General features: G+C 70.7%; 53 protein-coding genes and 1 pseudogene (2 of these 54 only partly in view). 36 read left to right on the forward strand and 18 right to left on the reverse strand.

What is annotated here, in order from left to right:
* Window positions 1-4, reverse strand: the start of a protein-coding gene (locus ACIHAR_RS28435; RefSeq protein ID WP_400022490.1) for an ABC transporter ATP-binding protein. 1,784 nt of this gene lie to the left of the window's left edge; 4 of the gene's 1,788 nt are visible here — the first part of the coding sequence; it begins with the start codon at window positions 2-4; its stop codon lies beyond the left edge, outside the window.
* A 457-nt stretch (window positions 5-461) separates the two neighbouring features.
* Between ACIHAR_RS28435 and ACIHAR_RS28440 the strand changes: the two genes are divergently transcribed.
* Together ACIHAR_RS28440 and ACIHAR_RS28445 are read left to right on the forward strand one after the other, a co-directional pair.
* Window positions 462-1,727 (forward strand): DUF418 domain-containing protein, encoded by a 1,266-nt coding sequence (locus ACIHAR_RS28440; RefSeq protein ID WP_400022491.1) that lies wholly within the window; start codon window positions 462-464, stop codon window positions 1,725-1,727.
* Between the two features lie 124 nt (window positions 1,728-1,851).
* Window positions 1,852-2,322: pseudogene (locus ACIHAR_RS28445) on the forward strand (site-specific integrase); the annotation flags it as partial.
* 67 nt (window positions 2,323-2,389) lie between these two features.
* Here ACIHAR_RS28445 and ACIHAR_RS28450 read toward each other — a convergent pair.
* Complete coding sequence (locus tag ACIHAR_RS28450; protein ID WP_365460655.1) at window positions 2,390-3,049, reverse strand: hypothetical protein; 660 nt, start codon at window positions 3,047-3,049, stop codon at window positions 2,390-2,392.
* Window positions 3,050-3,476: 427 nt separating this feature from the next.
* On the opposite strand from ACIHAR_RS28450, the gene hemL reads away from it, so the two are divergent.
* From hemL to ACIHAR_RS28490, 8 genes are all read left to right on the forward strand, one after another.
* Window positions 3,477-4,796, forward strand: a complete 1,320-nt coding sequence (hemL, locus tag ACIHAR_RS28455) for a glutamate-1-semialdehyde 2,1-aminomutase (protein WP_365460657.1) — start codon at window positions 3,477-3,479, stop codon at window positions 4,794-4,796.
* Window positions 4,793-5,479, forward strand: a complete 687-nt coding sequence (locus tag ACIHAR_RS28460) for a histidine phosphatase family protein (RefSeq protein ID WP_365460659.1) — start codon at window positions 4,793-4,795, stop codon at window positions 5,477-5,479. Before hemL ends, ACIHAR_RS28460 begins: the two co-directional genes overlap by 4 nt.
* Window positions 5,480-5,599: 120 nt before the next feature.
* Window positions 5,600-6,919 (forward strand): hypothetical protein, encoded by a 1,320-nt coding sequence (locus tag ACIHAR_RS28465; RefSeq protein ID WP_365460915.1) that lies wholly within the window; start codon window positions 5,600-5,602, stop codon window positions 6,917-6,919.
* A gap of 66 nt (window positions 6,920-6,985) precedes the next feature.
* Window positions 6,986-7,615, forward strand: coding sequence for a TlpA disulfide reductase family protein (locus ACIHAR_RS28470; RefSeq protein WP_365460661.1), 630 nt, complete (start codon window positions 6,986-6,988; stop codon window positions 7,613-7,615).
* Window position 7,616: 1 nt separating this feature from the next.
* Entirely contained in the window at window positions 7,617-8,387 is a 771-nt protein-coding gene (locus ACIHAR_RS28475; RefSeq protein ID WP_365460663.1) for a cytochrome c biogenesis protein CcdA, read from the forward strand.
* 3 nt (window positions 8,388-8,390) lie between these two features.
* Window positions 8,391-10,142, forward strand: coding sequence for a cytochrome c biogenesis protein ResB (locus tag ACIHAR_RS28480; RefSeq protein WP_365460665.1), 1,752 nt, complete (start codon window positions 8,391-8,393; stop codon window positions 10,140-10,142).
* A complete protein-coding gene (ccsB, locus tag ACIHAR_RS28485) occupies window positions 10,139-11,269 on the forward strand; it encodes a c-type cytochrome biogenesis protein CcsB (protein WP_365460667.1) in 1,131 nt (376 codons plus the stop codon). The genes ACIHAR_RS28480 and ccsB overlap by 4 nt, the downstream gene beginning before the upstream one ends.
* Window positions 11,270-11,347: 78 nt before the next feature.
* The gene (locus ACIHAR_RS28490; protein ID WP_400022492.1) at window positions 11,348-12,229 is read left to right on the forward strand and encodes a hypothetical protein; all 882 of its coding nucleotides are present in this window, start codon (window positions 11,348-11,350) and stop codon (window positions 12,227-12,229) included.
* Here the strand turns inward: ACIHAR_RS28490 and ACIHAR_RS28495 are convergent.
* From ACIHAR_RS28495 to ACIHAR_RS28505, 3 genes are all read right to left on the reverse strand, one after another.
* On the reverse strand, window positions 12,226-13,794 hold the full coding sequence (locus ACIHAR_RS28495) for a hypothetical protein (RefSeq protein ID WP_365460671.1): 1,569 nt from the start codon (window positions 13,792-13,794) through the stop codon (window positions 12,226-12,228). The two genes, ACIHAR_RS28490 and ACIHAR_RS28495, sit on opposite strands and share 4 nt — an antisense overlap.
* Window positions 13,791-15,914: a hypothetical protein gene (locus ACIHAR_RS28500; RefSeq protein ID WP_400022493.1), complete on the reverse strand. Its 2,124-nt coding sequence runs from the start codon at window positions 15,912-15,914 to the stop codon at window positions 13,791-13,793. The genes ACIHAR_RS28495 and ACIHAR_RS28500 overlap by 4 nt, the downstream gene beginning before the upstream one ends.
* Before the next feature lie 119 nt (window positions 15,915-16,033).
* A complete protein-coding gene (locus ACIHAR_RS28505; protein WP_400022529.1) occupies window positions 16,034-16,483 on the reverse strand; it encodes a nucleoside deaminase in 450 nt (149 codons plus the stop codon).
* 193 nt (window positions 16,484-16,676) lie between these two features.
* Here ACIHAR_RS28505 and ACIHAR_RS28510 point away from each other — a divergent pair, with 193 nt between their 5' ends.
* On the forward strand, window positions 16,677-17,462 hold the full coding sequence (locus ACIHAR_RS28510; protein WP_365460674.1) for a CDP-alcohol phosphatidyltransferase family protein: 786 nt from the start codon (window positions 16,677-16,679) through the stop codon (window positions 17,460-17,462).
* 83 nt (window positions 17,463-17,545) lie between these two features.
* Here ACIHAR_RS28510 and ACIHAR_RS28515 read toward each other — a convergent pair whose 3' ends face one another.
* Window positions 17,546-17,851 (reverse strand): hypothetical protein, encoded by a 306-nt coding sequence (locus ACIHAR_RS28515; RefSeq protein WP_400022494.1) that lies wholly within the window; start codon window positions 17,849-17,851, stop codon window positions 17,546-17,548.
* Window positions 17,852-17,880: 29 nt separating this feature from the next.
* On the opposite strand from ACIHAR_RS28515, the gene ACIHAR_RS28520 reads away from it, so the two are divergent.
* Window positions 17,881-18,048, forward strand: a complete 168-nt coding sequence (locus ACIHAR_RS28520) for a hypothetical protein (protein ID WP_400022495.1) — start codon at window positions 17,881-17,883, stop codon at window positions 18,046-18,048.
* Between the two features lie 118 nt (window positions 18,049-18,166).
* On the opposite strand, the gene ACIHAR_RS28525 is transcribed toward ACIHAR_RS28520, so the two are convergent.
* Window positions 18,167-18,487: a PLD nuclease N-terminal domain-containing protein gene (locus ACIHAR_RS28525; RefSeq protein ID WP_365460678.1), complete on the reverse strand. Its 321-nt coding sequence runs from the start codon at window positions 18,485-18,487 to the stop codon at window positions 18,167-18,169.
* Between the two features lie 87 nt (window positions 18,488-18,574).
* Here ACIHAR_RS28525 and ACIHAR_RS28530 point away from each other — a divergent pair, with 87 nt between their 5' ends.
* From ACIHAR_RS28530 to ACIHAR_RS28575, 10 genes are all read left to right on the forward strand, one after another.
* Window positions 18,575-20,026 (forward strand): menaquinone biosynthesis decarboxylase, encoded by a 1,452-nt coding sequence (locus ACIHAR_RS28530; protein ID WP_365460680.1) that lies wholly within the window; start codon window positions 18,575-18,577, stop codon window positions 20,024-20,026.
* Window positions 20,023-20,925 carry a menaquinone biosynthesis prenyltransferase MqnP gene (gene mqnP / locus ACIHAR_RS28535; protein ID WP_400022496.1) on the forward strand — a complete coding sequence of 301 codons (903 nt, stop codon included), beginning with the start codon at window positions 20,023-20,025 and terminating at the stop codon, window positions 20,923-20,925. Before ACIHAR_RS28530 ends, mqnP begins: the two co-directional genes overlap by 4 nt.
* Before the next feature lie 45 nt (window positions 20,926-20,970).
* Window positions 20,971-21,543, forward strand: coding sequence for a Uma2 family endonuclease (locus tag ACIHAR_RS28540; protein ID WP_400022497.1), 573 nt, complete (start codon window positions 20,971-20,973; stop codon window positions 21,541-21,543).
* Between the two features lie 55 nt (window positions 21,544-21,598).
* Window positions 21,599-22,255 (forward strand): UbiX family flavin prenyltransferase, encoded by a 657-nt coding sequence (locus ACIHAR_RS28545; protein WP_388748973.1) that lies wholly within the window; start codon window positions 21,599-21,601, stop codon window positions 22,253-22,255.
* 65 nt (window positions 22,256-22,320) lie between these two features.
* A complete protein-coding gene (locus ACIHAR_RS28550; RefSeq protein WP_365460688.1) occupies window positions 22,321-22,776 on the forward strand; it encodes an Lrp/AsnC family transcriptional regulator in 456 nt (151 codons plus the stop codon).
* A gap of 47 nt (window positions 22,777-22,823) precedes the next feature.
* Window positions 22,824-23,987 (forward strand): aminofutalosine synthase MqnE, encoded by a 1,164-nt coding sequence (gene mqnE / locus ACIHAR_RS28555; protein WP_365460690.1) that lies wholly within the window; start codon window positions 22,824-22,826, stop codon window positions 23,985-23,987.
* Window positions 23,988-24,120: 133 nt separating this feature from the next.
* The gene (locus tag ACIHAR_RS28560) at window positions 24,121-24,774 is read left to right on the forward strand and encodes a UdgX family uracil-DNA binding protein (protein WP_365460692.1); all 654 of its coding nucleotides are present in this window, start codon (window positions 24,121-24,123) and stop codon (window positions 24,772-24,774) included.
* Window positions 24,775-24,817: 43 nt separating this feature from the next.
* A complete protein-coding gene (locus tag ACIHAR_RS28565; RefSeq protein WP_365460694.1) occupies window positions 24,818-25,342 on the forward strand; it encodes a GNAT family N-acetyltransferase in 525 nt (174 codons plus the stop codon).
* Window positions 25,343-25,427: 85 nt separating this feature from the next.
* Window positions 25,428-25,730 carry a DUF4229 domain-containing protein gene (locus ACIHAR_RS28570; RefSeq protein WP_365460696.1) on the forward strand — a complete coding sequence of 101 codons (303 nt, stop codon included), beginning with the start codon at window positions 25,428-25,430 and terminating at the stop codon, window positions 25,728-25,730.
* A 38-nt stretch (window positions 25,731-25,768) separates the two neighbouring features.
* On the forward strand, window positions 25,769-26,413 hold the full coding sequence (locus tag ACIHAR_RS28575) for a TetR/AcrR family transcriptional regulator (RefSeq protein WP_365460698.1): 645 nt from the start codon (window positions 25,769-25,771) through the stop codon (window positions 26,411-26,413).
* 36 nt (window positions 26,414-26,449) lie between these two features.
* Here ACIHAR_RS28575 and ACIHAR_RS28580 read toward each other — a convergent pair whose 3' ends face one another.
* Both ACIHAR_RS28580 and ACIHAR_RS28585 read right to left on the reverse strand, forming a co-directional pair.
* A complete protein-coding gene (locus ACIHAR_RS28580; RefSeq protein ID WP_400022498.1) occupies window positions 26,450-27,298 on the reverse strand; it encodes a MaoC/PaaZ C-terminal domain-containing protein in 849 nt (282 codons plus the stop codon).
* Complete coding sequence (locus ACIHAR_RS28585) at window positions 27,298-28,605, reverse strand: 3-oxoacyl-ACP reductase (RefSeq protein ID WP_400022499.1); 1,308 nt, start codon at window positions 28,603-28,605, stop codon at window positions 27,298-27,300. The genes ACIHAR_RS28580 and ACIHAR_RS28585 overlap by 1 nt, the downstream gene beginning before the upstream one ends.
* A 107-nt stretch (window positions 28,606-28,712) precedes the next feature.
* On the opposite strand from ACIHAR_RS28585, the gene ACIHAR_RS28590 reads away from it, so the two are divergent.
* From ACIHAR_RS28590 to ACIHAR_RS28615, 6 genes are all read left to right on the forward strand, one after another.
* Window positions 28,713-29,999 (forward strand): acetyl-CoA C-acetyltransferase, encoded by a 1,287-nt coding sequence (locus tag ACIHAR_RS28590; protein WP_400022500.1) that lies wholly within the window; start codon window positions 28,713-28,715, stop codon window positions 29,997-29,999.
* Window positions 30,000-30,235: 236 nt separating this feature from the next.
* A complete protein-coding gene (locus ACIHAR_RS28595; protein WP_365460706.1) occupies window positions 30,236-32,158 on the forward strand; it encodes an AMP-dependent synthetase/ligase in 1,923 nt (640 codons plus the stop codon).
* Window positions 32,159-32,223: 65 nt separating this feature from the next.
* Entirely contained in the window at window positions 32,224-32,688 is a 465-nt protein-coding gene (locus ACIHAR_RS28600) for a hypothetical protein (RefSeq protein ID WP_400022501.1), read from the forward strand.
* Between the two features lie 428 nt (window positions 32,689-33,116).
* A complete protein-coding gene (locus ACIHAR_RS28605; protein WP_400022502.1) occupies window positions 33,117-34,454 on the forward strand; it encodes a LamG domain-containing protein in 1,338 nt (445 codons plus the stop codon).
* Between the two features lie 121 nt (window positions 34,455-34,575).
* Window positions 34,576-41,499, forward strand: coding sequence for a polymorphic toxin-type HINT domain-containing protein (locus tag ACIHAR_RS28610; RefSeq protein WP_400022503.1), 6,924 nt, complete (start codon window positions 34,576-34,578; stop codon window positions 41,497-41,499).
* 127 nt (window positions 41,500-41,626) lie between these two features.
* Complete coding sequence (locus tag ACIHAR_RS28615; protein ID WP_400022530.1) at window positions 41,627-41,908, forward strand: hypothetical protein; 282 nt, start codon at window positions 41,627-41,629, stop codon at window positions 41,906-41,908.
* Window positions 41,909-42,614: 706 nt separating this feature from the next.
* Here the strand turns inward: ACIHAR_RS28615 and ACIHAR_RS28620 are convergent.
* Both ACIHAR_RS28620 and ACIHAR_RS28625 read right to left on the reverse strand, forming a co-directional pair.
* Complete coding sequence (locus tag ACIHAR_RS28620; RefSeq protein ID WP_400022504.1) at window positions 42,615-42,863, reverse strand: DUF397 domain-containing protein; 249 nt, start codon at window positions 42,861-42,863, stop codon at window positions 42,615-42,617.
* A complete protein-coding gene (locus ACIHAR_RS28625) occupies window positions 42,860-43,726 on the reverse strand; it encodes a helix-turn-helix domain-containing protein (protein ID WP_400022505.1) in 867 nt (288 codons plus the stop codon). Before ACIHAR_RS28625 ends, ACIHAR_RS28620 begins: the two co-directional genes overlap by 4 nt.
* Window positions 43,727-43,851: 125 nt before the next feature.
* Here ACIHAR_RS28625 and ACIHAR_RS28630 point away from each other — a divergent pair, with 125 nt between their 5' ends.
* A complete protein-coding gene (locus ACIHAR_RS28630) occupies window positions 43,852-44,280 on the forward strand; it encodes an ATP-binding protein (RefSeq protein ID WP_365460713.1) in 429 nt (142 codons plus the stop codon).
* A gap of 31 nt (window positions 44,281-44,311) precedes the next feature.
* Here the strand turns inward: ACIHAR_RS28630 and ACIHAR_RS28635 are convergent, their stop codons facing one another.
* A complete protein-coding gene (locus ACIHAR_RS28635) occupies window positions 44,312-45,214 on the reverse strand; it encodes a LysR family transcriptional regulator (protein WP_400022506.1) in 903 nt (300 codons plus the stop codon).
* Between the two features lie 191 nt (window positions 45,215-45,405).
* Here ACIHAR_RS28635 and ACIHAR_RS28640 point away from each other — a divergent pair, with 191 nt between their 5' ends.
* The gene (locus ACIHAR_RS28640) at window positions 45,406-45,954 is read left to right on the forward strand and encodes a DUF6817 domain-containing protein (protein ID WP_400022531.1); all 549 of its coding nucleotides are present in this window, start codon (window positions 45,406-45,408) and stop codon (window positions 45,952-45,954) included.
* 52 nt (window positions 45,955-46,006) lie between these two features.
* On the opposite strand, the gene ACIHAR_RS28645 is transcribed toward ACIHAR_RS28640, so the two are convergent.
* The 4 genes from ACIHAR_RS28645 to ACIHAR_RS28660 are packed head-to-tail and all read right to left on the reverse strand — an operon-like array spanning window position 46,007 to window position 47,959.
* Window positions 46,007-46,669, reverse strand: a complete 663-nt coding sequence (locus ACIHAR_RS28645) for a class I SAM-dependent methyltransferase (RefSeq protein WP_400022507.1) — start codon at window positions 46,667-46,669, stop codon at window positions 46,007-46,009.
* 13 nt (window positions 46,670-46,682) lie between these two features.
* The gene (locus tag ACIHAR_RS28650; protein WP_365460719.1) at window positions 46,683-46,925 is read right to left on the reverse strand and encodes a hypothetical protein; all 243 of its coding nucleotides are present in this window, start codon (window positions 46,923-46,925) and stop codon (window positions 46,683-46,685) included.
* Window positions 46,926-46,937: 12 nt separating this feature from the next.
* Window positions 46,938-47,255, reverse strand: coding sequence for an AzlD domain-containing protein (locus tag ACIHAR_RS28655; protein WP_365460721.1), 318 nt, complete (start codon window positions 47,253-47,255; stop codon window positions 46,938-46,940).
* The gene (locus ACIHAR_RS28660) at window positions 47,252-47,959 is read right to left on the reverse strand and encodes an AzlC family ABC transporter permease (protein WP_400022508.1); all 708 of its coding nucleotides are present in this window, start codon (window positions 47,957-47,959) and stop codon (window positions 47,252-47,254) included. The genes ACIHAR_RS28655 and ACIHAR_RS28660 overlap by 4 nt, the downstream gene beginning before the upstream one ends.
* Before the next feature lie 68 nt (window positions 47,960-48,027).
* On the opposite strand from ACIHAR_RS28660, the gene ACIHAR_RS28665 reads away from it, so the two are divergent.
* On the forward strand, window positions 48,028-48,591 hold the full coding sequence (locus ACIHAR_RS28665; protein ID WP_365460725.1) for an XRE family transcriptional regulator: 564 nt from the start codon (window positions 48,028-48,030) through the stop codon (window positions 48,589-48,591).
* Window positions 48,592-48,743: 152 nt separating this feature from the next.
* Here ACIHAR_RS28665 and ACIHAR_RS28670 read toward each other — a convergent pair whose 3' ends face one another.
* Window positions 48,744-48,947, reverse strand: a complete 204-nt coding sequence (locus tag ACIHAR_RS28670; protein ID WP_003992177.1) for a cold-shock protein — start codon at window positions 48,945-48,947, stop codon at window positions 48,744-48,746.
* A gap of 286 nt (window positions 48,948-49,233) precedes the next feature.
* Between ACIHAR_RS28670 and ACIHAR_RS28675 the strand changes: the two genes are divergently transcribed.
* From ACIHAR_RS28675 to ACIHAR_RS28695, 5 genes are all read left to right on the forward strand, one after another.
* A complete protein-coding gene (locus ACIHAR_RS28675; RefSeq protein ID WP_365460727.1) occupies window positions 49,234-50,082 on the forward strand; it encodes a menaquinone biosynthesis protein in 849 nt (282 codons plus the stop codon).
* A 161-nt stretch (window positions 50,083-50,243) separates the two neighbouring features.
* Entirely contained in the window at window positions 50,244-52,040 is a 1,797-nt protein-coding gene (locus ACIHAR_RS28680) for a serine/threonine-protein kinase (protein ID WP_400022509.1), read from the forward strand.
* Between the two features lie 58 nt (window positions 52,041-52,098).
* Window positions 52,099-52,962, forward strand: a complete 864-nt coding sequence (locus tag ACIHAR_RS28685; protein ID WP_400022510.1) for a prepilin peptidase — start codon at window positions 52,099-52,101, stop codon at window positions 52,960-52,962.
* A gap of 68 nt (window positions 52,963-53,030) precedes the next feature.
* A complete protein-coding gene (mqnC, locus tag ACIHAR_RS28690) occupies window positions 53,031-54,230 on the forward strand; it encodes a cyclic dehypoxanthinyl futalosine synthase (protein WP_400022511.1) in 1,200 nt (399 codons plus the stop codon).
* A 7-nt stretch (window positions 54,231-54,237) separates the two neighbouring features.
* Window positions 54,238-54,843 carry a hypothetical protein gene (locus ACIHAR_RS28695; RefSeq protein WP_400022512.1) on the forward strand — a complete coding sequence of 202 codons (606 nt, stop codon included), beginning with the start codon at window positions 54,238-54,240 and terminating at the stop codon, window positions 54,841-54,843.
* A 6-nt stretch (window positions 54,844-54,849) separates the two neighbouring features.
* Here the strand turns inward: ACIHAR_RS28695 and ACIHAR_RS28700 are convergent, their stop codons facing one another.
* Window positions 54,850-55,826 carry the 3' portion of a chitinase gene (locus ACIHAR_RS28700; RefSeq protein ID WP_400022513.1) on the reverse strand. It continues 61 nt past the right edge of the window, so the window shows 977 of its 1,038 coding nt (coding positions 62-1,038); its start codon lies beyond the right edge, outside the window; it ends in the stop codon at window positions 54,850-54,852.

Genomic DNA, 55,826 nt, shown 5'->3' on the forward strand with positions numbered 1-55,826 from the left:
TCACGACATTCCTTTCTTCTGAAGTGTGCCGGGCACCGCATCAGCGGTCCGGCGCACCAGGGCGTGAGCATGTGTCGGGTCAGTGGACGAGTCCGGCTGTGCTCCTGGCGAGGGTGTGCACCAGCGCTTCGGCTACCTCGGGGCGGACGACAACTCGCCTCTGCCAGGGGCGGCGTCACGGTCCGTCACGTCGGCCGGTGATCCGAGGACGTCCTCGCGCTCGGTTGCGTCGCGCACGGTGTGCCATGCCTCCAGCCTGGAAGCCCGTCCGCCCCGCGCCCATCCGGCAACCGTCGGGTCCACCCCCGCCGAGTGGCTGAAGAAGACAGCCGGCCGGTCGCACCGGACCGGCCGGGGACCGAGACTCCGCCGGTCGGCAGGGCGGTACCCGCCGATCGGCGGGGGACTCACCGAAGACCGCCGGATGGGCCGCCACCTGACGTCCACGCGAAGTTTTCCGTATGACACAGACACAGCCGCCGCAGGAGACATCAGCTCCGCAGGAGAACTCGCCTCCGCGTCCCCGAACCTCCCCCGAGTCCGCCGTGCCGACCTCGCCCGGTGCCTCGATGGGGCGCCTCGTCGGGGTGGACCTGGCCCGCGCGCTGGCGGTGTTCGGCATGTACGTCGTGCACATCGGCCCCCCGCTGTCGGCCACGGACGGCGTCGCCAGCTGGATCCGGTACCTGGCGGACGGGCACTCGTCGGTCCTGTTCGCCACCCTCGCCGGGTTCTCACTGATGCTGCTCGCCGGCCGCCGCGAGCCCAAGACCGGCCTGGCCGGTCGGCAGGCGAAAGCCCGGATCGCGATCCGCGCCGTCGTCCTACTGGCGCTGGGCACCGTGATGGCGATGGAATACGGGGGAGTGATCATCCTCGGCTTCTACGGGGTCTACTTCCTGCTGGCCCTGCCCCTGGTGCGACTGCGCGCCAGGACCCTCGCGATCATCGCGGCCGCGTTCGCCCTCGTCACACCGCAGCTGGCTTTCGCCCTGAGCTCGCTGCTGAGCGAGTCGGTCCAGCAGAGCATCAACGCCTATGACCCGCTGCGCCGCCTCAGCGAGGTGGGAGTGCTCGATCTGCTGCTCACCGGCTTCTACCCGGCGCTCACGTGGATGTCGTTCGTGATCGCGGGCATGGCGCTGGGCCGCCTCGACCTGTCCTCCGGCACTGTCCAGCGCCGCCTGGCCGCGCTCGGTGCCACTCTCACCGTTTCCGCATACGGCATGTCCTTGCTGCTCGCCGGAAAGGACGCGTTGCGGAGCACGGCCGAAGAAGGGTCGTCCGGCAGCTCGGGCTCACTGCCCCTCGACAGTGGATCGGTACCCCTCGACAGCGGGTCGTTCCCCGAGCGGCCGGCGTCGACGCTCCTGACGGCCGGGCCGCACAGCGGCACCACGTTCGACATCATCGGCAGCGTCGGTGTCGCGATCCTCGTGATCGTCGGGGCGACGGTGGCGATGGACCGCCTGCCGCGACTGCGCCGCCTGGCCAAACCGGTCATCGCCGTGGGCACCATGTCCCTGACCGCCTACGTCGGCCACTTCCTCGCACAGTCCGCGCTGTCCGTGCCCGCCGGGACCAGCACCCAGCAGTCCTGGGCGCCGCTACTCATGTTCATCCTCGGGGCGATCGGGTTCGCCGCGATCTGGTCCCGCTTTTTCCGCCGCGGCCCCCTGGAGTACCTGCTCAACGCCGCCACCAAGCCGGTGAAGCACATCAGATGAGACCCGACCGGGGTGGCCCACCCCCACGCTCCACCCCGGCCTGGAACCTGGATGTGCCCTGGCGGACCGGTTCACCAAAGGGCGCCCTGCTCTGCCGTCTTGCTGGCCTTTGGTGGGTTCATCGCCACTGACACCCGTGTCCTTGCCCGGCGGCAGGCTCGCTTTCGGCAGCAGCCCGTCCCCGACGGCCTTCCGCCTCCTCTTCGTCGACGAGACGGGCCGGGCCTACAGCCGCAGCCTCTTCAACATGGGCGCCTGGAAGCTCGCCCTGGCCGTCGCCGGCGTGATCCCTCCGCGCGAGCGCGGGGCGAGATACCTCCAGGCGGCCCCGGAGGACGGCATGCACGCCCTCCGGCACGCGTACGCCTCCGTGCTCCTGGACGCCGCGGAAAGCATCAGGGCGCCGTCCGAGTACCTCGGTCACTCGGACCCCGGCTTCACGCTGCGGACGTACACGCACCTTCTGCCGTCCAGCGAGACCCGCACGCGCAAGGCGATCGACGACGTCTTCGCCGAAGCCCCGGCAGCAGAGGGCCAGGGCACATCAGTGCCCCCGGAGAAACCCGTGTGCCCTCAATGTGCCCTGGCCGCCTGACGGCCCTCCTCGGGCACTAGCGAGGGCGGGGTCCGAAAACCCCGCCCGAACCCAGCGAAACCCAAGCTCAGGGCCACACCAGGCAATACGGCTGATGCCCCGCCTCGTGCAGCCGGTGCGAGAAGTCCTGCCACTCGTGCAGCAACTGGTACACGTTGAACGCGTCCCGCGGTCCGCCCCGGTCCGGCACCGTCGACCAGATGAAGGCCGCCGCGCCCACCGCTTCCTCGCCGATGTCCCTCAGCGGGTCCACGACGGTCATGGGGAGCTTCACGACCGCGTAGTCGGGGTGCAGGACGACCAGTTCGAGCGGTGGCACCTTGTGCAGCGGGACGCCCTCGATGCCCGTGAGGACCATCGCCGCCATGGTCTCCGGCTTGATCTTGGTGAACATGCCGTTCATGCCGAGCTCGTCGCCGCCGAGTTCCTCGGGGCGCATCGAGATCGGGACGCGGGCCGCGGTCGCGCCGTCTGGCGCGCCGAAGTACTTGTACGTCACCCCCACCCGACCACCATTCCTGCTCCCCGCCCGGAGGGGGTCCACCCGGCGGTCGATCCGATGATCGATCTCCCGGTCGAACCGCTCGGGCTCACTCGGTGCACCTTGTGCCTGACGTGCTTCGGTACTTTCTGCAGCTGCCTCCGCGTCGCGCCGGTGCCTTCCCCGCCGGGCACGTCGAGGACCCAGGTCATCAGTCCCCTCGCCCAGTCCGCCACCGCGATGCATATCTCCACCCGACTGCTTTTCTAGGACGCGTGGCCCCCGCCGCGCAACCCGATCATCGTGTCAGTGACCTCCCCCACGGCCGCCCGCCGAAACGTGCGTCGAAACACCTGTCCGCAGGATCTTCGCAGCCCCTCGGCACATGGTCGGTGTGAGCTGCGTCTACAGGGATCAGTTTCGCAGATGGCGGACGGGTGGTGGGGCGGCGGCAGCGCCCGGCCGTCCGGCCGGAAGGGTCGTGGCCCCGTCGGCGGGGAGCCGGCCCGGGTCGGCCGAAAGCCGCGCCGGAGTCAACCGTGGAGCCGCCGCCCAGGTCAGTGAAGGGGGGCGGTGGTGGCCCCGTCCTCGTCGGCGGGCCCTGGCCTACCCTGAGGATGTCACTGGCAACCGCAGTCCCAGAAGTCGGAGAAGGTCGGAGTAGTCGCAGGTCATGAGTGAAATGCCCTATTCATATGATGCGCCTGTCTCGCAGGCCCTGTTCGACCGTGCGGCCGCCGTCACGCCGGGTGGAGTGAACTCCCCGGTGCGCGCCTTCCGCGCCGTGGGCGGTACGCCCCGCTTCATGGTGTCCGGCAGCGGCCCGTACCTGACCGACGCCGACGGGCGGGAGTACGTCGACCTGGTCTGCTCCTGGGGGCCCATGATCCTCGGGCACGCGCACCCCGAGGTCCTCGCCGCCGTACAGGACGCCGTCGCCCGCGGTACCTCCTTCGGCACGCCGGGTGAGGGTGAGGTCGCGCTCGCCGAGGAGATGGTGGAGCGGATCGAGCCCCTGGAGCAGGTGCGGCTCGTGTCCAGCGGGACCGAGGCCACCATGTCCGCCATCCGGCTCGCCCGCGGCTTCACCCGGCGCACCAAAGTGATCAAGTTCGCGGGGTGCTACCACGGGCACGTGGACTCGCTGCTCGCCTCGGCGGGCTCCGGTGTGGCCACCTTCGCGCTGCCCGACACCCCCGGCGTCACCGGCGCCCAGGCGGGCGACACCATCGTCCTGCCCTACAACGACCTCGAGGCCGTGCAGGAGGCCTTCCACCGGCACCCCGGCGAGATCGCCTGCGTCATCACCGAGGCCTCGCCCGGGAACATGGGCGTGGTGCCTCCGCTGCCCGGGTTCAACCAGGGGCTCAAGGACGCCTGCGCGACCAACGGCGCCCTCTACATCTCCGACGAGGTCATGACCGGCTTCCGCACCAGCCGCGCCGGCTGGTACGGCATCGACGGGGTCAAGCCCGACCTGATGACCTTCGGAAAGGTGATGGGGGGTGGCTTCCCGGCGGCCGCCTTCGGCGGCCGGGCCGACGTCATGGCGCACCTCGCGCCCGCCGGGCCCGTCTACCAGGCCGGCACCCTCTCCGGGAACCCGGTCGCCACCGCCGCCGGGCTCGCCCAGCTCCGTCTCCTCGACGACGCCGCCTACGACAAGATCAACGCCGTGTCGGAGCAGATCCAGGCGCTGGTGTCGGAGGCGCTGTCCAAGGAGGGCGTCGCGCACACGCTGCAGAGCGCCTCCAACATGTTCTCCGTCTTCTTCACGGACCGCGCGGTGCGCAACTACGAGGACGCCAAGGCGCAGCAGTCCTTCCGCTTCACCGCGTTCTTCCACTCGCTGCTGGCGAACGGCGTCTACCTGCCGCCGTCCTCCTTCGAGTCCTGGTTCGTGTCCACGGCCCACGACGAGCGGGCCGTCCAGCGGATCGCCGACGCCCTTCCGGCGGCGGCCCGAGCGGCTGCGGAGGCCACGGCGGCATGAGCGGAAACGACAAGGACATCACCGTCGTGCACCTCATGCGGCACGGTGAGGTGGCCAACCCGGACGGCATCCTCTACGGCCGTCTCGCCGGCTACCACCTCTCCGAACTCGGCCGGCAGATGGCCGACCGGGTCGCCGAGCACCTGGCCTCCCGGGACGTCACCCACGTCTGCGCCTCCCCGCTGGAGCGGGCGCAGGAGACGGCCACCCCGATCGCCAAGGCGCACGGCCTGGACCTCGCCACCGACGCGCGGCTCATCGAGGCCGGCAACGTCTTCCAGGGGAAGACCTTCGGCGTCGGCGACGGCGCGCTGCGCCGGCCCCAGAACTGGCGCCACCTGTTCAACCCGTTCAGGCCGTCCTGGGGCGAGCCCTACGTCGACCAGGTCGTGCGGATGATGGGCGCGCTCGACTCCGCCAAGGACCGGGCGAGGGGGCACGAGGCCGTGCTCGTCAGCCATCAGCTCCCGATCTGGATCGTGCGGTCCTACGTCGAGCGGCGCCGGCTGTGGCACGACCCGCGCAGGCGGCAGTGCACGCTGGCCTCCCTGACGACGTTCACGTACCAGGGCGACACGATCGTCTCCGTCGGCTACAGCGAGCCCGCCATCGACCTGGTGCCGGTGCACCTGCGGGCCGGCGCCAAGCCGGTGCAGGGGAAGGGCAAGGCCTTCGGGGCCTGAGGTCCCGCGGGTGGCTCGATCCCTGCCGCTGTTACCGAATGCGCACATGGCGGCGGAACCTCCCCGTTCCCCGTGTCCTCTGAGTGGGTGACCACCAGGGACGCGACGAACGGGGATGCCATGCGCACGCTCACCCGAAGGGGAGCACTCGGACTCGGGGCCGGAGCCGCGGCCGCCGCCGGACTCGCGGGATGCGCCGACCTCTCCTCCTCGAAGGGGTCGAAGGGGACGCCGGGTTCCGGGAAGAACCGTTCCGCCAGTCCTCAGGGCAGCCCCACCGCCACCGCCCGCCCCCTCGGGGACGGCTCCACCGCCTTCACCGGCAAGCAGCCCCACCAGCCCGGCCGGCCCGAGCCGCTGGAGCCAGGCCAGGAGCCGCCGCAGTTCGTCGTCTTCTCCTGGGACGGGGCCGGCGAGGTCGGCAACGGCCTCTTCCCGCGCTTCCTGGACCTCGCCAAGGAGCACGGCGCGTCCATGACCTTCTTCCTCTCCGGCCTCTACCTCCTGCCCGAGTCGAAGAAGCGCCTCTACGACCCGCCGAACAACGCCCGCGGCGCCTCCGACATCGGCTACCTCACCGACGCGCACATCAGGGACACCCTGACGTACGTCCGCCGCGCCTGGCTCGAGGGCCACGAGATCGGCACCCACTTCAACGGGCACTTCTGCGGCGAGGGCCACGGCTCGGTCGCCCACTGGACCCCGAAGCAGTGGCGCAGCGAGATCGACCAGGCCAAGTCCTTCGTGAAGGAGTGGCGGACCAACACCGGCTGGACCGACCTGCCCGCCCTGCCCTTCGACTACGACAAGGAACTCGTCGGCGGCCGTACCCCCTGCCTCCTCGGCCAGGACAGGCTGCTGCCCACCGCCCGCTCGCTCGGCTGGCGCTACGACGCGTCCTCGCCCGGCGGGACACAGATCTGGCCGGAGAAGAAGCAGGGCATATGGGACCTGCCGTTGCAGCAGATACCTTTCCCCGGCCGTGGCTTCGAGGTCCTCTCCATGGACTACAACATGCTGGCCAACCAGTCGATCAACTCCACCAAGGCGCCCAGCCACAACTACCCGCGCTGGCGCGAGCAGTCCGCCCAGGCGTACATCCAGGGATTCAGGCGCGCCTACGAGACGAACCGCGCGCCCTTCTTCGTCGGCAACCACTTCGAGCAGTGGAACGGCGGCATCTACATGGACGCCGTCGAGGAGGCGTTCCGGCACATCGCGCGCGAGAAGGAGAAGGGCGCGGACGTCCGGCTGGTGTCCTTCCGGCAGTTCGTGGACTGGCTCGACGTCCAGAAGCCGGAGGTCCTCGCCAGGCTGCGGACGCTCGGTGTCGGGCAGCAGCCGGCCGGCGGCTGGAAGGAGTTCCTCAAGGACACCTCCTCGGCCTCCTCGTCGACCTCTTCCGCCGCCGCCTCCACGGCCCCCGGATCCGCCGCCTGAAATGCGGGTCTCCTCCCGCGAGGGGGGTGCGCAAGATCCCCAGAACGGGCATGCGAAACTTTTCACATGAGTGCCGCCAGCCGTGCCCCCCTGCGCCCGACCGCCTGGATCCGCTCGCGCCGCGCCGCCCTGACGACCGCCGGTGCCGCCGTCGCGGCACTGCTCGTGTCCGCGTGCACCTCCGGAGGCATCTCCGGCGGAGGCGGTGACACCAAGTTCGTCATGGGCACGGACGGCATCTCCACCGTCGAGAAGGGCGAGCGCGACGCGGCCCCCGACCTGTCCGGCAGGACCATCGACGACAAGCAGCTCGCGGTCTCCTCCTACAAGGGCAAGGTCGTCGTCCTGAACGTCTGGGGCTCCTGGTGCGCCCCGTGCCGGGCCGAGGCCGCCAACTTCCAGAAGGTCTACACGGACCTCAAGGACAAGGGCGTGCAGTTCGTCGGCATCAACGTCGCCGACCCCCAGGTCAGGAGCGCGCTCGCCTTCGAGAAGCAGTACGGCGTCACCTACCCCAGCCTGTACGACCCGAGCAGCAAGCTGATGCTCCGCTTCGAGAAGGGCACGCTCAACCCGCAGGCGATCCCCTCCACGCTCGTCCTCGACCGGGAGGGCAAAATCGCGGCCCGCTCCCTGGCCGCGCTCAGCGAGGAGAAGCTGCGCTCCATGATCGCCCCGGTTCTCGCGGAGAAGTGACGTGAGCGCAGTCACCACGCTCGCCGCGGAGGGCTACAACGGCACGGTGCTCAACGGCGCCCTGCTGGTCGCCCTGCCCGTCGCCCTGCTCGGCGGCCTCGTCTCCTTCTTCTCCCCGTGCGTCCTGCCGCTGGTCCCCGGCTACCTCTCCTACGTCACCGGCGTCACCGGCACCGACCTGGCCGAGGCCCGGCGCGGCCGCATGGTCGCGGGCGCCTCGCTGTTCGTGGCCGGGTTCACCGCCGTGTTCGTCTCCAGCGGGGCCCTGTTCGGCTACTTCGGGGCGACGCTCCAGGAGGAGCAGGGCGTCCTGTCGAAGGTGCTGGGCGTGCTCATGATCCTCATGGGCGTGTTCTTCATGGGCCTGATGCCCTGGATGACCCAGCGGGAGTTCCGCTTCCACCGGAGGCCCGTGTCCGGGCTGGTCGGCGCCCCCGTGCTCGGCGCGCTCTTCGGCATCGGCTGGACGCCCTGCATCGGCCCGACCCTGGCCTCCGTGCTGGCCCTGTCCTCGCAGCAGTCGAGCGCGGGGCGCGGCGCCGTACTGACCGTCGCCTACTGTCTCGGCCTCGGTGTGCCCTTCGTGCTCGCCGCGGTCGCCTTCCGCAAGGCGCTCGGCGCCTTCGGCTGGGTCAAGCGCCACTACGTCTGGGTGATGCGGGTCGGCGGCACGATGATGATCGTGACCGGTCTGCTGCTGCTGACCGGTGTCTGGGACAGCCTCGTACAGGACATGCAGTCCTGGTCCGCCGGATTCACTGTGGGGATCTGATCCATGAGCAAGACCACTACGACGGGTGGGCCCGACGCACCGGCCGGCGACACCACCCCGGCCACCGCCTCCGAGGACCGGGAACTCGGCGCGGCCGGCTCCCAGCTGTCCACCGCGCCCGTCGAGGGACCGCCCAACGTGCCCGCCCTCGGCGTCATCGGCTGGGCCCGCTGGTTCTGGCGGCAGCTGACGTCCATGCGGGTCGCCCTGCTGCTCCTGCTGCTGCTGGCGCTCGGCGCGATCCCCGGCTCGCTGATCCCGCAGTCCGGCCAGGACGTCACCAAGGTCGCCGACTTCGAGAAGAACCACCCCACCCTCGCGCCGATCTACGACAAGCTCGGCCTCTTCAACGTCTACGGCTCGGTGTGGTTCTCGGCGATCTACATCCTGCTGTTCGTCTCCCTCATCGGCTGCATCGTGCCCCGCACCTGGCAGTTCGTGGGCCAGCTGCGCGGCCGCCCGCCGGGCGCGCCCAGGCGGCTGACCCGGCTGCCCGCGTACACGACGTGGCGCACGGAGGCCGAGCCGGAGCAGGTGCGCGAGGCCGCGCTGGCCCTGCTGAAGAAGCGCCGCTTCCGCGCGCACCTCGCCGGTGACGCCGTCGCCGCGGAGAAGGGCTACCTGCGCGAGGTCGGCAACCTCGCCTTCCACGTCGCCCTCATCGTGATGCTGGTCGCCTTCGCCTGGGGCCAGCTCTTCAAGTCCGAGGGCAACAAGCTCCTCGTCGAGGGCAACGGTTTCTCCAACACCCTCATCTCCTACGACGACTTCAAGTCCGGGAACCTCTTCACCCCCGACGACCTGGCGCCGTTCAGCTTCACCCTGGACGACTTCACCGGCACCTACGAGGCCTCCGGCCCCAACAAGGGCACCCCGCGCACCTTCCAGTCCACGCTCACCTACAGCGTGGGCGCCTACGGCAAGGACCGGAAGACCGTCGTCAAGGTCAACCACCCGCTGGAGATCGGCGACTCCAAGGTCTACCTCAGCGCCCACGGCTACGCCCCCGTCGTCACCGTCCGGGACGGCAAGGGCGACGTCGTCTTCCACGACGCCGTCCCGCTGCTGCCGCTGGACGCCAACGTCACCTCCTCCGGCGTGATCAAGGTCCTCGACGGCTACAAGAACGCCAAGGGCGTCACCGAGCAGCTCGCCTTCCAGGCCTTCTTCCTGCCCAGCCACGCCGAGGGCAACGAACTGTCCTCCGCCTTCCCGGCGCTGCTGAACCCGGTGCTGAACCTGGAGCCGTACCACGGCGACACCGGCGTCAACTCCGGCATCCCGCAGAGCGTGTACCAGCTCGACAAGTCCCACATGAAGGAGTTCAAGGACTCCAAGGGCCTGCAGGTGCGGGAGAACCTCAAGCCCGGCGAGACGATGACGCTCCCGGACGGCGCCGGCTCGATCACCTACGAGGGCACCAAGGAGTGGGCGAACTTCCAGATCACCCAGCAGCCCGGCAGCGGCTGGGCGCTGGGCGGCGCGATCGCCGCGATCTTCGGTCTCGCCGCCTCGCTGTTCATCCATCGCCGCCGCGTGTGGGTGCGCGCCGTGAAGGGCGCCGACGGTGTGACGGTCGTCGAGATGGCCGGGCTCGGCCGCAGCGAGTCCGCCAAGGTGCCCGAGGAGCTCGGCGCCCTCGCCGAAGTCCTGTACGAGCGGGCTCCCGGGGCCCCCGGCCCCGACGACGACCCACCCCACGACGCCACCGACCCCGACCCCGAAGTCGTACCTGCCGAAGGGGCTGAGAAGTGACTCTCGCCGCCGCAACCGAGTTGGCCGCCGCGACCAACGAGAACCTCGCGAACATCAGCAACACGCTGATCTACTCCGCGATGGCCGTCTACACCCTGGCCTTCTTCGCGTACATCGCCGAATGGCTCTTCGGCAGCCGCAGCAAGGTCGGCCGTACCGCCGCCGCGCTCACCGCCACCTCGGAGGCCAGGGCCAAGGGTCCGGCCGTCACCGTGAAGAAAGCCGGCGGCACCGCCGTGCTGGAGCGCCCGAACGTCGTCGTGCGGGCCGCGGCCGGCGCGCGGGACGTGCCCGACGGGCCGGGCGCACACGGCGGGGACGAGCAGGGGGACCTCTACGGGCGTATCGCCATCTCCCTCACGGTGCTCGCCTTCCTGATCGAGTTCGGCGGTGTGCTCGCCCGCGCGCTCTCGGTGGAGCGGGCGCCGTGGGGCAACATGTACGAGTTCAACATCACCTTCTCCACGGTGGCCGTCGGCGTGTACCTCGCGCTGCTGGCGCTGAAGAAGAACGTGCGCTGGCTGGGGCTGTTCCTGACCACCACGGTCCTGCTGGACCTCGGTCTGGCCGTGACGGTCCTGTACACCGCCAGTGACCAGCTTGTTCCCGCCCTGCACTCGTACTGGCTGTACATCCACGTGTCCACCGCCATCTTCTGCGGCGCGGTGTTCTACGTCGGCGCGGTCTCCACGATCCTGTACCTCTTCAAGGACTCCTACGAGAACAAGCTGGCGACCGGCGGCCGGCCCGGCAGGTTCGCCGACTCGGTCCTGGACCGGCTGCCCTCCGCGGCCTCGCTCGACAAGTTCTCCTACCGGGTCAACGCGGCCGTCTTCCCGCTGTGGACCTTCACGATCATCGCGGGCGCGATCTGGGCCGGCGACGCGTGGGGCCGCTACTGGGGCTGGGACCCCAAGGAGACCTGGTCCTTCATCACCTGGGTCGCCTACGCCTGTTACCTGCACGCCCGGGCCACGGCCGGCTGGAAGGGCCGCAAGGCCGCCTACCTGGCGCTGGTCGCCTTCGGCTGCTGGCTGTTCAACTACTACGGCGTCAACATCTTCGTCTCCGGCAAGCACTCGTACGCCGACGTGGGACTCGGCGCACTGCGGTCCGTCGGCTTCTGACGTCCCGTCCGGCGAAGGCCGGTTCCTGTGACCCGGGTCACAGGAACCGGCCTTCGTCATGCGGACAGGTAGAGGGGCGTGGATACGACTCCGAGCACACACGGACCGCTGAGGAAACGCATCCGCGCGGGGGGCCACGACGCCTTCGGTGAGCTGTTCGACGCGTACGCGCGTTCCGTCTACAACTTCGTCCTCGTCGGCGACCTCGCCCGTGAGTCCCTGATACCGCCCGCGCAGGCCGCGGCCCTGTACCGCGCGGCCGCCGGGATCTCCGGCGTCTTCGTGATCGACGACGCGGTGGACGCGGCCGGCCGGCACGGAGTCGCGGTGGCCCGGATCGACGACGGCGAGCGCCACGAGCCGATCTTCGACAGGAAGACCAAGGAGTTCCTCGGCGAGCGCGAGGTCGCCGTCGCGGATCTGACCTCGGGCCCCGAGAAGGGCGACGTGACCGCCCGCACCGCGGTCCTGGAGCGGACGGTCGTCGACAAGCGGGGCGAGCGCCCCCAACGGGTGCGCGACCCCCTGCCGCGGGTACAGGCTGGTGTCATGACCGGTTCCATCGAACAGGGCACCAGCCAGACCCACGGGAACACGCGCATCCTGCACTTCCTGGTGCGGCTCCCGAGGTCCATGGAGACGGTCTGGCCCACGATCGCCACGGCGGAGGGGCTCGCGGCCTGGTTCGGTCCCGTCGACGTCCTCGAACCCCGGCTCGGCGGCGTGTTCGGCGTCCCCGGTCTGGGCGGCGGGCGGGTCACCGCGTGGGACGTGGACCGGGTCGCCGAGTACACGCTGGAAGGCGGCCGGATGCGCTTCCACCTGGAACGCGGCGGGGACGACGCCAGCGTGCTGCGCTTCACCCACGAGTTCCAGGGGGAGGGCGAGAGCGAGGCCGGCTGGCGCACCAGGTTCGAACGGTTGATCGAGAACCTTGAGGGCTCCGCAGACGGGCCCTAGGACGGCGGCAGACACTCCTTCCCCGGCGGCTTCCCCTCCGGCCACGCGAGCCGCACGAAACGGGAGCCGCCGTCCGCGTGCAGTTCCACGATCGGTACGGCCTTGTCGTACGGGTTGCCGTGCACGTCCAGGCAGATCCAGCCGCTCGCCCCGTACACCCGCAGCGAGCCCTTGACCTGCGGCCACTGCAGCCCGACGTCCGCGAGGGGCGGCGCGGTCCCACCGTCGGGCGTGGCCTCGCGGATGCCGTGGATCGCCAGCCGCAGGGCGTCGTACGCGATGATCAGCTGGCCGTCCTCCAGCGCCGTGTCGCCGATCGGGCCGACCGGCTCGCGCGTGCTGCGCGCCAGCAGGTCGGTCAGCGCCCGCGCGTCCTTCGCCGACCCGCCCTCGCCCGTGGTGTCCCTCGCCCAGGCGTCCGGGTGGGCGAGCGCCGTGTAGCGCACGGAGAGGTTGTGCGTCAGGGCGGTGCGGTCCAGCTTCTTGTCGCCGGTCAGGTACGAGCCCTCGTCGCCCGTCAGCAGCGTGAACCTCCGGTCCTGGCAGCCGCGGGTGCCCAGCGCGTTGATGAACTGCCGCAACTGCGTGTGGCGGCCCGCGAACAGGATCGTGTCCGTCTGCGGCGAGGTGTCGCACACCAGGTGCGTGATCTGCCGGAAGGTGTTCGCGGTCGTGCCCTCCCGGGTGCGGTCGGCCGGCGGCGTGAACGGCTGCGGCTCGTACGGCGACCCCTTGATCAGCGCCGCGAACGACGTCTGCAGCGTCCGCGTGTACGGGTCGCCCGGCTTGTCGTACACCAGCAGCGCCCGCCCCGCGCTCACCTTCGCGAACGAGGCCAGGGCACGGGCCTCGTCCGTGTTGGTGGGGGAGACCCGGGCCAGCCCCGGGAAGGGGTCCTTGCCGCCCTGGCCGTTGGCGAGGTCGTCGGCCGTGATGGACGCGCCGACCACCGGGATGCCCCGCCGGGTCAGCTCCGCCACGGCCTTCTTGTTGTTGTCGGTGCTCATCCCCACCCCGGCGACCGCGCGCAGCCGGTCGGGGCCCTTCGTCATCCGCTCCAGCTGCTCCACCAGCGGCTCCCAGTGGTCGCCGGTCGCGCCGGGGTTGGCGAGCACCAGCCGGATGGCCGGGGCCTGCCCGTTGGAGCTGTGGTTGGCCTGCCACTGCGCCAGATAGGCGCCCTGCACCTCGTGCAGGATGTCGCTGAGCGTGGAGGGCGTGGTGGCGGTGTACGGCAGCATCAGCGCCACCGTCACGTAACTGCCCGCCTCCAGCCGGTCGTTCTCCCGGTCGATCGCCCGCACCGCCTGCCGCAGCCGCGGCCGCCCGAAGTCGTACGCCGTGGACGTCACCCCCACGCACTCGTCGCTGCCCTCGGGCTTCGACACCCCGGGCGCACACGAGCGGTCCTCCCGGGTGACCGCCCGCACCGCGAGGAACAGCCCGGCGACGAGGGCCGCCGTCACCAGCAGGGCGACGTACCGGTAGAGGCGGATCTCCCAGACCTCCCGCAGCCACCGCACCAGCGGGTGTCTCGCCCCCGCGTCACCGCCACCGCTCGTCATCGCGCCTCCCCGTCGTCGTCTCCGTCGTCGGCCGGTGTGCGCAGGGGACGCCCGGCGAGCGCGTCCCGGGGCCAGGCCCGCGAGGCCGCGAACAGCAGCGCGCCCCCGGCCGGCCGAAGGTCGGACAGTTGCAGCAGCTCGAACCGGAGCCGGTCGCACACCCGCGGGTCGGGCAGCACCAGCGGATCGGTGACCTGCCACACCGCGTGCAGCAGCCGCCGTGTCCGCAGGTGCAGGGAGGCGTCCGCGCCCTCCGGCGGGGTGTGCGCGGCGTCCGTGCGGCCCAGGGCGATCGCCGCCCGGCGGTCGTCGTGGCCCGCGTCGCGGCCCGCGTCGTCGTGCGCGTGGAAGTAGGGCGCCGACGCCAGGAAGCACAGCGTGTCCAGCCACGTCCGGGTGGGGAGCGTGGACGGGGTGTCCCGCAGGTGGGCGACGGCCTCGGCCGTGTCGCCGAGGGCGAGCCGGTGGTGGAGCCGGTAGCGGACCCGGCCGGGGTCCGCGGTGCCGTCGTCGTAGTGCCGGATCAGCGTCTCGTGCACCTCCCGCCAGCCCCTGTGGTCGGGGTCGCGGTGGTGCAGGCGGAGCAGCAGCAGCGTGCGGACGAACGGGTCGCCGACGAAGTGCCCCGGCACGGACGGCAGCCCCTCCTCGGCGAGCCGCGTCCGCAGCGACCGTACGCCCGAGGCGCCGAAGTCGTCCGGGAGGTGGGCGGCGGCGAGGGCGACGGCGGAGTCGTGGTCGTGGGCGGCGGCCAGCACCGTCAGCTCCTCCAGCCGGTCGGCCGGGACGAGACGCGCCAGCAGTTCGGCGTAGGCCGGGCGGCCGTGGGCCTGCCCCTCCTGCGGCCTGATCTCCGACGTGAGCAGCCGGCCCAGGGACCCGGCCGCGCCCGGGTGCTGCCGGGCCGCGGTGGCGAGCAGGACGATGCCCAGCGGGTTCCCGCCGGTCAGCCGGTGCGTGGCGTGCGGGAACCGGGGCGGCACCTCGGTGTCGTCGCAGACGGCGCCGACCATGTGCAGGGTGTCGTCCGGGGACAGCGGCGGCAGCGGCACCAGCAGCGCCCGCGAGGACGGCGAACTCCCCGGCTCCCACTCGGTGCTCCGGGCCACGTCCGACAGCTCCCGCCGGACCGCGTCCGACAGCGCCGGATGCTCCGTCCCGCGGACGCCGGCCACGCACACCACCTGGTCGGCGGCCCCCTCCGCCCGGTCCCGCAGCACCGCGTCCAGCAGACCCGGACCCGGCCCGCTCCGGGCGTTGTCCAGCAGCACCAGCGGCCGTCCCAGCCGGCGCAGGTGCGAACCGAGGCCCGCGTACGCCTCCCCGACGTCGGCGAGCAGCGCCCGCACGAGCCGGCGCTCGGCGTGCTCGCGCGAGGTGCCGCCGGCCCGGAAGTTGCCCGCGAGGAGCAGCAGCCCGCGCTTGGCGTTGCCGCCCGCGTTCGGGTAGGTGCGGTACCACTGGGACGGCTTCTGCTCCCGGTGGTGGGTGAACCCCTCCGACAGGGCATCGAGGGTGGCCTCGACGGCCGCCGCCACGTAGGGGCCCTGCCCGCTCGCCGCTCCGATGATCTGCGTCGTCACCTTGGCCGCCCACCGCCCGGCCATGCCGAACCGTGAACCGCGTTCGTTCAGCAGCAGGATCCGCACCAGTTCCCGCCGGATGCGCTCCGAGTCCGACCGGCCGCTCCAGTCGCTGGCCCGCACGGCCACCAGGCCCGCCGTCAGCCGCGGGAAGGTGAGCTGTCCGGCCGCCTTCACCGGCTCGGACAACTGCTCGGCGAGCACCAGCAGCGCCTGCCACACCGGCGACCAGGACTCCGGGTTCTCCTCGTGCGGCGGCCGCGCGAACTGCTCGTCCTCGCAGTCGATCAGCGCGACGGGGGTCCGCTTGCGGGTCTCGCCCCTCCGGGTCCGCTCGGTGTAGGCCTGCCACATCTCGGCCAGCACCGCGCTCTTGCCCAGCCCCCGGCCGCCCGCCAGCACCAGGACCGGCACCTCGTCCGGATGCTCGGGCTTCACGGCGAAGTGCTCGTACGGGCGCAGACCCACGAGCCGCGGCACCAGACCGGCCGGCTCGACGTCGAACAGTGCCCCTCGCCCGTACAACCGTCTGTGCACCGCACCTCCCCCGTGGCCGGTCCCCAACGCCAGGGTAAAGAGAGGGAGTTGATGTGTGCCAGATCGCGTGGTGTCCGTTGGGTCACGAAAGAGGGGCCGGGGTGCGGTCCGGGCGGGTGTCACTCACCGATGTCCTCGTTCCACAGGTCCGGGTTCTTCTCGATGAAGTCGCGCATCATCGCGACGCAGCCGGGGTCGTCCAGCAGGACGATCTCCACGCCGTGCTCGGCGAGCCAGTCGTGCCCGCCGTGGAAGGTGGCGGCCTCGCCGACGACCACCCGCGAGATGCCGAACTGGCGGACCAGGCCGGAGCAGTACCAGCACGGCGAGAGGGTGGTCACCATCGTCGTGCCGCGGTACGACCGCTGCCGGCCCGCCGCGCGGAAGGCCGCCGTCTCCGCGTGCGTCGAGGGGTCGTCGTCCTGGACGCGCCGGTTGTGGCCGCGGCCCAGGAGGGTGCCGTCGGGGCCGTACAGAGCGGCGCCGATCGGGATGCCGCCCTCGGCGAGGCCGGCACGGGCCTCCTCGACGGCGGTGGCGAGCCAGGCGCGTGCCGTCGCCCGGTCCATGAGGTTCTCCTCCACGGGGTCCATGCCTTCACTCTGGCCGAAACACGGGGACGACGTGCGGAAACCGGACCCCGCGGGCCGGCACCGCGCGTGCGGACGTGCCCCGGGAAGTGCCGGCGAGCGGGTCGAGTAACCTGTGCCGATCGCCGCCGCTCGGGCGGCAGTTGGGCCCGGGTGCGTGGGAGGAACGGTCATGGTTGCTGCTCCGGTGCTGGAGGAACTGCGGGAGGTCTGCCAGCCGCAGGCGAAGCTGGCGAGCCGTAACGGTGAGCACTGGGCGGGCCGGCTGTACATGCGGCGGATCTCGCTGCGGTTCACCCGGCAGCTCGTGCGCACGCCGGTCACCCCGGACCAGCTGACCTGGACGATGGTGGTGTGCGGGATCCTCTCCGGCGCCGCACTGCTCGTCCCCGGCCTGACCGGCGCGGTCCTGGCCGCCCTCTTCATGCAGCTGTTCCTCCTCTTCGATTGCGTCGACGGCGAGGTCGCCCGCTGGAAGGGGCAGAACAGCGCGACCGGCATCTACGTCGACCGCCTCGGCGCCTACCTGGCGGACGCGGCCCTGATGATCGGCTTCGGCTTCCGGGCCGCCGAGTCCGGCCTCGGCGGCTGGGCGGGCTTCAACGGCTGGGTCTCCCTGGGCCTCGCGACCGCGCTCGGTGTCGTGCTGCTGAAGGCCTCCACCGACCTGGTGGACGTGGCCCGGGCCCGGCGCGGGCTGGCCGTCGCCGACGACGAGGCCGCCGCGCCGCGCTCCCAGGGCGTCGCCTCGGTCCGCCGGCTCGCCGCCGCCTTCAAGGTCCACCGACTGACCAACGGCATCGAGGCGTCCCTGCTCCTGCTGGTGGTGGCGGTCGCGGACACGGCCACCGGCGGCATCGAGCCGACCCGCTGGGCCCTGGCGGCCGTCGCCGCGATCACCTGGCTGATGGTCCCGGCCCACCTGCTGTCGATCCTGTCGTCGTCGCGGCTGCGCTGAGACGGTCCTCCCGGGGGCAGCCGTGGAGTGCCCCCGCCCCTCGGCGACCCCACCCCTGGGCAGGTGGCGCGGCGGGAGCGCCGCTACCCGCCCGGCATCCCCATGATCGCCTGCACGGCCTGGGCCACCGGCCGGCCGACCGCTCCGACGGTCGCGGCGATTCCCGCGGCCGCCATCCACACCCCGCCGGGTTCGACCTGCTCATGGGTGCCGGGTACGCCCGCCTGGCGTCCTCCGTGGAGGCGCTGGACCCGGTGCTGCCGCGCGAACTGGGCGGCCTTTACGTCCTTGTTCCACGAACTGCTGGGACGCCGGCAGCTGGACCACCCGGCCGACGACGAACTCGACCCGGACACGCTGCGCCAACTGGCGGCCTGTCGCGACCTCATGCGCGGCGGTCCGGCAGCTGCCGCTGGGCGTGGCCTTCGTGATGATCACCTGCCGGCGGCAGATCCACGGCTTGACGTGCAGGGCGGTCTACGGGCATTTCGCGACCGTCGTCGACGACTGCGTGCCCCTGTTCAACAGGATGCTCGACGAACTCCTCGGCCTCCTCGGCCTGCGCCGCGCCCCCGGTCAGGGCTGACGGTCTGCCACGGGGCGGGCAGAGGTGGCAGGAGGTCAGCGGCTCCGTCGTGCCGCGGCGCGGGTGAAGCGAGGGCGGCGGCCACCTTCCCGATGCGGCCGGCAGCCGCAGCCCCGTGTCAGGGCTCGTCCCGCTTGGGGTCGTCGTCCTTGTTCCCGTCCTCGTCCAGGGACTTCAGGAACTCGGGGTTGTCGTCGGGCGCGACCCACTGCCGGGACCGGCCGCCGCCGCGGACGCCGGACCAGCCCTCGGCCGCCGGGCTGCGCCGCTTGCCCGCGATCAGCCAGGAGATCGAGCCGACGAGGGGGAACAGCAGCACGAGGATCGCCCACAGCGGCTTGGGCATGTGGCGGATCTCATCGTCCTTCGTGCTGATGCAGTCGATGAACGCGTACACGCTCAGCGCCAGCGGCACGAGGAACATCAGCACCCGGAGCATGGGGCCTCTCCAGCGAAGTGGTCGTCGGGGCCACTGGCACGGCCCCAGGTACTGGGCCAGGGTAGCCCCTCGGGGATACTTGACCCCATGGCTTACGACGATCTTCGTTCCCTGCTCAGGGCACTGGAACGCGAAGGCGACCTCAAGCGCGTCAAGGCGGAGGTCGATCCGTATCTGGAGGTCGGGGAGATCGTCGACCGGGTCCAGAAGTCCGGCGGTCCGGCGCTGCTCTTCGAGAACGTGAAGGGCTCCGCCATGCCCCTCGCGATGAACGTCTTCGGCACCGACCGCCGCCTGCTGAAGGCGCTCGGGCTGAAGTCGTACGCGGAGATCACCGAAAAGATCGGCGGACTGCTGAGGCCCGAGCTGCCGCACGGCTTCGTGGGCGTGCGGGAGGCCTTCGGGAAGCTCGGCGCGATGACGCACGTCCCGCCGAAGAAGGTGAAGGACGCCCCCGTGCAGGAGGTCGTCCTGCACGGCGACGAGGTGGACCTGGAGCGGCTGCCGGCGCTGTTCACCTGGCCGCAGGACGGCGGCTCCTTCTTCAACCTGGGCCTGACCCACACCAAGGACCCGGAGAGCGGGATCCGCAACCTCGGCCTGTACCGCCTCCAGCGCCACGACAAGCGCACGATCGGCATGCACTGGCAGATTCACAAGGACAGCCGGAACCACTACCAGGTGGCCGCGCGGCGCGGCGAACGCCTCCCCGTGGCGATCGCCTTCGGCTGCCCGCCCGCCGTGACCTACGCCTCCACCGCGCCCCTGCCCGGGGACATCGACGAGTACCTGTTCGCCGGGTTCATCGCGGGCAAGCGGATCGAGATGGTCGACTGCAAGACGGTGCCGCTCCAGGTGCCGGCGCAGGCGGAGGTCGTCCTGGAGGGCTGGCTGGAGCCGGGGGAGATGCTCCCGGAGGGCCCCTTCGGCGACCACACCGGCTTCTACACCCCGCAGGAGCCGTTCCCGGCGCTGAGGATCGACTGCGTGACGATGCGGAAGCGGCCGCTGCTCCAGTCGATCGTCGTCGGCCGCCCCCCGACGGAGGACGGCCCCCTCGGCCGCGCGACGGAACGCTTCTTCCTCCCCCTCCTGAAGATCATCGTCCCGGACATCGTGGACTACCACCTGCCGGAGGCCGGCGGGTTCCACAACTGCGCGATCGTCTCGATCGACAAGAAGTACCCCAAGCACGCGCAGAAGGTGATGCACGCCGTCTGGGGCGCCCACATGATGTCGCTGACCAAGCTGATCGTCGTCGTCGACTCCGACTGCGACGTCCACGACCTGCACGAGGTCGCCTGGCGCGCACTCGGCAACACGGACTACGCCCGCGACCTGACGGTCGTCGAAGGCCCCGTCGACCACCTCGACCACGCCTCCTACCAGCAGTTCTGGGGCGGCAAGGCGGGCATCGACGCGACGAAGAAGTGGCCCGAGGAGGGCTACACCCGCGACGGCGGCTGGCCGGACATGGTGCTGTCCGACCCGGAGACGGCGGCGAAGGTCGACCGCCGGTGGAAGGAGTACGGGCTGTGACGTCGGCATCCGCCGCGATCCCCCAGCCGGGACGCACGAAGGCCTTCCTGCGCCTGGTGATGATCGAGCACTCGGTCTTCGCCCTGCCCTTCGCCTACATCGCCGCCCTCACGGCGATGTTCCAGCTCGACCGGAACGTCCACTGGGGGCGGCTGCTCCTGGTCACCGTCTGCATGGTGGGCCTGCGCACCTTCGCCATGGCGGTCAACCGGATCATCGACCGCGAGATCGACGCGAGGAACCCGCGCACGGCCCACCGCGAGCTGGTGACGGGCGCGATGTCGGTGAAGCACGCCTGGACCGGCGCCCTGATCGCGCTGGTGGTGTTCCTGGGCGCGGCGGCCCTGCTGAACCCGCTGTGCCTGGCGCTCGCCCCCGTCGCCGTGATCCCGATGGTCGTCTACCCCTACGGCAAACGGTTCACGAACTTCCCGCAGGCCATCCTGGGCCTGGCCCAGGCGATGGGCCCGGTCGGCGGCTGGCTGGCGATCACCGGCGAGTGGTCCTGGGACGCGGTGATACTGGGTCTGGCCGTGGGCGTCTGGATCGGCGGCTTCGACCTCATCTACGCCTGCCAGGACGTCGAGACCGACCGCGAGACCGGCGTCAAGTCGGTCCCGGCCCGCTTCGGCATCCCGGCGGCGATCCGGAGCGCCCGCGTCTGCCACGCGATCACCACGGCCCTCCTGGTCTGGTACGCGCTGGCCACCGGCGCGGGCGCCTTCTTCTGGCTGGGCCTGGTGATAGTGGGGGGCGCGTTCGTCTACGAGCACACCATCGTCCGCCCGCACGACCTGTCCCGCCTGAACAGGGCGTTCTTCAGCGTCAACGGGTTCATCGGCATCGCCCTGTTCGTGTGCGCGCTGCTGGATCTTGTGGTGCGGGGTCTGACCGCCTGAGTACGGTCGGCCTACCATCGAGGGCAGGACCCCAGGGAGGCCACCGTGACCGTGTCGGACCTTGACCGCCTGCACTCGCAGCTCAGCCGGTTCGAGGACATGTTCCCCGGCTATCGGATGGAGATTGTCGAGGGCAACATCATGATGAGTCCGGTCAAGCCGCACCATGCCAAGACCATCCGCCTGGTCTGGAACGACCTCGAGGCCCAGGTGGGCGCGGAGTGGGACTTCGCCAGTGATGTCGCGTTCCCCTTCGACGAGGACAACGAGTTCTGCCCCGATCTGGCCGTCATCCCTGCGTCGGAGGCGGCGAAGAACGAAAGCGCGTATTCTCCCGACCTCGTCGAACTGGTCGTGGAAGTCGTCTCCCAGGGCAGCATCCGCCGCGACTACGAGGTCAAACCCCGCTGGTACGCCTCCCGAGGGATCGCCAACTACCTGGTCTTCGACCCCCTCCAGGGCCACGTCGTGACCATGTGGAACCCCGGCCCAGACGGCTACCGGGGCCGCGACACACTCCCGTACGGTCCGGAGCTGACCGTCGACTCCCCGCTGGGCAAGCTCGCCATCCCCACCGCTCATCTCCCCGTGGATCCGAAGGCCCCCCACCGGTCCTGAAGACCTTCCCGCCCACCGGTACGCTCAAGGTGTGAACGCAGGAGAAACGCAGCGCGTGCCTTGGATCGTGGGGGTGTCCGGGGCGTCCGGTACGCCCTATGCCGCCGCTGTCCTGCGGGCGCTGCTCGCGGGGGGCGAGAGCGTCGACCTCGTGGTCAGCCGGGCCTCGCGGCTCACGCTGATCGACGAGACGGGGATCTCCTTCCGTGACGCGCACTGGCAGGACGACCTGCGGGAATGGCTCGCGCGGGGGGCCGACGGCAAGCCGGACGCGTTCGACGTGGACCTGGCCGGCGTGCGGTACTGGGGTGCGGGGGACCTGGCCGCGGGGCCGTCCTCGGGGTCGTACCCGGCGAAGGGGATGCTCATCGTCCCGGCCTCCACGGCCTGCGTCGCGGGCGTCGCCCTCGGGCTCTCCAAGGACCTCCTCCAGCGGGCGGCGAGCGTGACGCTCAAGGAGCGCCGGCCGCTGGTCGTCGCCGTGCGGGAGACCCCGCTGAACGGTCAGACGCTGCGCCACCTCCTCGCCCTGGACGACGCGGGCGCCAGTGTCGTCCCCGCCTCCCCTGCCTTCTACGCGGGTGCCACCCACATCCAGGACCTGGTCGACTTCGTCGCCGGGCGGGTCCTCGACGCGGCGGGTGTCGCGCACGGCCTCTACCGCCGGTGGGAGGGCGAACTCGGCGGCGGCAGCGGAACCCGTACGCCGTGAGCGCCATCTGAGGAAGTCGCAGTACCCCTCATCACTTCAGGAACTCATTCGGAAGGCTCGATCGCATGGACGCGGTGGACAGGCAGCTCATCCAGGCCCTGAGGGAGAACGGCCGGGCCTCCTACGCGGAGCTGGGACGCCTCGTCGGCCTGTCGGGACCCAGCGTCACCGACCGCATCAACCGGCTGGAGGCGGCCGGTGTCATCACCGGCTACCGCGCCACGGTGAACGCCGCCTCGCTCGGCCTCGGCGTCACCGCCCTCATCGGCATCTCGCTCTCCGACGCCGCCGACCACGAGGACGTGGCGGCCCGGCTGAAGGACTTCAACGAGATCGAGGACTGCTGGTTCATCGCCGGCGACGACTCCTTCATGCTCAAGGTCCGGGCCAACGACGTCGACGGCCTGGAGAGGATCATCCGCAGGCTGTCCGGCACCAAGGGCGTCTCCCGGACCCGGACGACGATCGTGCTCTCCACGAAGTGGGAGAACCGGGTGGGTGACCTTCCCGAGGAGGTCTGAGGGCCTGGGCGTACGGTTTACGGAGTCTGTCTACGAGAGGGATGACCATGGACGTCGGGCTCAAGCGCGAGCTGGAGGAGAAGGTCCGCTCCGGTGAGCGGCTGACCCGTGAGGACGGCATCGCGCTGTACGAGTCGGACGACCTGGCGTGGCTGGGCGGCCTCGCCCACGAGGTGCGCACCCGGCTCAACGGCGATGTCGTGCACTTCAACGTCAACCGCCACCTCAACATGACGAACGTGTGCACGGCGTCCTGCGCCTACTGCTCGTTCCAGCGCAAGCCGGGCGAGAAGGACGCCTACACGATGCGCATTGAGGAGGCGGTGAAGCTCGCCAAGGCGATGGAGTCGGAGAACCTCACCGAGCTGCACATCGTCAACGGGCTGCACCCCAACCTGCCGTGGCGCTACTACCCGCGCTCGCTGCGGGAACTGAAGGCCGCCCTGCCGAACGTGTCCCTCAAGGCCTTCACGGCCACCGAGATCCACCACTTCGAGACCATCTCCGGACTGTCCGCCTCCGAGATCCTCGACGAGCTGATCGACGCCGGTCTGGAGTCGCTGACCGGCGGCGGCGCCGAGATCTTCGACTGGGAGGTCCGGCAGCACATCGTGGACCACCGCACCCACTGGGAGGACTGGTCCCGCATCCACCGCCTGGCGCACGAGAAGGGGCTCAAGACCCCCTGCACCATGCTCTACGGGCACATCGAGGAGCCGCGGCACCGCGTCGACCACGTGCTGCGCCTGCGCGAGCTGCAGGACGAGACCGGCGGTTTCCAGGTCTTCATCCCGCTGCGCTACCAGCACGACTTCGTGGACATGAAGGACGGGAAGATCCGCAACAGGCTCCAGGCGCGGACGCAGATGGCGACCGGAGCCGAGGCGCTGAAGACCTTCGCCGTCTCCCGGCTCCTCTTCGACAACGTGCCCCACGTCAAGGTCTTCTGGGTCATGCACGGCGTCCAGACCGCCCAGCTCGCCCTCCAGCACGGCGCGGACGACATGGACGGCTCGGTCGTCGAGTACAAGATCACGCACGACGCCGACAACTACGGCACGCCGAACAAGCTGACCCGCGAGGACCTGCTGGACCTCATCCGCGACGCCGGCTTCCGCCCGGTGGAGCGCAACACGCGGTACGAGATCATCCGCGAGTACGACGGCCCGGACCCCGCCCGGCGCGAGTCCCCGCAGCCGATGCGCGTGTGACGTGAACGGGGGGTGACCGGACCCGCCCGAGGGGCACGGGGCACTGCGCGACCAGCCACGCACGACCCGCAGTCGGCCACGGGTCCGCAGGTCTCCGTCGTTCGCCGCCGGGGACGAGGGGTACTCGGCGGTGATGAGTCCCAGGACGACCGCCCCCGAGGACCAGTACACCGCGGAACCATTCGTCCCCGACGGTGCGGATCTCGCCGCCCTCCGCGAAGCCGCCGCAGGCTGCCGCGGCTGCCCGCTGCACCGGGACGCCACGCAGACCGTGTTCGGCGCGGGGGCGGCCGATGCCAGGGTGATGCTCGTCGGCGAGCAACCCGGCGACCAGGAGGACCGCCAGGGCAGGCCCTTCGTCGGCCCCGCGGGGAAGCTGCTGGACCGGGCGCTCGCGGAGGCCGGCATCGACCCGGGCGAGGTCTATGTCACCAACGCGGTCAAGCACTTCAAGTTCACCCAGGCCGAGCCGCGCAAGCGCCGGATCCACAAGTCGCCCAGCCTGCGGGAGACGGCCGCGTGCGGGCCGTGGCTGGCCGCCGAGCTGGCGGTGGTGGAGCCCGAGCTGATCGTGGTGCTGGGGGCGACGGCGGGGAAGGCGCTGCTGGGTTCGTCGTTCAAGGTCGGCGAGGTGCGCGGGACGGTACTGGAGAGGGAGATCCACGGCCGCCCCGAGCGGCTGGTGCCGACCGTGCACCCGTCGTCGGTGCTGCGCTCCGACGACCGCGAGGCCGCGTACCGGGGCCTGGTCGCCGACCTGGAGGTGGCGGCCCGCGCACTGTCGTGAGAAACACGATGATCGCAGGATTCGTAAGGCCTACGATCGTGGCGTGTCCCTTACTTTCACTCTCGACCCCGCCGTCACCCCCGTCCTGCGCGACGGCATCCTCGACCTGTGGACGGACGTCTCCGACGCGGGCGGCGCCGTCGGCTTCGTGCCGCCGGTGACGCGGGAGGTGATCCGGCCCGAACTGGTGCGGCACTTCGCGCAGATGGCCGAGGGGCGCACGCGGCTGCTCGTCGGGCACGACGAGGCCGGGCAGGTCGCCGCGACCGCGTTCCTCACCTTCAACACGCACCGGCTGATGACCCACTGGGTGTGGCTGTACACGGTGATGGTGCACCCGAGGCACCAGGGCCGGGGCTACGGCCGCGACCTGCTGGCCGCGGCCGCGGACGCGGCCCGCACGTGCGACGGGATCGAGGCGATACGCCTCACCTGCCGGGGCGGACTCGGCCTCGAGCACTTCTACGGCTCCTGCGGCTACAAGGAGGTCGGCCGCGTGCCCGGGGCGATCCGCGTGGCGACGGGGGACGACCGGGACGACATCACCATGCTGCTGCCGCTGACGTGAGCGCTCGCCCCCCGCTGCAAGATCGGCCGTTCGGCGTGCTTCACTGGAGAACGGCCCCCTTTTGGAATCGGAAGAGTGGATTGAGATGCTCCGCTACACGTTGATGCGCCTCGGTGTCTTCGTAGGCTGCCTCGTGGCCGTCTGGGGGCTCGTCTACTTCGGTGTCGTCCCGCGCGGCCTCGGCGAGTCCAACGGCATGTGGATCATCCTGCTGGCGCTGGTGATCTCCGCCCCGATCAGCTTCGTGGTGCTGCGCAAGGAGCGCGACCGCGCCTCGGAGACCGTCGTGCGCCGGGTGGACCGGATGAAGGCCGGCCTGGAGGCCAACCGGGCGCAGGAGGACGAGGCGATCGACTCCGCCACCCGTGCCCAGGGCCGCACTTCCTAGGGGAGTCGCCCCCAACGGCCCCAACTACCCTTGCTCCCATGGGTGCCGTGAAGACCAAGCGGATGCCGCGTGCGGTCCGTGAGCAGCAGATGCTGGACGCAGCCGTGGAGATCTTCGGTCGGCGGGGGTACATGGCCGCGTCGATGGACGAGATCGCCGAACTGGCGGGCGTGTCCAAGCCGTTGGTGTACCTGTACCTGAACTCCAAGGAAGACCTCTTCACCGCCTGCATCCGGCGGGAGGCCGAGGCCCTCGTCGGGGCGGTGCGCGCGGGCGTCCACACCGACCTGCCCGCCGACCGCCAGCTCTGGGACGGCCTGCTGGCGTTCTTCGCGCACACCGCGCGGCACCCGCACGCCTGGTCCGTCCTGCACCTGCAGGCCCGCACCCACGGCGAGCCCTTCGCCGCCGAGGTCGCCGCGATGCGCGCGGAGATCGTCGCGTTCGTCACCCAGCTCATCGTCGTCGCCGCCCGCGAGGCACACCGGGACCCCGACCTCCCCGAGCACGAGGTCGCCGGCCTCGCCGAGGCCCTGGTCGGCGCCGCGGAGTCCCTGGCCGCCTGGGCCAACACCACCGAGGGCGTCACGGCCCGGCAGGCGGCGACCACGCTGATGAACTTCGCGTGGGCGGGTCTGGGCAACCTCATGGCGGACCGGCGCTGGTCCCCGCCGGAGGCGTAGGCCCCGGCCGAAGGCGCCGCGTGAGGCCGCGCGCGGTCACGCGAGCCGGTCCACCCGCCCGCTCACATGGACGCGCCCCGCCTCTCCCGCTCCCCGCAGCTCGAACCGACTCCCGTCCGCCGCGAAGGCCACCGTCCCCGGCAGCAGCACCGGTGCCCGGAAGTCGGCCCGTACCCGCACCGCCGGTGGGGTGCCGTGGGCGGCGAGGCAGCGGGCCGCGGTCCACATGCCGTGGGCGATGGCCCGGGGGAAGCCGAAGAGGCGGGCGGTGAGGGGGTGGAGGTGGATGGGGTTGCGGTCGCCGGACGCGGCGCCGTAGCGGCGGCCCACGTCGGCGGCGAGCCGCCACTCCTCGAGGACGGGGAGGGGGCCGGACGCGGGGTGTGCGGGCCGCGCGGCCGGGGGTGTCCGCCGGGTGCGGTGCCGTGCGAGGTAGGTGCTGTGCGACTCCCACACCGTCTCCCCGCCGTCCCGCAGCTCGGTGACCACGGTCGCCTCGGTGCCCCGGTGGTGCGGGGCCAGCGCGTCGACGTGCACGGCGAGTTCGTAGCTGCCGGTGGCGGGCAGCGGCCGGTGCCGGGTGATCTCGATCGAGGTGTGGACGAGGCCGAGGAGGGGCAGCGGGAAGGCCCGGTCGCTCATCAGCCGCATGGCCAGCGGGAAGCCGAGGACGTGCGGATAGGTGACCGGCAGACAGTCATCGCCGGTGGGGAAGCCGCAGACCCGCTCGTAGGCGGCCAGGCGGGCGAGGTCGACGCGCAGGCCGGGCAGGAGCAGGCGGGCGCGGGGGTAGTCGGCGTCCGGGCGCGGGCGCTTGAACGGGGACAGGAGTGCGCCGCGGGCCAGCAGCGGCGCGAGGGCGGGCGGGCTCGTCAGGGTCGCCATCACGCCCCCAGCAGGCTCTGGCCGCACACCCGTACGACCTGCCCGTTGACCGCTCCGGAGGCCGGATGCGCGAGCCAGGCCGTGGTCTCGGCGACGTCCACGGGCAGCCCGCCCTGGGCGAGGGAGTTCATACGGCGTCCCGCCTCCCGGATGAACAGCGGCACCGCGGCCGTCATCCTCGTCTCGATGAAGCCGGGCGCGACCGCGTTCACCGTCACCCCGTGCTCGGCGAGCGCGCGCGGCGCGAGGGCGCGGACCAGTCCGGCGACGCCCGCCTTGCTCGCGCCGTAGTTCGTCTGGCCCGCGTTCCCGGCGAGCCCGGCGATGGAGGCGGTGGCCACGATCCGCCCGCCCGGACGCAGGGCGCCCTCGGCGAGCAGCGCGTCCGTGGTGCGCAGGACGCTCGCGAGGTTCACGTCGAGCACGCAATTCCAGCGGTCGGCGGGCATGTTGACCAGCCGCCGGTCGCGGGTGACGCCCGCGTTGTGGATCAGCACGTCCAGTCCGCCGGGGAGGGCGGCGGCGATGCGTTCGCCGGCGTCGGCGGCCGTGATGTCGAGGGCGAGGGCGGTGCCGCCGAGCCGCTCGGCGACCCGGCGGGCGTCCTCCTCGGCCCGCGGTACGTCGAGGACGACGACCCGGGCCCCGTCGCGGGCGAGGGTCTCGGCGACCGCCTCGCCGATGCCCCGGGCGGCGCCGGTGACGAGGGCGGTGCGGCCGGCCAGGGGGCGGTGGTGGTCGATGGGCCCCTCGGCCACCGGCCCCGCCCCCACGTCGATCACCTGGCCGCTGACGTAGGCCGACCGGGGGGAGAGGAGGAAGCGCAGGGTGGACTCGGCGGCGGCCGCGTCGGTCAGCCGGACCAGGTTCACGGTCCTGCCCCGGCCGATCTCCTTGCCGAGGGAGCGGGTGAAGCCCTCCAGGGCCTGCTGGACGGCCGCCTGGTGGTGGTCGTCGGGGTCGAGGGGCGCGCCCAGCACCACCACCCGCCCGCTCGCGGCGACCGACCGCACGACCGGGTGCAGGGCCGCGTGCACCTCGGCGAGCGTGTCGACGTCCCGGACGCCGGTGGCGTCGAGGACGACGGCGGCGACCGGATCCGGGGAGCGGGTGCCCGGTCCGGTACGGGCGAGGACGGGGGCGAGGTCGAGCGTGGACGGGCCGGCCGTGAGGTGCAGCAGGCCGCCGTCGAGGTCGGGGTACTCGGGTGACCAGCGCCTGAGCGCCGCCGGCTGCGGGAGGCCGAGCCGCCGGGTGAGGAAGCGGCCGGGTGCGGTGGCGGTGAAGCTCAGATAGCGGTCGGCCACGTCCAACTCCTAGCTGTTCCGGTGGCTGTGCCGGGTCGAGGCGACAGTCCTTACTCTAGAGTAAGGTTACCGATGGTAAGCCTATCGAAGGTGAGGAGCAGGTCGAGATGAGCTTCGTGAAACGGCCGGAGGCCCGCCGCGTCGCGATCGTCGGCGGCAGCCGCGTGCCCTTCGCCCGCTCCGACGGCCCGTACGCCACCGCCTCCAACCAGGAGATGCTCACGGCGGCGGTCGACGGCCTGGTGGCCCGCTTCGGGCTGGACGCCCCCGGAGCCGTGGGCGAGCTGGTCGCCGGCGCCGTCCTCAAGCACAGCCGCGACTTCAACCTCGCCCGCGAGACCGTCCTCGGCTCGAAGCTCGACGCGCGCACCCCGGCCTACGACATCCAGCAGGCCTGCGGCACCGGACTGCAGGCGGTCGTCGCCGCCGCCAACAAGATCGCCCTCGGCCAGACCGAGTCGGCCGTGGCGGGCGGCGCCGACACCGCCAGCGACGCCCCGCTGGGCGTGAACGACCGCCTGCGCCGCATCCTCCTCGAGGCCCGCAGGGCCGGGTCCACGGGCGCCCGCCTCAAGGCTCTCGCCCAGGTGCGCCCCTCCCACCTGATCCCCGACATCCCGCGCAACGCCGAACCGCGCACCGGCCTGTCCATGGGCGAGCACGCGGCGGTGACCGCCCGGGCCTGGGGCATCGGCCGCGCGGCCCAGGACGAACTGGCCGCGGCCAGCCACCGGCGGCTGGCGGCCGCCTACGAGCGCGGCTTCTTCCGGGATCTGGTCGTCCCCTTCCGCGGCCTCGACCGCGACCAGAACCTGCGCCCCGACTCGACGGTGGAGAAACTGGCGGAGCTGAAGCCGGTGTTCGGCCTCGACGCCCCCGGCCCGACGATGACGGCGGGCAACTCGACCCCGCTGACGGACGGCGCGGCCGTGGTGCTCCTGGCCTCGGAGGAGTGGGCCGACGCGCGCGGCCTGGAACCGCTGGCCTACCTGACCGCGTACGAGACGGCGGCCGTGGACTTCGTGCGCGGCGACGTCGCCGGCGGCGAGGACGGACTGCTGATGGCGCCCGCGTACGCCGTGCCGCGCATGCTGGAGCGGACCGGGCTCGGCATCGAGGACTTCGACCTGGTCGAGATCCACGAGGCGTTCGCCTCCCAGGTGCTGGCCACGCTGGCGGCCTGGGAGAAACGCGGGCTGGCCCCGGTCGACCGGGAACGGCTGAACGTGGCGGGTTCCTCCCTCGCGACCGGCCACCCCTTCGCGGCGACGGGCGCCCGCATCGTGGCCACCCTCGCCGCACTGCTCGCCGAGCGCGAGGTGCCGTCCCGCGGCCTGATCTCGGTGTGCGCCGCCGGGGGCCAGGGAGTGACGGCCGTCCTGGAGCGAGCGTGAACGGGGCCGGGCCACAACGAACCTGAGAGTCACTCACATACCCCCCGAGGTTGCACACCCCCGGCCCCGGATCGTCCCCGAACATACACAGGCCCCACACGTCAGCCCCGTACGATCCCCTACCTAACCGGCGGTAACCCCTTTTCTGGGGGCCAACCCCGTGAACGCCTCGACCCTCGAGGCACGTACTTCATGCAGCCAGCAGTTTCGCGAGCTGCACGCCCAGGGAGCCGCCCGTGTCCACGCCGTACTCCGCCAACGCCGAGGGCTACATCGACTACGACGCTCCCCCCGCCCTCGTGGAGCCCGAGACGCGACGCCTGGACGGCGCCGTCCGCGAGGCCTCCGTACCGGCCTTCGCCCGCCCGGTGACCTACGGGTCGCTCGCCGACCTGCCCTTCGAGAACGCGGACGCGGCACCGGAGGCGGTCGTCCTCAGCCGCAGGGGCCAGGACGGCACGTGGACGGACGTCACGGCGCAGCGCTTCGCCGCACAGGTCCACGCGGTCGCCAAGGGGCTGATAGCCGAGGGCCTGATGCCGGGCGACCGAATCGCCATCATGGCCCGCACGACGTACGAGTGGACGCTGCTCGACTTCGCCGCCTGGGCGGCCGGCCTGGTCACCGTCCCCGTCTACCCCACGTCCTCCGTCTTCCAGACCCGCTGGATCCTCCAGGACTCCGGCGCGGTCGCCCTGGTCACCGAGACGGTCGGGCAGGCGGCGGCCGTCGGCCCCGAACGCGACCGGCTGCCCGACCTCCGGCACATCTGGGTGATGGAGAAGGGCCACGTCGAGCGCCTCGGCGAGCTCGGCGAGCACCTCCCCGACGCCGAAGTCGACGTCCGCCGGGGCATGCTGGTCCCGGACACCCTCGCCACCCTCATCTACACCTCCGGCACAACGGGCCGCCCCAAGGGCTGCGCGCTCACCCACGGCAACTTCTTCGCCGAGGTCGACAACGCGATCGAACTGCTCTACCCGGTCTTCAAGTCGTCCACCGAGGACCTCTCCGTCCTCCTCTTCCTGCCCATGTCCCACGTCTTCGGCCGGATGGTCGCCATCGCCTGCGTCCGCGCCCGCGTCCGCCTGGGCCACTCCCCGAGCCTCAAGGCGGACGAACTCCTGCCGGACCTCGCCGCGTTCAGACCCACCTGCCTCCTCGCCATCCCGTACATGCTGGAGAAGATCTTCAACACGGCCCGGGCGAAGGCGGAGGCGAGCGGCCGGCTCAGCACCTTCGACCGCGCGGCGAACACGGCCGTCCGGTACGGCGAGGCCGTCGAGGCCCAGAAGACCGGCACCGGCCACGGCCCCGGCGCCACCCTCCGCGCGGCCCGCACCTTCTACGACCCGCTGGTCTACCGCCGCATCCGCAACGCCATGGGCGGCCGCGTCCGCCACGCCATCTGCGGCGGCTCACCGCTGGGACGCCGCCTCGGCGCCTTCTACCTGGGCGCGGGCATCGAGATCTACGAGGGCTACGGCCTGACGGAGACGACCGGCGCGTCGACGGTGACCCCGCCGTTGAAGCCGCGCCTGGGGACGGTGGGCTGGCCCCTGCCCGGCACGAAGATCCGGATCGCCGCAGACGGCGAGATCCTCGTGGCGGGCGAGCACGTGCTGCGCGGCTACTGGGACCCGGCGGCCGGCGGAGTGGTCCCCGCCGCCCCCGACGGCTGGCTCGCGACCGGCGACCTCGGGGAACTGGACGACGAGGGCTACCTGACCATCACCGGCCGCAAGAAGGAAATGATCATCACGGCGGGCGGCAAGAGCGTCGCCCCCGCCCCGCTGGAGAACTGGCTCCGCTCCCACCCCCTGATCTCCCAGGCCATGGTCCTCGGCGACGGCCGCCCCTACGTCTCCGCCCTCATCACCCTCGACCCCGACGGCCTCACCCACTGGCGCCAGATGAACGGCAAGCACCCGGTCCCGCCGGAGCTGCTGATCGGCGACGAGGAGTTGAACGCGGTCCTCCAGCGGGCGATCGACGAGGCGAACAAGCTGGTCTCGCGGCCCGAGTCCATCCGCCGGTTCGCGGTTCTCCCCCGCGACTTCAGCGAGTTCGACGGCCACCTCACCCCGTCCATGAAGCTGCGGCGCGAGGCGATCCTGCGGGACTACGCGGAACAGGTGGAGGGGCTGTACCCGCAGTGACGCGGCAACGCGGTAACGCGGAAATGCGTTCGCGGGGCGGGTCCGGTCCCGGGAGGATACGGCCGGTGAACACCATCGAGTTCCTCCACCACCCGTGGGCCGAGAACCCCGCGTCCCTTGTCTGGGGCATCCGGGTCGACGGCAGGGACCTCCGTGACCACACGGCCGAGGCCACGTATGAGCTGTGGCGACGGGAGCTGGAGGGCGAGTTCGAGGACGACGAGGCGGAGATCGCCGAGACCGTACGGAACCAGCACGACGGCCTCGGAGTCGCGGACTTCGCCGACCGCCCCGACCACTTCCTGACCGCCGCCGACAGCGCCCCGCTGCTCGGCTGCCCCTGCGGGATCTGGCAGTGCTGGCCCCTCACGGCGCGCATCGCCGTGACGGCGTCGACGGTCGCCTGGTCGTCCTTCCGCCAGCCGCACCGCGAGCAGTGGGGTGAGCTGGCGATCGGCCCGTTCACCTTCGAACGCCGGTTGTTCGAGGCGGCGTTGGCGGCCCCGACGGTGCTGGCGGAGTACCCGTGAACGGCGCCGGGTTCCAGCCCGACTGATGGCTCGAAATGAGCGCTGCTTTTGCGACGCAAGTTCGAACGGTTGTCCGCTTCTGGGGTGACAGGGGACATTTTGCGCAGGGTGATTACCCCTTGACGCAACGTGATGCCGACCTTTGAATGTGATCCCTATTTGAAGATCTTGTGACTCTGGGGGCGGGGTTCAGTGCTGAGAGGGCGGGTCGACGGCGGCGTTCCAGAGCATCCCGGCTGGAAGAGGCGCCGGGGGGCGGGGGTTAAGGCCGCTGCCTTCGCGGTGGTGCTGGGCATGGTGGCACTGCCGGTCCAGCAGGCGGTTGCATCACCGACGGCGGAATCCGATCCCGCGTCTCTGACTGAGGCGCAGGAGGCGCTGGCCGAAGCCGCGCAGTCCGGTCAGCGAGTGGAAGTGGCAGGGGAGCGTTGAGTGGAGCAGCAGTCCGCGACGACCGGGGGCGCAGGGGCCTGCTGACGCACGATGCCACGGGTGCGCCGCTGGCGACCCCGGTGACGGACAAGGGCCTGTCTCTGAACGGGACGACCTCGTACGCGGCGACGGCCGGCACGGTGCTGGACACCTCCGCTTACTACACGGTCTCTGCCTGGGTGCGTATCGATGCCGGCGTCTCACGCACGATGACGGTCCTCACCCAGACACCCGACAGCGGCAGCCCCTTCGGGAAGAAGTACATCCCGTTCGGTTTGTCGTATGCGGGTGGTGGAGGCGACACCTGGAGCATGAGCGTGCTGGACAGCGGAGGAGCTATCCACAAGGCCTCTGCTCAGCGGGCTACGCCACGCGGTGTGTGGACTCATGTGGCCGGGGTGTACGACGCTGCGACGAAGAAGATCAGTCTCTACCTGAACGGTGTTCTGCAGGCCAGCGTCGATGCCGGGACCGTGTGGAAGGCGACGGGTCCGCTGCAGATCGGCCGGGGTATATGGGCTGATGCCTACACGGACTACCTGCAGGGCTCTGTGGATGAGGTGTCCGTCTGGCGGTGGGCTCTGCCGGCGGACGCAATCGCCGGCGAAGCCCAGCTGATGACATCCGATGAGTACGCGGGTGTAGAGCTGGTTGCCGACTGGTCGGCGGACCGGGGCAGCGGCGGCACCATCGCGGACAACACCTCGGGCTACGGCCGGCCGATGACCCTGGCCGGAGGGGCCTCGCTCGACGGTGAGTCGATCGTCCTGGACGGTGTGGACGATGCGGCCACCGCAACCGGGCCGGTGGTGGATGACACAGGATCCTTCACCGTCACGGCACTGGCCTCCCTGGACGCCGACAAGCTCGTCGGCAAGCAAGTCGGCTACACCGCGCAGGTGGTGGGGCAGCGGACAGCGGACGGGTCGGCCTGGGGACTGTGGTACGAGTTGACGGGCATGGAAGACGTGCTGGACCCGGACACCGCCGAGGAAAAGACGGTTCCCGTGGGTTTCTGGCACTTCGGTCGGCTCGACGCGACCGGCACGTTCAGCGCGGTCGAATCCGTGGCAGCCGCGGTGACCGACGGCATGGTCCGGTTGACCGGGGTCTTCGACGCCCCGGCGGGCACGATCAGTCTGTACGTCGGCTATGAGCAGAACGGCGACGCGCAGGCGTTCACCGCGAAGCCCGGCTCGGGTGACTTCGCCGTCGGCAAGGGCCTCACGGGCAGTGCATGGCAGCACTACCTCCCTGGTCGAATCGCCGAGGTGCGCGTGTGGGCCGGTGCGATGGCTGACGGGGCACAGTTCGAGGAAACCGTGGGCGACTGACCGATACGAGGTGAGGACAGCTCCTGGCGAGTTGTCCTCACCACTACGAAACGCAGCAGACGCGGCGGTCTGCGCACGACTCGCCGGCACTTCTCTCAACCGAACTGCGGGGACGGAACACATGGTGTTTGGCATAGGCACCTCAAGATGGCGGCGCTCGGGAGTGGCGCGGCGAGCCGGACGGCTGATTGTGCAGTCGCTGGCAATTGCGCTGGTCGTGCCGGTGGGTGTGGCGCAGGTCGCCGAGGCTGCGGGGCCCGGCGGTCTGGGACGTCCCGACGTCCCCAAGTCCCGGGTGAGCAAGGTCGAGGAGTTCGACGGCCCCGGCGCTCAGAAAGCCCGCCGGAAGGTTGCCCAGGACAAAAAGAGCAACAAGGCTCAGGCGGATCGCGCTCGATCGGAGCAGCAGGCGGCCTGGCCGCGGCAGGGGCAGGCCACGTTCGAGCTGTCCGCGGGCAAGGAGACCGATGGCGCGCCGGGCGGCACACCGGTGACCTTGGCGCCTATCGGTGGTGCCAAGACGGGGGCTGTCGGCACGGCACGCGTCACCGTGCTCGACCAAAGCGTCGCCCGTAAAGCAGGCGTTACCGGTGTGCTGTTGACCGCCGAAGCAGACACCGCGGGCACTGCCGAGGTCAGCGTCGACTACAGCGGCTTCGCCTCAGCGATCGGCGGCGGCTGGGCCCAGCGCCTGCGCCTGGTGCAGATGCCCGCCTGCGTCCTGACGACCCCTGAGAAGGCCGAGTGCCGCACCCAGCGTCCGATGGCGTCGGACAACGACTTCGTGGGCCAGTCGGTCTCGGCGAAGGTCCATCTCACCGATACCGCGACCGGTCCCTCGACGCAGCTTCTGCGGGACGCGGACAGCACGGCACCGACCGCAACCGTACTGGCCGTCACCGCTGCGGCGGCCGGCTCCGGCCAGTCGCCCAAGGGCGCCGGAGACTACTCGGCCACCCCCCTGTCGGAATCTTCGTCCTGGGAGGCGGGCGGCAGCTCAGGATCCTTCACCTGGTCCTACGACTTCACCATGCCGCCCGCGGCCGCCGGCCCGGTACCGCCGATGTCGCTGTCGTACGACTCGGGCAGTGTCGACGGCCGCACCGCGACCACCAACAACCAGGGCACGTCGGTTGGCGAGGGCTTCGAGCTCACCGGGTCCTACATCGAGCGCACCTACGGCTCCTGTGACGACGACGGCCACGACGACGTCTTCGACCTGTGCTGGAAGTATGACAACGCAAGCCTGGTCCTGAACGGCAGATCCTCACGCCTGGTCAAGGACGACGACAGCGGGCAGTGGCGCCTTGAGAACGACGACGCGTCGAAAGTGACCCGCTCCACCGGCGCGGACAACGGCGACGACGACGGCGAGTACTGGACCGTCATCACGGGCGACGGCACCAAGTACGTGTTCGGCTTGGACAAGCTTGACGGCGCGGACACCCAGCGTGCCAACTCGGCCTGGAGCGTACCGGTGTTCGGCGACGACTCGGGTGAGCCCGGTTACTCCGCCGGCGACGCCTTCGCGGACCGGGCGCTGACTCAGGCCTGGCGGTGGAACCTCGACTACGTCGAGGACACCCGCGGAAACGCCGCCACCTACTGGTACTCCAAGGAATCGAACTACTACAAGAAGAACAAGGCGACGACAGCCAACGCGTCGTACACGCGCGGCGGCTACCTCAGCCGGATCGAGTACGGCCTGCGCAAGGGTGCTCTGTTCACCGACAAGGCGGACGCGAAGGTCACCTTCGGCTACGCAGAGCGCTGCACGGCCTCGGACTGCTCGAGCCTGACCGAGGACACCGCCGACAACTGGCCGGACGTGCCGTTCGACGCAATCTGCACCCAGGGCGACGACGAGTGCAACGCGGCCGGCCCGTCGTTTTTCTCTCGCAAGCGCCTGACCGGGATCGACACCTTTTCCTACAACGCCACGACCACTGTTTATGATCCCGTGGATTCCTGGGATCTCACCCAGGAGTACAAGGACGGCGGGGACATCGGTGACAGCTCCGACCAGGTCCTCACACTGAAGTCGCTCAAGCGGACCGGCAAGGCGGGCGACGCGAGCATCGCGATCAACCCGATCTCGTTCACGTACCAGATGCGGTCAAACCGCGTGGATGCGACGGACGACATCCTGCCCCTGACCCGGCCGCGAATCTCCACGATCACTTCGGAGACCGGTGCGATCACCACGGTGACGCTGTCGGGTGAGGAATGCGTGCGCAGCGAGGTCCTCGGCGCGGCACCGGACACCAACACCCGCTCGTGCTACCCCCAGTACTGGCACATCAACAGCGCCGAGAACGCCTCGATCGACTGGTTCCACAAGTACCGGGTGCTGGCCGTCACCGTCTCCGATCCGGCAGCCGCGAACGAGACGGTGGAGCACGCCTACACCTATGACGGCGCCGCCTGGCACCACAACGACGACCCGTTCGCAGCGAAGGACGAGCGGACCTGGTCGGACTGGCGCGGCTACCGTCAGGTCACCGCCTGGACCGGTGCAACGGACGTCATCCGCTCCCGAACCGTCTCCGTCTACTTCCAGGGCATGGACGGCGACAAGAACAAGGACGGCACGATCAAAAGCGTTTCCGTCGCCCCCCTGGCCACACCGGCCCTGGGAGCTCCCGCCTTGAAGGACAGCAACGAGTTCGCAGGCCAACTGCGCGAACAGGTCACCTTCAACGGCTCCACCGCCACAACGGCGACGGTGAACGACCCGTGGGCGCAGGAGACCGCCCGCCAGAGCACGCCCGGCGCGGGTGACCACCTGGCCCGGTACGTCCGCACGGAGAAGAAGCACGCCTACACGTACCTGACCGCGTCCCAGACGTGGCGCGAGCACCTGACCAGCACGACCTACGACAACTACGGCATGCCCGTACGCGTCGAAGACTCCGGTCAGGTCGGCAAGGCAGCAGACGAGACCTGCACCCGCACCTGGTACGCCCGCAATGCCGACCTGGGCCTCATCAGCCTGGTCTCCCGCACCCGAACGGTCGCCCGTATCTGTGCGACCGCGGACATCTCGCTTTCCCTGCCCGCCACCATGGACCCCGCCAACCCCCAGCGGGGCGATGTGCTCGCCGACAGCGGCATGGTCTACGACACCGCCAATGCCACCACCTGGTCAGCCACCCAGCGGCCCACCAAGGGACAGGTGACCTGGACCGGCCGCCCGACCGGCTACGCCGCCACGGCGGACGCCAACGGCGAGCGCATGCCAGCCGGCTGGCAGAAGGTGTCGGCCACCACGTATGACATCCTGGGCCGCCCCGTGAGCGTCAGCGACGCTTCCGCGAACCCTCCGACCACCACCACCTACACCCCCGCCGACGCCGGCCCGGTGACCAGGACCATCATCGCTGACCCCAAGCAGTACAAAACGGTCAGCTTCCTCGACCCGCGACGTGGTCTGCCACTGCGCACCTACGATCCCAACACCAAGAAGACCGAACTCACCTACGACGCCCTCGGCCGACTGACCCAGGTGTGGCTGCCGAACCGTGCAAGCAGTAGCCAGGCGCCCAGCATGAAGTTCGCCTACCACCTGGAAGCTACCAAGCCCTCCTGGGTGTCGACATCGACCCTGAAGAAGGACGGCGAGACCTACAACACCACCTACGCGTTGTACGACTCGCTTCTTCGGCCCCTGCAGACCCAGTCGCCGACCCCGCAGGGCGGCCGCCTCCTCACCGACACCCGCTACGACACGCGCGGCCTGGCCTACGAGACGTACGCCGACATCTTCGACTCCACCAGCACACCCAACGGCACCTACACCCGGGCCGAATACGGCGAGGCACCTACCCAGCGGCAGACGGTCTTCGACGGAGCCGGCCGCGCGACGACCAGCACCCTGTATGTCCTCGGCGTCAAGAAGTGGTCCACCACTACCAGCTACACCGGAGACTCGGTCGCGACCACGGCCCTCGAGGGCGGCTCTGCCCAGCGCACCATCACCGACGTACGCGGCCAGACGACGGAGACCCGCGCGTACGAGAGCACGAGTCCCGCCGACGCCGCCTTCGGCACCAGCCCCGGTTCCTCGTACGCGTCCACGAAATTCACCTACACCCTGGACGGCAAGCAAGAGACGATCACCGGCCCGGACGGCGCCAAGTGGCTCTACACGTATGACCTTTTCGGCCGCCAGGCCAAGGTCACCGACCCGGACAAGGGAACGGCGGCCACCGAGTACGACATCCTCGACCGTCCGGCCAGGACGACGGACTCCCGGGGCACGTCGATCCTCACCGGGTATGACGAGCTGGGCCGCATCACCGGAACCTGGAAGGACGCAAAAACAGACGCCAATCAGCTCACCGGCTACACCTACGACACCCTCCTCAAGGGCCTGCCCACGACTTCCACCCGCTACGTCGGGGGCAAGACCGGCGAGGCCTACACCCAGGCCGTCACCGCCTACGACAGCCTCAACCGTGCCACGGACACCGAGCTGCGGCTGCCGGCCACTGACCCGTTCGTGACGGCCGGTGTACCAGCCACCCTGGCGTACACGACGTACTACAACGTCGACGGTACCCAGCAGTACAACCGCGAGCCCGCCTTGGGCGGACTGCCATCCGAAATCATCGGATTCGAGTACGACGGCCTGGGCAACCTCACCTCGATCGGCGGCTCGACCGGCTACCTGCGGGACGTGTCCTACTCCGCCCTCACCCAGCCCCAACAGCTGACGCTGGGCACCGGCGGCAGCGGCAGCAAGGACATCTATGTCAGCAACGACTACGAGGCGGGCACCGGCCGACTGACCCAACGGTCCGTAACGGACCAGACACATCCGTACATGCTGCAGGACCTCCAATACACCTACGACCAGTCCGGCAACGTCACCGCGATCAGCGACCCCACGACCCTGGGCGGCACCAGCTCCCCTGAAACCCAGTGCTTCGCCTACGACGGCCACCAGCGCCTTATCGAAGCCTGGACCCCTGCCTCTCAGAACTGCGTCGACACGCGGAGCGCCTCCAGCCTGTCCGGCCCGGCCCCGTATTGGACGAGCTACACGTACAACGATGCAGGCCAGCGGGCCAGCGAGACGGTTCACAAGAGCACCGGCGACACAAAAACGGCCTACTGCTACACCAGCACCACCCAGCCGCACACCCTGACCGGCACCACCACCGGCACCGACTGCACCAAGCCCCAGCGCACCTACACATACGACAAGACCGGCAACACCTCACAGCGCCCCGGAACCACTCAGCCGCAGACGCTGCAGTGGTCACCCGAAGGCAAGCTGACGAAACTGACCGAGAACGCGACGTCGACCGACTATCTCTACGCCGCCGATGGCACCCTGCTGATTCGCAACACCCAGAACGGCGAACGCGTCCTCTACGCCGGCGCCACCGAACTCCACCTCCGTGCCGACGGCAGCACCTGGGCCCAGCGCTACTACGCCGCTGGCGACGTAACGGCTGCCCTCCGTTCCAACCAGTCGGGCACCAACAAGCTCACCTACCTGACGGGTGACCACCACAACACGTCCTCGCTGGCGTTCAACCCGGACACCGGCCAGACGTTCACCAAGCGCTACACCACCCCCTTCGGCGCCGACCGAGGTAAGCCCCTCTACGGCCCCTGGCCCGACGACAAGGGGTTCCTCGGCAAGACGCACGACACGACCACCGGCCTGACCCATATCGGCGCCCGGCAATACGACTCCGCCATCGGCCAGTTCATCAGCGTCGACCCGCTCCTCAGCCTGGATCAGCCGCACTCTCTCAACGGCTACAGCTATGCCAACAACAACCCCGCCACGGAAAGCGACCCCACCGGCCTCGAAAGCTGCTATCCGCACTTCTGCTCCGGCAGCAACGGAACATACGACGACTATGACCCCGCCAAGGATCCATGCAACAAAGACCCCCACTGCGGTGCGGGGTCGAACAACGGGAATAGCGGCGGCAGCACCACGGTCACAGACCTGGGAGACGGTAAGGCGCCACCACCGAACACGGACCTGGGCAAGAAGTACCTGGGGGGTGACGGGCTGCCGTCTGTAGGACAGATGCAGCGGCTCGGTACCTATATGCCGCACGTGAGTCTTGAGCTCAACTATGAGCTCTACTTCCGTGAACGCTGTGGCTTCAGCCAAGGCACCGACATGACGTGCAAGAACCTGCGTGACTACTACGGGGGCTGGAAGCATGTAAAGGAAATCGAATCCCCGGACACGTGTCCAATATGCGGGAATGTGGGGTTCCAATTCATTCTCGAGTATGCGCTTACACGCGGCGGTAAGACCTCCTGCTCTCCTAATAGCTTCCTACCTGAAACCGACGTTCGCATGGCGGACGGTTCGGTCAAGAAAATCGGAGAAATCGAGGTCGGCGACAAGGTGCTGGCCACCGATCCGGAAACAGGAAGGACCGAAGCGCGCACTGTCACTGCCACTATCATCGGCCAGGGCGCCAAGCATCTTGTCGAAATCACGCTCGACGTCAACGAAAAGAAGGGCGCCAAGACCGCATCGGTGACCGCCACCGTCGGACACCCCTTCTGGGTACCGGAACTCGGGGCATGGATCGAGGCCGGCGATCTGCGCGCGGGGCAGTGGCTCAGCACCAGCGCGGGCACACGCGTTCAGATCACCGCGGTCAAGCGCTGGACCCAACAAGCGACTGTCCGCAACCTCACTGTCGACGACCTGCACACGTACTATGTACTGGCGGGGGAGACGCCGGTACTCGTACACAATGACGGTGGCGCCCCGCCTGGTGTTTGGACCATTGATCCGGCGAGGTCCACAAAAATCATGAATGGTGGACCGTTCAGGGCCAATTACTACCAGCAGGCCCCTGATGTCAATGGGACGGTCTACTGGTGGAGTCCCGACAAGGCTGGACATGGCAGGTCAGCTTGGAAGGTCTTCAGGGAGACATCAAAGGGGCTTGAATGGGTGGCCGATGCTGGCAAGGACGGCACCTTCATTGAAGGGAAGCACAAGGGAAAGACTGGCTTGTTCATCCCCTGGAACAAAATGAAGACGGTTGGGTGCTGAATTGATTGAGAGCGTCGAGGAATTCGTGAGGCTTCGTGCCAGCGGAGACGCGGCAGACTTCCAACGGATTAAGCGAGAGGAGGCCTCCCTGGATGTCTGGATTGCCGTCGTTAGAGATTATCCGGACATGCGGTTCTGGGTAGCCTTTAATCGGACGATCCCGGTCGAGGTTATTCGGATCTTGTCAGCTGACTCGGATTGGCGTGTCCGAGACAAGGTAGCGAGCAGGAAGGATACTCCCGGCGACATTCTTGAGGTGCTTTCAAGGGACACTCACGAGGCGGTGCTTTCGTCGGTGGCCGGAAACCCTAGAACGCCAGTTGCCGCGTTGCGTGTTCTTTCGCGACATCCTTGGAATCAGATTCGAGAAAAGTCTCTTCGGCAGCTCCAGAATCGAAGCGAGGCGTAAGAGATGCGCCAGATGTCTTTCTGGCGCATCCGCATAGGTCTGACAAACGTCGGCGGACGGATTCTGTACGTGGCGGGCAGTCAGCGGCCAGCGTCGCTCAGAGCCGTGGCAAAGCTGAACGAGACTCGCAGTTGAAGCGGGCCGGATGTGGGGTACGCAAAGCCGTTGCACAGGTCTTGCGCCACCTGCTCGAGGCATGCGCAGGTCTCCGCCCCAAGCCCGGCGGTGGGGTGGTCGCCTCCGTGAGCCGTACCCACCTCCGCGGGCCGGAGCTCGCGAGTGCGGCGACGAGTCGGGCAGTGTCGTTCCGTAGAGTCAGCCCCCGGCCGCAGGAAGCGCCGAAACTCTTGAGGGGACTGCGCGACACTTGTGTTATTCGTGATCGCGAGTTCGTCGCTGCCCCCACTTGGACCAGCGACGATCTCCGCGCCCGCTCCAGATCTCCAAGTACAGCCGGACAGCCCCTCCCCGTCCGGCGGCGAGGGCGTCCTCCTCCTAGACGTTGCCCGGTGCGGGAAAGAGACCTTGAGCAAGTCGGGGGTCACTCCATGTCGGAGTACGGGTCCGACGATCCCGACGCCGCAGTCGGGACGACAGTCCCAACGGGCGGGCGGGTCGCCGACCAGGTGAGGGAGGATGCGGAGCCAGTGGGCGCCCGGCCCTGCCTCACCCTCGTGCTCAATCACAAAGGTCTCGGGAAGGCGGGTCACGCTTGCGTGGCGGCGTGCGTGAGGAAGTCCGCCCAGGCGGTGGGGGAGAGGGCCAGCGCCGGGCCGGCGGGGTTCTTGGAGTCACGGACGTGGATGGTGGTGGGACAGGCGGCTATTTCGAGGCAGTCTCCGCCTTCGCCGTCGCTGTGGGTGGACTTGCGCCAGGTGTAGGCGGTTTCCAGGCACTCTCCGCCTTCACCGCCGCTGTAGCTGGACTTGAACCAGGTGAGGTTCTCGCTGTTCATAGCTCCTCCAGCTTCTTCTCGATCAACTCCCGGGACTCAGCGGGCGGGAGTGCCATTGCTCGCATGATCCCATAGCGGTCGGCGATCTTCCGGACCTCCAAGAGGTCGGTGATCAGGCGGGGATAGCCCTGGATCTCCGTGTAGGCCACCTGCGAGTGCCTCATGGGCGTCAGCAAGTTGAATGCGCCGTCCATGTTGGGGTGGCCGACGATGCTCGTCGGCATCACCTGGATCTCGACGTTTCTCAGACTGCCGAGAAGCAGCAACTGCTCAAGTTGTGCCCGTTGGACGGGGCGGCCGCCGATCGGCCGATCCAGCACAACCTCTTCCAGCACGTAGCCCACCACCGGCGCAGGCCGACGGTCGAGAACTTGCTGGCGGGCCAGGCGGTCCGCCACACGCTTCTCGATGGTCTCCTCGTCGAGCAGTGGTCGACGGCGCGAGAACACCGCCCATGCGTAGTCCCGGGTTTGCAACAGGCCTGGCACCCCCTGGTTGGCATAAAAGTGCAGCTCCGCGGCTTCCGCCTCCAGCGCCGCGTAACTCCGATACCACTCGGGATGCCGCGTCCGCGTCCGAGACATCGCCTCCCGCACCTCGGGAACCGCCTGCAAGAACAGCCCTCCGGCCGCCAGGAGTTCGTCCGCCTTCTCCAGCACCTCCGGCCGGATCGTCCGCACCCCCCGCTCCATGGCAGAGATTGCGTCCGGCCCGTACCCCACCATTTGGCCGAACTCCTTCTGCGTGATCCCCTTCCGTTCCCGCAACAGCTTCATCATCTTGCCGAGGGCCGTGAGAAGCCCCGTCGAGCCGTCGGCCTCCGCCGGAGTCTCGGGCCTGCGCTCGTACGTCACGTACGCCACCACCGTCACGCCTTCGTGGACACGAACGACGACCCGTACATCAAAGCCCACCGAAGCCGTACGGCTACGGAGAGTCGCCAAGTCGCCCCTGGCCAGGGTAGATACAACGGACCACGCTCAGTCGGGTGAACTCCGAAATCTCCACCCAGATCCCCACCCCCCTCGGTGAACTGTCCCTGCGCCTCAGCGCGACACCCCGAGGCGCCCGTCTCGCCCGGCGCCTCACCGCGCAGCAGCTCGACGCCTGGGGTTACCCGCACGACGGCGAGGCGAGCGACGCCGTGCAGCACGTCGTCGCGGAGCTGGCCGCCAACGCCGTCACGCACGGCCGGGTGCCGGGGCGGGACTTCGGGCTGCGTCTGCTGCTGCTCCCCGAGGGCAGGCTGCGGGTGGAGGTGAGCGACGCGCGGGGGGACCGCGGGCTGCGGATCGTGAGGGAGCCGGACGCGGAGGGCGGGCGGGGGCTGATCCTCGTCGCCGTCCTCGCACGGACTTGGGGTGTCCAGGAGCGGGACGTCGGCAAGACGGTCTGGGCGGAACTCCCGCTCGGCTGACCGCACCGGCCCGACACGCGGCTCCTGACCCTCAGTCGCCCGCCGCGCGTCCCCTCCGCCACTCCGCCACCATGTCCGCGAACGCCCGCGCCGCCGGACCGAGCGCGGCCCAGCGGCGTACCGCCCAGCCGACCGGAAGGGGACGCAGGCCGGGGACCGGGATCAGGCGCAGGGCGCCGTCGGCGGGGGCGGACAGTCCCGGCAGGGCGGGGACGACCGCCCGGCCCACGCCCAGCTCGGCCAGGAGCAGTGCCGTGTCCCAGTCGGCGACACCGGTGTCGTAGGAGAAGCGGACGCCCGACTCGGCGCAGCAGGCGTCGAGATGGGCGGCGGAGGCGGAGTTCGGGGGGAGGCGGATCAGGCGGACGTCCCGCAGGTCGTTGACGTCGACGTGCGGACGGGAGGCGAGCGGGTCCGTGGCGTGGACGGCCAGGACCCAGGGCAGGTCGACCACCCGCCGCTGCTCGATGCCGCGCACCGGCGGCCCCAGGGTGATCCAGGCGAGGTCGAGCGTGCCGTCGGCCAGCGCGTCGAAACTGCCGCGCCCCGAACTCACCGTACGGAACTCCAGGTTGACCCCGGGATGGGCGCGGCGGTACGCCACGAGGGCGTCGGACATGAAGTGCCGCACGGTCGTCGCCCCGGTGGCCACCCGGACGTAGCCGCTCGCGCCGTCGGCCAGGTCGCGCAACTGACGAACCGCCAGGTCGAGTCCGGAGATGCCCTCGGTGACCGCGGCCTCCAGGATGCGGCCGGCCCGCGTCGGGACGACCCCCCTCGGCTGCCGTTCCAGCAGGCCCACACCCGTCTCCCGTTCCAGCCGCCTCACGTGCTGGCTCACCGCCGACTGTGTGCAGCCCAGCTCACGGGCGACCGCGCTCAGGCTCCCGGCCCGGCACACCGCCACGAACACGCGCAGGTCCTCAAGTGTCACGAGACCCAAGTCTAGGCTTGGGTCTCGTGACAAATCCCAAGGATTGACTGGGTGTTGCGCCCGTACGAGGATCTGTTCCAGGGCCCCGGGCGGCAACCCGCTCCCTGCTCCCGTGGACGTCCGGACGTCCCGGAGGGGAGCGGGTGCCGACCCCGTACGACGACACGTCCGTTTCGACGAAGGGCACCGCCATGCCGATGGACGAGGCGCTCCCGCGGGCCGAGGCGTTGCTGCGGGACCTGGGCGCGGGCGCCCTGGCCCACCCGGGCGGCACCCTCCTCGCACACCTCCGCCGCGTACGCTCCCGGCTCGCCGCCTGGGAGGCCCGCCCCGCTCTCCAACTGGCAGGCCTCTGCCACGCCTTCTACGGCACCGACGGCTTCCCCGACGCCCTGCTCCCGCTCGACCGCCGTACCGAACTCGCCGGGGTGATCGGTCGGGAGGCCGAGGCGATCGTGTACTCCTACGCGAGCTGCGACCGCAGGGCCACGTATCCGGCCCTGGCCGAGCCCGGCGCCCCCTTCCACGACCGCTTCACGGGCGCCCACGGGGTCCCGGCCCCGGGCCTGCTCCGCGACTTCGCCGACCTCACCGCCGCCAACGAACTCGACCTGGCGGAGCACGACGTGGCTTTCCGCGAGCGGTGGGGGCCGGACCTCCTCGCCCTGTTCACCCGTTTCCGGCCGCTGCTGAGCCGGGCCGCCTGGGACGACTGCCGGCGGATGCTCACCGCCGCGTAGGCCTCGAGCGGCCGTTCGGGTACGCGGCGGACCCGGACCTCGCCGGGGCCCTCTAGGACGGAGCCTGGGCGGTCCTGCGGGCGATCAGGCAGGCCTGGGAGACGTTCTCGCCGCGCTCCTGGTCCGGCTCGCGTTCCATTCGGACCCGGACGTCGAACCCGGCCGTGGTCAGCAGGCCGGCCATCCGGTCCGGCCTGCGCCGCAGGAAGTCGAGGGCGACCGGGTGGCCCCAGGGCCGGTCGTGGCGGCGGGGCTCGTCGCCGACCTGGAAGGCGAGGAGGAGATGGCCGCCGGGGGCCAGGACGCGGTGGAACTCCGCGAAGAGGGCCGGGAGTTCTTCCACAGGGGTGTGGATGGAGGAGTAGTAGGAGACGACGCCGTCCAGCGAGCCGTCCGGGTGCCCGGTCAGCTTCAGCATCGAGCCCTGCTCGAAGCGGATGCCGGGGTTCTCGCGGCGCGCGATCGCCAGCATCGACTCCGAGAGGTCGAGGCCGGACACCGACAGGCCCAGCGACGCGAGGAACCCGGTCACCCGGCCGGGCCCGCACCCGACGTCGGCCACCTTCGCGCCCTCGCCCACGAGTTCGGCGTACGCGCCGAGCACGGCCCGGTCCAGCGGCAGGGCGGCCAGCACGTCCCGGAAGTGGTCGGCGTAGTCGTCGGCGACGGCGTCGTAGAAGGTGCGGGTGGCGGTGAGGAAGTCGGCGTCGGTCATGGCCGGAGCCTATTCAGGCCGGCCGGTCGCCGCCCTCGTGTTTCTCGCTCTCGCCCTGCCCGCGTGCGGCGCGCGCCGCGGCAAAGGCGCCGACGGCCGCGCCCAGCCCCAGACCCAGGGCGAGACCGAGGGCCACGTTGTCGAAGACGGTCCCGAGCGCGATGCCCACGGCGGTGCCGGTCGAGAGACCGAGCGCCGGCCAGTTCACCGACGTCTTCGGGGCGGGGGACGGCGTGTCCTTCTCGGTGTTGTCCACATGATCAGCTTGTCAGGTCACGCCCATCGCCCGCAGCCCCGCCGCGGCCAGCGCCGCCCCCAGCACCACCACCGCGAACGGCGCCCGCCGCCAGGCGAGCACGGCACCCACCAGCACACCGGCCGGACGCGCCCACCCGGCGAAGCCGCCGCCCTCGGTCAGCGCGCCCGTCGCCAGCAGCGCGACCAGCAGGACCACCGCACCCGCCGACATCAACTCCCGTACCCGCGCGGGCATCTCGACCCGCCCGTGCAGCGCGGGCCCGACCAGCCGGAAGGCGTACGTCCCCACCGCCAGCACCAGGATCACGGTGACGGCCGACGCACTCATACGGCGGCCCCCTCGCGGCCGTACAGAAACAGGCCGGCGAGTGCCAGCAGCACCGGCACCCCGGCGGGTACGGCGGGCGTGACCGCCAGGGCGAGAAGGGCGCCGAGGGCCGCCGAGCGCCGCAGGGACCGGTCCGCGCGCAGGGCCGGGAGGACGAGGGCCACCAGGACGGCGGGGAAGGCGGCGTCCAGGTAGGCGGCGGTGTCGCCGAGGGCGGTGCCGGCGAGGGCACCGGCCAGGACGCCCACGTTCCACACGGCGAACAGGCCGAGGCCCGAGATCCAGAAGGCGGCGCGGCGGCGGGCCGGGTCCGGCTGGGCGAGGGCGAAGGCGACGGTCTCGTCCGTCACGAGGTGGGCGCCCAGCAGGCGGGTCGCGCGGCCGGGGCCGAGGAGGTCGGCGACGGCGAGGCTGAAGGCGGCCGTACGGGTGTTGAGGAGCAGTCCGGTGGCCGCCGCGGCGAACGGGCCGCCCCCGGCCAGCAGCACCCCGACCGCGCTGAACTGCGCCGACCCCGCGTACACCACCAGCGACATCGCCACCGGCACCCAGACCGGCAGCCCCCCGGCGACGGAGATCGCGCCGAAGGAGACACCGACCACCCCGCCGGCCAGCCAGACGAGTGAACTGTCCCGGACGAGCGGCTTCAGGGAGGGGGCGAGAGGCACGCGCCACAGGCGCCGTGTTCGGTGCAGCGAACGCATGTTTTCTACAATGAACAGACCGGCCGGTGTTCGTCAAGCCGAACGAGCGTACCGATGGAGCGAACAACATGTCCGACGTCCCCTCCCGTCTCCCCCTCGACTGGATCGCCGCCTCTCTGCGCCGGGAGCGCACGCGCGCCGGTCTTTCCCTGTCCGAGCTGGCCAAACGGGCCGGCATCGCGAAGTCCACGCTGTCCCAGCTGGAGGCGGCGGGCGGGAATCCGAGCATGGAGACGATCTGGGCGCTGGGCGTGGCGCTGGGGGTGCCGTTCAGTGCGCTGGTCGAGCCGCCGGCGCCCGCCGTTCGGGTGATCCGGGCGGGGGAGGGGCCTGCCGTCGCCTCGGAGCAGGCGCCGTACGTGGCGACCCTGCTGTCGGCCAGCCCGCCCGGCGCCCGGCGGGACATCTACCACCTGCGGGCCGAGCCGGGTGCCGTACGGGCCTCGGAGCCGCACATCCCGGGCACCGTCGAGCACCTGATCGTGAGCACGGGCCGGGTGAAGGCGGGGCCGGCCGGCGAGACGGTGGAGCTGGAGCCGGGGGACTACATGACCTACCGGGGTGATGTCCCCCACTCGTACGAGGCGCTGGTGCCGGGGACGAGCTTCGTCCTCGTGATGCAGCACGTTTAGGGAGGGAAGAGTTCGCGCGATGTTCACCCGGTCGCGCGCGGAATTGGGCCGGGCGTGTGAGGAATTCACCGGGAAAGGCAGGAGCCCCGTGCCGGAAGGCGCGGGGCTCCTTGGGTACTGCTCTCAGACTGCGATCACACGAGGTGTCACGATCACACGGGGGTGACGTTCTCCGCCTGCGGGCCCTTCGGGCCCTGGGTCACGTCGAAGGAGACCTGCTGGTTCTCCTCGAGGGAACGGAAACCCGAGGCGTTGATCGCGGAGTAGTGGACGAAGACGTCGGGGCCGCCGCCCTCCTGGGCGATGAAGCCAAAGCCCTTTTCGGCGTTGAACCACTTCACGGTTCCGGTAGCCATAAGCCCTCCTTGGGCCCAAAGGGTTGCCCTGCTCCAGAACCTGCAAGTGTGAAAACAGTGCTGCACAACTGCATACTTCTGAAAACGACGAGAGCCCGCGGTCACATGCTCCGCAGGCTCTGTACTGCAAGGGAAACCAAACTGCAACTTGCGGCGAGCCTAGCACGCGGGCAGCCGAATGCAATAGAGGTCAAGATCACGTCACCCGGATGTTTGAACATCCGGAGAAGCGGTTGACCCAGGGGGTGGAGCCCGCAGCGTACTCGACGGGGTCTAGTCTCGCGATGTGGACAATTCTCGCACCCGGCCGCGCGTCGGCCACATCCAGTTCCTGAACTGCCTGCCCCTCTACTGGGGGCTCGCGAGAACCGGCACCCTCCTCGACTTCGAGCTGACCAAGGACACCCCGGAGAAACTCAGCGAGCGGCTGGTGGGGGGAGACCTCGACATCGGGCCCATCACCCTCGTCGAGTACCTGAAGAACGCGGACGACCTGGTCGCCTTCCCCGACATCGCCGTCGGCTGCGACGGCCCCGTGATGTCCTGTGTGATCGTCTCCCAGGTCCCGCTGGAGCGGCTGGACGGAGCCCGGGTCGCCCTCGGCTCGACCTCGCGCACCTCCGTACGCCTGGCCCAGCTCCTGCTCTCCGACCGCTACGGCGTCCGGCCCGACTACTACTCCTGCCCGCCCGACCTCAGCCTGATGATGCAGGAGGCCGAGGCCGCCGTCCTCATCGGCGACGCGGCGCTGCGGGCGAACCTGCTGGACGGCCCCAAGTACGGCCTCCAGGTGCACGACCTCGGGGCCCTCTGGAAGGAGTGGACCGGCCTGCCGTTCGTCTTCGCGGTCTGGGCCGCCCGCCGCGACTACCTGGAACGCGAGCCGTTCATCACCCGCCAGGTCCACGAGGCCTTCCTCGCCTCCCGCAACCTCTCCCTGGAGGAGGTCGGCAAGGTCGCCGAGCAGGCGGCCCGCTGGGAGGCCTTCGACGAGCGGGTCCTGGAGCAGTACTTCACGACCCTCGACTTCCGCTTCGGGGCACCGCAGTTGGAGGCGGTGGCCGAGTTCGCCCGGCGCGTCGGGCCGACGACGGGCTTCCCCGCGGACGTGAAGGTGGAACTGCTGCGGTCGTGACGTCGTCCTCCGCCTGAGGTGGCGGTCCGTCAGACGCCGCGGGACCCGCCGTGCCGGGCACTACCCTGCTGGGGAGTGGAGGCGTCAGGGCCCGTCCGGCCCGACGGGTCGCGCCGGCGGCCCGATCCGCCGGACGGACCCCAGGGGGAGAGGGGAACGCCATGCAGCCGCTCGCGGCCGACGAACCGCGTGCCGTGGGGCCCTACCGGCTGCTCGGCCGGCTCGGCTCGGGCGGGATGGGCCGCGTCTACCTGGGCCGCAGCGCCGGCGGCCGCACGGTCGCCGTGAAGATCGTCCACCCGCACCTCGCCCTCGACGAGGAGTTCCGCGCCCGCTTCCGGCGCGAGGTCGAGGCCGCCCGGCGGGTCGGCGGCGCCTGGACCGCGCCGGTGCTGGACGCCGACCCGGACGCGGCCGTGCCCTGGGTCGCCACCGCCTACGCGGCGGGGCCTTCGCTGGCGTCGGCGGTCGCGGGCGGCAGGGGGAGCGAGGCCGCCGCGGTCGGCGACGCCGCCGGGGGCACGGGTTCCGCCGAGGGGCCGGGCGCCGGCGGGGGCGCGCTGCCCGAGCACACGGTACGGGTGCTGGGAGCGGGACTGGCCGAAGCGCTCGCGACCGTCCACGCCCTGGGGCTCGTCCACCGGGACGTCAAACCGTCCAACGTCCTGCTGACCGTCGACGGCCCCCTGCTGATCGACTTCGGCATCGCCCGGGCGACGGACGGTACGGCGTCCCTGACGTCGACCGGGGTGTCGGTCGGCTCACCGGGCTACATGGCACCCGAGCAGATCCTCGGCAAGGGGGTCACGGGAGCCGCCGACGTCTTCTCCCTGGGTGCGGTGCTGGCGTACGCGGCGACCGGGGAGCCGCCGTTCCCCGGGGACTCCTCGGCCGCGCTGCTCTACAAGGTCGTTCACGAGGAGCCGGAACTCGGGGAGTTGGACGGTGAGCTGCGGGAGGTCGTCGAGGCGTGCCTGTCGAAGGATCCGGCGGCCCGGCCGGCTCCCGGCGAGGTGGCCCGGCGGCTGGCCCCGGAGGGGGCGGCGCGGTCGGTGGCGGGCGGATGGCTGCCGGGGGCGCTCGTGGCACAGGTGGGCCGCCGCGCCGTGGAACTGCTGAACCTCGAGGCGGCGGGGGCCGGGGCGGGGCCGTTTCCCGGGCCGTTTCCGGGACCGGTCCCGGGGCCGGTCTCCGGGCCGGTGGGATTCGGCACTCCGTCCGTGGGAGATCCGGAGGCTACGGCGGGAGAGGTCCACGCCCCGGTGACGAGGGGGGCGTTCGGGCCGCCGCCGGTGATGCCGGCCCCGGCGGACGCCGTGCCCATGCCCAGGGCGGGCGGGGAGCCGTCCGGCGAACGGCCCGGGAAGGTCTCCGTGACCGTGGCGGCCGCCGCCACGCCGGGAGAGGGCGGGCGCGGGAGGCGGCTGAGCTGCACGGTGGCGCTGGCGGTCGCCGGGGCGATCGCGGCGGTGACGGTCGGGTCCGTGTTCGTCCTGGACCTCCTGCCCGGGTCGTCCGACAGCGGGAAGGACGCGGCCGACGGCGCCCACCCCCCGGCCGCCACGCCGAGCGGGAGTGAGGGCGCCACGCCCACGGCCCGGCCGTCCGCGCTGCCCTCCCGCTATGTCGGCACCTGGGAGGGGCCCGGGAGCGGACTCGACGGCAAGTTGCCCATGGGGACCTTCCGGGTGACGGTCCGGCAGGCCGCGGTGGGCGAGCGGATGGGCGAGTTGCGGCAGACGGACATCCTGGGCGCGGTCTGCCTCGACCTCCTGACGCTGAAGCAGGTGACCGCGAAGGAGGTCGTCGTCACCTCGGCCGGCGCCGCGTCCAACCACAGCGGCTGCAACCCGACCCCGCACACCATCCGGCTGACGCCGACGGGCGACGACCTGACGTACAGCTCGGACAGTGCGGCGGAGGGGAAGCCGGTGGCCCGGATGGCGAGGGTCGAGTAGCGGGCTCGGCGCCATTCGTCCGAAACCCAGGTCCGTTCCCAGTCCGGAGGCTCGAGGCGTGAACGAGGTGGGACCGATCGACGCCCTGCTGATCGCTCTCGCGGCGGTGTGGGGCGCGGTGGCGGGAGCGCTGCTGCCGCGGGCGGTTTACCGGTTCTCCGTGGAACTGCCGCCGGAAGAGGCGCCGGAAGAGGCGGCTGAAGAGGCGGCGGAAGAGGCGAAGGAAGACGCGGAGGCGGGCCAGGGCGGCGAGGCCGGCGAGAGCGAGACGGCGGACGAAGAGCGGGACGGCTGGCGGAGTGCGTGTCCGAGCGGGCATCCGCTCCCCGGCTGGCTCGGCCCGGCCCGCTGCCGTCGCTGCGTCGGCGCGGCCGGGGCGTACGGCCCCGGCGCCGCCCGCCCCGCCGTCGTCACCGCCCTGCTCTGCGCCGCCCTCGCCCTCGCCACCGGAACCCGCCCCGAGCTGGCCGTCTGGCTGCTGCTCGCGCCCGTCGGGGTGCTGCTCGCCTCCGTCGACCTGCGGGTGCGGCGGCTGCCCGACCCGCTCACCCTCCCGCTCGCCGGCACCGCCCTGGCCCTGCTCGGGGTGGCCGCGCTGCTGCCCGAGCACGCCGGGGACTGGACGACGGCCCTGTTCGCCGCCCTCGCGCTGAGCGCCGGCTACCTCGTGCTGCACCTCCTCAACCCCGGCGGCATGGGCTTCGGCGACGTGAAACTCGCGCTCGGCGCGGGCGCCGTCCTCGGCTGGTACGGCTGGGCCACGGTCATGCTGGGCACCTTCGCCGGGTTCCTGCTCGGCGCGTTGTACGGGGGCGCGCTCCTCGTGGCGGGCAGGGCCGGACGCAGGACGGCCATCCCGTTCGGGCCGTTCCTGATCGCGGGGGCGTACCTGGGGCTGCTGGCCGGCGCCTACGCGGCCTGACGTCCGTGCCGCGAAAGGCCTGGCGTAGGCTGGTTCGGTCCGTCCACACCCCTTACGAAGGGACCCCGGTGACCGAGAAGGCCGACCTCCAGTCAGTGCTCGACCGTGCCGCGGCCGGCGGACGGATCACCCCGGAGGAGGCGCTCGTCCTGTACCGGGACGCGCCCCTGCACGCGCTGGGCGTCGCCGCCGACGCCGTACGCCGCCGCCTGTACGCGGGCACCGAGCACATCGCGACGTACATCATCGAGCGCAACATCAACTACACGAACGTGTGCGTCACGGCGTGCAGGTTCTGCGCCTTCTACGCGGCCCCGAAGGACACCGCCAAGGGCTGGACGCGCGATCTGGACGACATCCTGCGCCGGTGCGCGGAGACGGTCGAACTGGGCGGCACCCAGATCATGTTCCAGGGCGGGCACCACCCGGACTACGGCGTGGAGTACTACGAGAAGCACTTCTCCGCCATCAAGAAGGAGTTCCCGCAGCTCGTCATCCACAGCCTGGGGGCGAGCGAGGTCGAGCACATGGCGCGGATCTCGAAGGTGTCGGTCGAGGAGGCGATCCAGCGCATCCACGCGGCGGGTCTGGACTCCTTCGCCGGCGCGGGCGCCGAACTGCTGCCCGAGCGCCCGCGCAAGGCCATCGCGCCGCTGAAGGAGTCCGGCGAGCGCTGGCTGGAGATCATGGAGACGGCGCACAACCTCGGCGTCGAGTCCACCTCGACCATGCTGATGGGCACGGGCGAGACGAACGCCGAGCGCATCGAGCACCTGCGGATGATCCGTGACGTACAGGACCGGACCGGTGGCTTCCGGGCCTTCATCCCGTACACCTACCAGCCCGAGAACAACCACCTGAAGGGCCGCACGCAGGCCACGATCTTCGAGTACCTGCGCATGATCGCGATCGCCCGCCTCTTCCTCGACAACGTCCGCCACATCCAGGGCTCGTGGCTGACCACGGGCAAGGAGGTCGGCCAGCTCTCCCTGCACTACGGCGCGGACGACCTCGGCTCGATCATGCTGGAGGAGAACGTCGTCTCCTCGGCCGGGGCCAAGCACCGCTCCAACCGCCTGGAGATCATCGACCTGATCCGGAAGGCGGACCGCGTCCCGGCCCAGCGCTCCACGACGTACGAGCACCTCGTCGTCCACGACGACCCGGCGAACGACCCGGTCGACGAGCGGGTCGTCTCCCACATCTCCTCGACGGCCATCGCGGGTGGCACGGCGCACCCCGAGCTGAAGATCCTCGCCTCCAACTAGCCGCGGCATGCTCACCATCCACGCGGACTCCAGGGGGCGGGCGCTCGCCGTCGACGGCGCGTGGATCGCCGACGCCGGCCCGCTGGACAAGCTCGTCGCTGACCGTCCGCGGGCCCGGGTGCGTCAGTGGCCCGGCATCCTCACCCCCGGACTCGTCAACCTGTACGGCGACGAGCTGCTGGAGGGCGCCTACCACCCGGATCCGCGCGAGGTCGAAGAGCTGGGCACCGAGCCGCTGTTCGGGGACGCGCTCGCGACGCTGACCATGGACGACGCCCGCTGGGGCGCGAGCGCCCGGCGCGGGGTGCAGCGCATGCTGGCGAACGGCACGGTCGCGGCGGCCTGCGAGCACCTCCGCAACCGCGCGGTGCGGGACGCCGTACGCCGCACCGGGCTGGGGATCGTGGGGCGGCTCGGGCGCCCCGACGGGACGCCCTCGCTCGACCCGTACGCCTCCGGCCGGCCGGTGATGTTCGCGGAGCCGAGGGAGTCCGGCTCCGCCGCCCGGTTCGCCGTCTTCGACGTCCCGGACGAGGCGGCGCTCGCCGAACGCGGCGCCGGGACCTGCGTGGCGACGGTCGTCGAGGGGCGCCTGGTGTACCGGCGCCGCTGAGCGCCTCTACTGCGAGAACGCCTCGGCGAACGCCCCGTCCTCCTGCTCCACCCCGCTGCAGTTGGTCAACGCGTCGTCCGTGGAGGACCCGTCCGCGCACTGCCGGTCGCGGAAGGCCGACCACATCGACACCCAGGCGATGCCCTTCTCCTCGGCGAACGTCCGCACCTGCGCCGCGTCCGCGAGGGTGAAGGTCTCGTTGTCGACGTCGTTGACCCCGATCATCGAGGTGAGCGCCATGCCCTTCCAGGCCGCGGCGTCCGTCGTGCCGAAGATCTCCTTCAGCTGGGTGTGCGCGGCGGTGGCCGCGGTGACGGCGTAGCCGCCCATGTCACCGGTGTACGACTCGCCGTAGTTCATCGTCATCAGGTTGACGGTGGAGACCTGGACGTCGTACTTGTTCGCCGACGCGAGCAGCGCGAGGCCGTCGGACTCCAGCCCCGATGGCATCACCGGGAGCGTGAAGGAGACCTGGAGGTCGGGGCGGTCCTGCTGGAGCAGGGCGATCGCCCGGGAACGCAGGTCGATCGAGGCGGAGTCGGTCAACTCGTCGCCCTCCACGTCGAAGTCGGCCTGGGTGGAGCCGGCCGCGTCGAGTGCCGCCCCGTACGCCTCCGCCAGTTCCGCCGCGGTGTCGCAGGTCGCCGCCAGCTCCTTTCCGGACGCCCCGCCGAAGGAGACGCGGACGGAGGCGCCCGACTCCGCCAGCGCGGAGACACGGGACGCCACGGTCGTGTCGTCGATCGCGTACGCCCCGTTCCACTCCGGCGTGCAGCCGCTGCCGTCCGAGATGACGAACGCGAGGTTGTACGTCGTGGGGGAGCCCGCCGAGTCGTTGGCGGAGGCCTCCGTCGCGCTCACGTAGGGGGCGTAGGCGGTGCTGCCGGTACCCGATGTGGCGCTCGGCGACGGGGAGGCGGTGGTGGTCCGTTCGGGCGCCGCGGGTGCCGCGTCCGACGTGCCGTCGGACCCCGCGGAGCATC

This window comes from Streptomyces sp. NPDC052016 (assembly GCF_044548445.1).
Lineage (GTDB): Bacteria > Actinomycetota > Actinomycetes > Streptomycetales > Streptomycetaceae > Streptomyces.

Bases quoted from the DNA above. Each gene is read 5' to 3' on its own strand.
- ACIHAR_RS28505 (WP_400022529.1), bottom strand. From the start codon at position 16,483: ATGGACCGGGCGACGGCACGCGCCTGGCTCGCCACCGCCGTCGAGGAG.
- ACIHAR_RS28590 (WP_400022500.1), top strand. From the start codon at position 28,713: ATGAGCTTCGTGAAACGGCCGGAGGCCCGCCGCGTCGCGATCGTCGGC.
- ACIHAR_RS28460 (WP_365460659.1), top strand. From the start codon at position 4,793: ATGAGCGGAAACGACAAGGACATCACCGTCGTGCACCTCATGCGGCAC.
- ACIHAR_RS28530 (WP_365460680.1), top strand. From the start codon at position 18,575: ATGGCTTACGACGATCTTCGTTCCCTGCTCAGGGCACTGGAACGCGAA.
- ACIHAR_RS28570 (WP_365460696.1), top strand. From the start codon at position 25,428: ATGCTCCGCTACACGTTGATGCGCCTCGGTGTCTTCGTAGGCTGCCTC.
- ACIHAR_RS28440 (WP_400022491.1), top strand. From the start codon at position 462: ATGACACAGACACAGCCGCCGCAGGAGACATCAGCTCCGCAGGAGAAC.
- ACIHAR_RS28660 (WP_400022508.1), bottom strand. From the start codon at position 47,959: ATGCGTTCGCTGCACCGAACACGGCGCCTGTGGCGCGTGCCTCTCGCC.
- ACIHAR_RS28615 (WP_400022530.1), top strand. From the start codon at position 41,627: ATGCGGTTCTGGGTAGCCTTTAATCGGACGATCCCGGTCGAGGTTATT.
- ACIHAR_RS28695 (WP_400022512.1), top strand. From the start codon at position 54,238: ATGCTCACCATCCACGCGGACTCCAGGGGGCGGGCGCTCGCCGTCGAC.
- ACIHAR_RS28480 (WP_365460665.1), top strand. From the start codon at position 8,391: ATGAGCAAGACCACTACGACGGGTGGGCCCGACGCACCGGCCGGCGAC.
- ACIHAR_RS28580 (WP_400022498.1), bottom strand. From the start codon at position 27,298: ATGGCGACCCTGACGAGCCCGCCCGCCCTCGCGCCGCTGCTGGCCCGC.
- mqnE (WP_365460690.1), top strand. From the start codon at position 22,824: ATGGACGTCGGGCTCAAGCGCGAGCTGGAGGAGAAGGTCCGCTCCGGT.
- ACIHAR_RS28510 (WP_365460674.1), top strand. From the start codon at position 16,677: ATGGTTGCTGCTCCGGTGCTGGAGGAACTGCGGGAGGTCTGCCAGCCG.
- ACIHAR_RS28610 (WP_400022503.1), top strand. From the start codon at position 34,576: ATGGTGTTTGGCATAGGCACCTCAAGATGGCGGCGCTCGGGAGTGGCG.
- hemL (WP_365460657.1), top strand. From the start codon at position 3,477: ATGAGTGAAATGCCCTATTCATATGATGCGCCTGTCTCGCAGGCCCTG.
- ACIHAR_RS28670 (WP_003992177.1), bottom strand. From the start codon at position 48,947: ATGGCTACCGGAACCGTGAAGTGGTTCAACGCCGAAAAGGGCTTTGGC.
- ACIHAR_RS28645 (WP_400022507.1), bottom strand. From the start codon at position 46,669: ATGACCGACGCCGACTTCCTCACCGCCACCCGCACCTTCTACGACGCC.
- ACIHAR_RS28450 (WP_365460655.1), bottom strand. From the start codon at position 3,049: ATGCATCGCGGTGGCGGACTGGGCGAGGGGACTGATGACCTGGGTCCT.
- ACIHAR_RS28680 (WP_400022509.1), top strand. From the start codon at position 50,244: ATGCAGCCGCTCGCGGCCGACGAACCGCGTGCCGTGGGGCCCTACCGG.
- ACIHAR_RS28470 (WP_365460661.1), top strand. From the start codon at position 6,986: ATGAGTGCCGCCAGCCGTGCCCCCCTGCGCCCGACCGCCTGGATCCGC.
- ACIHAR_RS28560 (WP_365460692.1), top strand. From the start codon at position 24,121: ATGAGTCCCAGGACGACCGCCCCCGAGGACCAGTACACCGCGGAACCA.
- ACIHAR_RS28465 (WP_365460915.1), top strand. From the start codon at position 5,600: ATGCGCACGCTCACCCGAAGGGGAGCACTCGGACTCGGGGCCGGAGCC.
- ACIHAR_RS28550 (WP_365460688.1), top strand. From the start codon at position 22,321: ATGGACGCGGTGGACAGGCAGCTCATCCAGGCCCTGAGGGAGAACGGC.
- ACIHAR_RS28665 (WP_365460725.1), top strand. From the start codon at position 48,028: ATGTCCGACGTCCCCTCCCGTCTCCCCCTCGACTGGATCGCCGCCTCT.
- ACIHAR_RS28620 (WP_400022504.1), bottom strand. From the start codon at position 42,863: ATGAACAGCGAGAACCTCACCTGGTTCAAGTCCAGCTACAGCGGCGGT.
- ACIHAR_RS28575 (WP_365460698.1), top strand. From the start codon at position 25,769: ATGGGTGCCGTGAAGACCAAGCGGATGCCGCGTGCGGTCCGTGAGCAG.
- ACIHAR_RS28515 (WP_400022494.1), bottom strand. From the start codon at position 17,851: ATGAGGTCGCGACAGGCCGCCAGTTGGCGCAGCGTGTCCGGGTCGAGT.
- ACIHAR_RS28525 (WP_365460678.1), bottom strand. From the start codon at position 18,487: ATGCTCCGGGTGCTGATGTTCCTCGTGCCGCTGGCGCTGAGCGTGTAC.
- ACIHAR_RS28655 (WP_365460721.1), bottom strand. From the start codon at position 47,255: ATGAGTGCGTCGGCCGTCACCGTGATCCTGGTGCTGGCGGTGGGGACG.
- ACIHAR_RS28640 (WP_400022531.1), top strand. From the start codon at position 45,406: ATGCCGATGGACGAGGCGCTCCCGCGGGCCGAGGCGTTGCTGCGGGAC.
- ACIHAR_RS28495 (WP_365460671.1), bottom strand. From the start codon at position 13,794: ATGACGAGCGGTGGCGGTGACGCGGGGGCGAGACACCCGCTGGTGCGG.